45 protein-coding genes and 3 tRNA genes (1 of these 48 running past the window's edge) are annotated in these 53,989 nt (G+C 63.9%); 23 read left to right on the forward strand and 25 right to left on the reverse strand.

Annotated elements, in window-relative coordinates; genetic code table 11:
- The 5 genes from DC347_RS06585 to DC347_RS06600 form a co-directional block, all read right to left on the reverse strand.
- On the reverse strand, window positions 1–1,162 hold the 5' portion of the coding sequence (locus DC347_RS06585; RefSeq protein WP_109044840.1) for an NAD(P)/FAD-dependent oxidoreductase. Its footprint begins 281 nt before the window's first position; the window shows 1,162 of its 1,443 coding nt (coding positions 1–1,162); its start codon is at window positions 1,160–1,162; the stop codon falls past the left edge of the window.
- Window positions 1,155–2,618 carry a glycosyltransferase family 87 protein gene (locus DC347_RS06590; protein ID WP_109044841.1) on the reverse strand — a complete coding sequence of 488 codons (1,464 nt, stop codon included), beginning with the start codon at window positions 2,616–2,618 and terminating at the stop codon, window positions 1,155–1,157. Before DC347_RS06590 ends, DC347_RS06585 begins: the two co-directional genes overlap by 8 nt.
- A 48-nt stretch (window positions 2,619–2,666) precedes the next feature.
- Window positions 2,667–2,798 (reverse strand): hypothetical protein, encoded by a 132-nt coding sequence (locus DC347_RS22105; protein ID WP_255414772.1) that lies wholly within the window; start codon window positions 2,796–2,798, stop codon window positions 2,667–2,669.
- 635 nt (window positions 2,799–3,433) lie between these two features.
- Window positions 3,434–4,018 carry a histidine phosphatase family protein gene (locus tag DC347_RS06595; RefSeq protein ID WP_109044842.1) on the reverse strand — a complete coding sequence of 195 codons (585 nt, stop codon included), beginning with the start codon at window positions 4,016–4,018 and terminating at the stop codon, window positions 3,434–3,436.
- A complete protein-coding gene (locus tag DC347_RS06600) occupies window positions 4,015–5,523 on the reverse strand; it encodes a CCA tRNA nucleotidyltransferase (protein WP_109044843.1) in 1,509 nt (502 codons plus the stop codon). The genes DC347_RS06595 and DC347_RS06600 overlap by 4 nt, the downstream gene beginning before the upstream one ends.
- A gap of 208 nt (window positions 5,524–5,731) precedes the next feature.
- On the opposite strand from DC347_RS06600, the gene DC347_RS06605 reads away from it, so the two are divergent.
- The 5 genes from DC347_RS06605 (at window position 5,732) to trxA (ending at window position 11,734) form a co-directional block, all read left to right on the forward strand.
- Window positions 5,732–6,232, forward strand: coding sequence for an NUDIX hydrolase (locus DC347_RS06605; protein ID WP_018762826.1), 501 nt, complete (start codon window positions 5,732–5,734; stop codon window positions 6,230–6,232).
- Window positions 6,233–6,292: 60 nt separating this feature from the next.
- Complete coding sequence (gene murJ / locus DC347_RS06610) at window positions 6,293–8,425, forward strand: murein biosynthesis integral membrane protein MurJ (RefSeq protein WP_109044844.1); 2,133 nt, start codon at window positions 6,293–6,295, stop codon at window positions 8,423–8,425.
- 164 nt (window positions 8,426–8,589) lie between these two features.
- The gene (locus DC347_RS06615; protein ID WP_109044845.1) at window positions 8,590–10,206 is read left to right on the forward strand and encodes an ABC transporter substrate-binding protein; all 1,617 of its coding nucleotides are present in this window, start codon (window positions 8,590–8,592) and stop codon (window positions 10,204–10,206) included.
- A 208-nt stretch (window positions 10,207–10,414) separates the two neighbouring features.
- The gene (gene trxB / locus DC347_RS06620; protein ID WP_109044846.1) at window positions 10,415–11,371 is read left to right on the forward strand and encodes a thioredoxin-disulfide reductase; all 957 of its coding nucleotides are present in this window, start codon (window positions 10,415–10,417) and stop codon (window positions 11,369–11,371) included.
- A 36-nt stretch (window positions 11,372–11,407) separates the two neighbouring features.
- Window positions 11,408–11,734, forward strand: coding sequence for a thioredoxin (trxA, locus tag DC347_RS06625; protein ID WP_018762822.1), 327 nt, complete (start codon window positions 11,408–11,410; stop codon window positions 11,732–11,734).
- Between the two features lie 4,522 nt (window positions 11,735–16,256).
- Here the strand turns inward: trxA and DC347_RS06630 are convergent.
- From DC347_RS06630 to rpmH, 8 genes are all read right to left on the reverse strand, one after another.
- Complete coding sequence (locus DC347_RS06630) at window positions 16,257–17,537, reverse strand: ParB/RepB/Spo0J family partition protein (protein ID WP_109044847.1); 1,281 nt, start codon at window positions 17,535–17,537, stop codon at window positions 16,257–16,259.
- A 66-nt stretch (window positions 17,538–17,603) separates the two neighbouring features.
- On the reverse strand, window positions 17,604–18,683 hold the full coding sequence (locus DC347_RS06635; RefSeq protein WP_304598358.1) for a ParA family protein: 1,080 nt from the start codon (window positions 18,681–18,683) through the stop codon (window positions 17,604–17,606).
- Window positions 18,684–18,772: 89 nt separating this feature from the next.
- Complete coding sequence (gene rsmG / locus DC347_RS06640; RefSeq protein WP_018762818.1) at window positions 18,773–19,423, reverse strand: 16S rRNA (guanine(527)-N(7))-methyltransferase RsmG; 651 nt, start codon at window positions 19,421–19,423, stop codon at window positions 18,773–18,775.
- A gap of 20 nt (window positions 19,424–19,443) precedes the next feature.
- The gene (locus DC347_RS06645) at window positions 19,444–19,989 is read right to left on the reverse strand and encodes a R3H domain-containing nucleic acid-binding protein (RefSeq protein ID WP_109044848.1); all 546 of its coding nucleotides are present in this window, start codon (window positions 19,987–19,989) and stop codon (window positions 19,444–19,446) included.
- Complete coding sequence (yidC, locus tag DC347_RS06650) at window positions 19,989–20,954, reverse strand: membrane protein insertase YidC (RefSeq protein WP_018762816.1); 966 nt, start codon at window positions 20,952–20,954, stop codon at window positions 19,989–19,991. Before yidC ends, DC347_RS06645 begins: the two co-directional genes overlap by 1 nt.
- Before the next feature lie 15 nt (window positions 20,955–20,969).
- Entirely contained in the window at window positions 20,970–21,362 is a 393-nt protein-coding gene (gene yidD / locus DC347_RS06655; RefSeq protein WP_018762815.1) for a membrane protein insertion efficiency factor YidD, read from the reverse strand.
- Entirely contained in the window at window positions 21,355–21,765 is a 411-nt protein-coding gene (rnpA, locus tag DC347_RS06660; protein WP_081624186.1) for a ribonuclease P protein component, read from the reverse strand. The genes yidD and rnpA overlap by 8 nt, the downstream gene beginning before the upstream one ends.
- A 40-nt stretch (window positions 21,766–21,805) precedes the next feature.
- Complete coding sequence (gene rpmH, locus DC347_RS06665) at window positions 21,806–21,943, reverse strand: 50S ribosomal protein L34 (protein WP_003800212.1); 138 nt, start codon at window positions 21,941–21,943, stop codon at window positions 21,806–21,808.
- Window positions 21,944–22,409: 466 nt separating this feature from the next.
- On the opposite strand from rpmH, the gene dnaA reads away from it, so the two are divergent.
- The 12 genes from dnaA to DC347_RS06720 all read left to right on the forward strand — a co-directional run bounded on the left by dnaA (window position 22,410) and on the right by DC347_RS06720 (window position 35,664).
- The gene (gene dnaA, locus DC347_RS06670; RefSeq protein WP_018762814.1) at window positions 22,410–23,831 is read left to right on the forward strand and encodes a chromosomal replication initiator protein DnaA; all 1,422 of its coding nucleotides are present in this window, start codon (window positions 22,410–22,412) and stop codon (window positions 23,829–23,831) included.
- A gap of 537 nt (window positions 23,832–24,368) precedes the next feature.
- Window positions 24,369–25,493: a DNA polymerase III subunit beta gene (gene dnaN / locus DC347_RS06675; protein ID WP_018762813.1), complete on the forward strand. Its 1,125-nt coding sequence runs from the start codon at window positions 24,369–24,371 to the stop codon at window positions 25,491–25,493.
- A 106-nt stretch (window positions 25,494–25,599) separates the two neighbouring features.
- The gene (gene gnd / locus DC347_RS06680; RefSeq protein WP_109044849.1) at window positions 25,600–26,484 is read left to right on the forward strand and encodes a phosphogluconate dehydrogenase (NAD(+)-dependent, decarboxylating); all 885 of its coding nucleotides are present in this window, start codon (window positions 25,600–25,602) and stop codon (window positions 26,482–26,484) included.
- Window positions 26,485–26,529: 45 nt separating this feature from the next.
- Entirely contained in the window at window positions 26,530–27,735 is a 1,206-nt protein-coding gene (gene recF / locus DC347_RS06685; RefSeq protein ID WP_018762811.1) for a DNA replication/repair protein RecF, read from the forward strand.
- Complete coding sequence (locus tag DC347_RS06690; protein ID WP_018762810.1) at window positions 27,725–28,279, forward strand: DUF721 domain-containing protein; 555 nt, start codon at window positions 27,725–27,727, stop codon at window positions 28,277–28,279. The genes recF and DC347_RS06690 overlap by 11 nt, the downstream gene beginning before the upstream one ends.
- 378 nt (window positions 28,280–28,657) lie before the next feature.
- Window positions 28,658–30,745 carry a DNA topoisomerase (ATP-hydrolyzing) subunit B gene (gyrB, locus tag DC347_RS06695; protein ID WP_109044850.1) on the forward strand — a complete coding sequence of 696 codons (2,088 nt, stop codon included), beginning with the start codon at window positions 28,658–28,660 and terminating at the stop codon, window positions 30,743–30,745.
- 55 nt (window positions 30,746–30,800) lie between these two features.
- Window positions 30,801–33,479 carry a DNA gyrase subunit A gene (gene gyrA / locus DC347_RS06700; protein ID WP_109044851.1) on the forward strand — a complete coding sequence of 893 codons (2,679 nt, stop codon included), beginning with the start codon at window positions 30,801–30,803 and terminating at the stop codon, window positions 33,477–33,479.
- Entirely contained in the window at window positions 33,472–34,134 is a 663-nt protein-coding gene (locus tag DC347_RS06705) for a DUF3566 domain-containing protein (protein WP_026264877.1), read from the forward strand. The genes gyrA and DC347_RS06705 overlap by 8 nt, the downstream gene beginning before the upstream one ends.
- Before the next feature lie 97 nt (window positions 34,135–34,231).
- Window positions 34,232–34,305, forward strand: a tRNA-Ile gene (locus tag DC347_RS06710).
- A gap of 71 nt (window positions 34,306–34,376) precedes the next feature.
- Complete coding sequence (locus DC347_RS21910; protein WP_240617712.1) at window positions 34,377–34,493, forward strand: DLW-39 family protein; 117 nt, start codon at window positions 34,377–34,379, stop codon at window positions 34,491–34,493.
- 71 nt (window positions 34,494–34,564) lie between these two features.
- Window positions 34,565–34,640, forward strand: a tRNA-Ala gene (locus DC347_RS06715).
- A gap of 82 nt (window positions 34,641–34,722) precedes the next feature.
- Entirely contained in the window at window positions 34,723–35,664 is a 942-nt protein-coding gene (locus DC347_RS06720; RefSeq protein WP_109044852.1) for a DMT family transporter, read from the forward strand.
- A 24-nt stretch (window positions 35,665–35,688) separates the two neighbouring features.
- Here the strand turns inward: DC347_RS06720 and DC347_RS06725 are convergent, their stop codons facing one another.
- Window positions 35,689–36,564 carry a glycosyltransferase family 2 protein gene (locus tag DC347_RS06725; RefSeq protein WP_109044853.1) on the reverse strand — a complete coding sequence of 292 codons (876 nt, stop codon included), beginning with the start codon at window positions 36,562–36,564 and terminating at the stop codon, window positions 35,689–35,691.
- A gap of 112 nt (window positions 36,565–36,676) precedes the next feature.
- A complete protein-coding gene (locus DC347_RS06730) occupies window positions 36,677–37,696 on the reverse strand; it encodes a hypothetical protein (RefSeq protein ID WP_109044854.1) in 1,020 nt (339 codons plus the stop codon).
- A gap of 155 nt (window positions 37,697–37,851) precedes the next feature.
- Between DC347_RS06730 and DC347_RS06735 the strand changes: the two genes are divergently transcribed.
- The 3 genes from DC347_RS06735 to DC347_RS06745 all read left to right on the forward strand — a co-directional run bounded on the left by DC347_RS06735 (window position 37,852) and on the right by DC347_RS06745 (window position 40,292).
- Window positions 37,852–38,397, forward strand: a complete 546-nt coding sequence (locus tag DC347_RS06735; RefSeq protein ID WP_018762802.1) for a peptidylprolyl isomerase — start codon at window positions 37,852–37,854, stop codon at window positions 38,395–38,397.
- Window positions 38,398–38,406: 9 nt separating this feature from the next.
- Window positions 38,407–39,285, forward strand: a complete 879-nt coding sequence (locus DC347_RS06740) for a rhomboid family intramembrane serine protease (protein WP_109044855.1) — start codon at window positions 38,407–38,409, stop codon at window positions 39,283–39,285.
- 539 nt (window positions 39,286–39,824) lie between these two features.
- On the forward strand, window positions 39,825–40,292 hold the full coding sequence (locus DC347_RS06745; protein ID WP_018762800.1) for a carboxymuconolactone decarboxylase family protein: 468 nt from the start codon (window positions 39,825–39,827) through the stop codon (window positions 40,290–40,292).
- 189 nt (window positions 40,293–40,481) lie between these two features.
- Here the strand turns inward: DC347_RS06745 and DC347_RS06750 are convergent, their stop codons facing one another.
- On the reverse strand, window positions 40,482–41,087 hold the full coding sequence (locus DC347_RS06750; protein WP_109044856.1) for a DNA-3-methyladenine glycosylase I: 606 nt from the start codon (window positions 41,085–41,087) through the stop codon (window positions 40,482–40,484).
- A gap of 34 nt (window positions 41,088–41,121) precedes the next feature.
- A complete protein-coding gene (locus DC347_RS06755) occupies window positions 41,122–41,373 on the reverse strand; it encodes a cell division protein CrgA (protein WP_018762798.1) in 252 nt (83 codons plus the stop codon).
- Window positions 41,374–41,546: 173 nt separating this feature from the next.
- Here DC347_RS06755 and DC347_RS06760 point away from each other — a divergent pair, with 173 nt between their 5' ends.
- Both DC347_RS06760 and DC347_RS06765 read left to right on the forward strand, forming a co-directional pair.
- On the forward strand, window positions 41,547–42,341 hold the full coding sequence (locus DC347_RS06760; protein WP_018762797.1) for a class E sortase: 795 nt from the start codon (window positions 41,547–41,549) through the stop codon (window positions 42,339–42,341).
- Window positions 42,342–42,510: 169 nt separating this feature from the next.
- Window positions 42,511–43,152, forward strand: a complete 642-nt coding sequence (locus DC347_RS06765; RefSeq protein WP_018762795.1) for an aminodeoxychorismate/anthranilate synthase component II — start codon at window positions 42,511–42,513, stop codon at window positions 43,150–43,152.
- A gap of 20 nt (window positions 43,153–43,172) precedes the next feature.
- Here DC347_RS06765 and pknB read toward each other — a convergent pair whose 3' ends face one another.
- Genes pknB through DC347_RS06800 form a run of 7 tightly spaced genes read right to left on the reverse strand, consistent with a single transcriptional unit; the run spans window position 43,173 to window position 52,626 of the window.
- Window positions 43,173–45,119: a Stk1 family PASTA domain-containing Ser/Thr kinase gene (gene pknB / locus DC347_RS06770; protein WP_165837992.1), complete on the reverse strand. Its 1,947-nt coding sequence runs from the start codon at window positions 45,117–45,119 to the stop codon at window positions 43,173–43,175.
- A gap of 15 nt (window positions 45,120–45,134) precedes the next feature.
- Window positions 45,135–46,850: a serine/threonine-protein kinase gene (locus tag DC347_RS06775; RefSeq protein ID WP_109044857.1), complete on the reverse strand. Its 1,716-nt coding sequence runs from the start codon at window positions 46,848–46,850 to the stop codon at window positions 45,135–45,137.
- Window positions 46,847–48,307: a penicillin-binding protein 2 gene (locus DC347_RS06780; RefSeq protein WP_026264867.1), complete on the reverse strand. Its 1,461-nt coding sequence runs from the start codon at window positions 48,305–48,307 to the stop codon at window positions 46,847–46,849. Before DC347_RS06780 ends, DC347_RS06775 begins: the two co-directional genes overlap by 4 nt.
- The gene (locus tag DC347_RS06785) at window positions 48,304–49,701 is read right to left on the reverse strand and encodes an FtsW/RodA/SpoVE family cell cycle protein (protein WP_018762791.1); all 1,398 of its coding nucleotides are present in this window, start codon (window positions 49,699–49,701) and stop codon (window positions 48,304–48,306) included. Before DC347_RS06785 ends, DC347_RS06780 begins: the two co-directional genes overlap by 4 nt.
- The gene (locus DC347_RS06790; protein ID WP_240617715.1) at window positions 49,698–51,338 is read right to left on the reverse strand and encodes a PP2C family serine/threonine-protein phosphatase; all 1,641 of its coding nucleotides are present in this window, start codon (window positions 51,336–51,338) and stop codon (window positions 49,698–49,700) included. The genes DC347_RS06785 and DC347_RS06790 overlap by 4 nt, the downstream gene beginning before the upstream one ends.
- A 59-nt stretch (window positions 51,339–51,397) precedes the next feature.
- Window positions 51,398–51,880, reverse strand: coding sequence for an FHA domain-containing protein (locus tag DC347_RS06795; protein ID WP_018762789.1), 483 nt, complete (start codon window positions 51,878–51,880; stop codon window positions 51,398–51,400).
- Window positions 51,877–52,626: a DUF3662 and FHA domain-containing protein gene (locus DC347_RS06800; RefSeq protein ID WP_018762788.1), complete on the reverse strand. Its 750-nt coding sequence runs from the start codon at window positions 52,624–52,626 to the stop codon at window positions 51,877–51,879. Before DC347_RS06800 ends, DC347_RS06795 begins: the two co-directional genes overlap by 4 nt.
- Window positions 52,627–53,022: 396 nt before the next feature.
- Between DC347_RS06800 and DC347_RS06805 the strand changes: the two genes are divergently transcribed.
- Window positions 53,023–53,105 (forward strand) — tRNA-Leu (locus tag DC347_RS06805).
- A gap of 107 nt (window positions 53,106–53,212) precedes the next feature.
- Here the strand turns inward: DC347_RS06805 and DC347_RS06810 are convergent.
- A complete protein-coding gene (locus DC347_RS06810; RefSeq protein ID WP_109044860.1) occupies window positions 53,213–53,944 on the reverse strand; it encodes a FadR/GntR family transcriptional regulator in 732 nt (243 codons plus the stop codon).
- Window positions 53,945–53,989: the final 45 nt, after the last annotated feature.

Below are 53,989 nucleotides of genomic sequence, written 5' to 3' on the forward strand. Positions count from 1 at the left end.
GGTCCCGGAATCCCGGGGCAAACCGTTCCAGCTGCGCCATCACCTCGCCGGTCATGTCCCGCGTGGAGCCTGCGGGGACGTGGCAATACGTCCACAGTGTGTGCCGCCCGTCCGGGGCCCGTCCCGGGTCAAACCGGGAGGGCTGGGCCACCAGGACATACGGCCGCTCGGGATGCCGGCCGGCGCTGACCTGGTTCTCCGAAGCCGCCAGTTCGGTCCGGGTCCCGCCCACGTGGACCGTGCCGGCGTCGGCAAGCCCGCTGGCTTGCCACGGCACCGGACCGGACAGGATGAAGTCCACCTTGCAGGAGCCGTTTCCGTACCGGAACGCCTCGAGGGCTCTTCGATAGCGGCCAGGCAGCGCATCGCCTGCCATGTCCAGCAGGCCGCGGGGCGCCACATCCAGCAGGGTGGCCCGGGTGGCCGGCAGTTGTTCCAGCCGGTCGATGGGGGTGCCGGTGTGGATGACGCCGCCGTGGGCGCGGATATCGTCAGCGAGGGCTGCCGCGATGGAGGCGGAACCGCCGCGGGGGATGGGCCATCCGTCCGCATGTCCCAGGGCACCGAGCATGAGGCCGGCCCCGGACGCCGCCAGGGACGGTAAATGCGAGATGGCGTGGGCGGCAACCCCGCTCAGGAGGGCGGGTGCAAGATCCTCCCGGAACCGTGCGTTCCATAATCCGGTTCCCTGCTCCAGCGTCCGCAATCCGTAAACGCCCGCCATCACCGGGTTGCGGGGGATCCGCAGCAGCTGGTTTTGGGTGAAATCCATGACGTCGCCAATATGCCGGACCAGCGGTTCCATGAGCCTGCGGTAGGCAGCGCCGTCCCGGCCCAGTTCCGTCGCAGTCCGCTCCAGCGAGGTATACGCCAAAGCCGCCCGGCCGCCATCCAGCGGGGACCCGAATGAAACTTCAGGGGTGATCAGGTCCACCCTCCGGGGCAGTTCGAAGGCACGGAAGAACGGGGATGCCAGCGCCATGGGATGCACCGCGGAGCAGACGTCGTGGAAGTGTCCGGGCTGCATGAGTTCGGTGGTGCGCGTGCCACCGCCGATGGTCTGGGCTGCCTCGAAGACTTCCACCGACAGCCCTGCCCTTGCCATGACGGCCGCTGCAGAGAGTCCGTTGGGACCGGAGCCTACTACCGCGACATCAGGCACGGGACCCTGCTTTCCAGGGGGTAACCGATTCCGAGGGCCGGGCGGGATCCAGCCGGAACCAGTCGGGCGCGTTCGCGAACGGCCCGCCGTGCGGATCATCAACATGGTGGCGGCGGATGGGGTCATAGGCGGGGTCGTAGATGTCCCACACGATGCGCGCCATGAGGTACGCCACGGCGGCCATGTGAGCGGCGACGGCGAGGACGTAGTACGGCATGTCCAGGTTGTGTTGGGACGAACCGGCGCTGGTCACCTGTCCAAGGTACATCCAGATTGCGGCCCAGTGCAGGGCTTCGATCCCCTGCCAGACCAGGAAGTCGCGCCACCGTGGCCTGGCGAGGGCTAGCAGCGGGATCAGCCACACGACGTACTGGGGCGAGTAGACCTTGCTGGTGAGGATGAAGGCCGCGACGATCAGGAAAGCAAGCTGCGCCAGGCGGGGGCGGCGGGGAGCGGTCAGTGCAACGGCTGCTATGGCGGCGCACAACAGGACGAACAGTCCGGCTGACAGTGCGCTGACTCCGTCCGGTGCCAGCCCGGACCAGCCCAGCCTGCCGGCCACCAGGTTGTAGGCGAACCACGGGGAACTGTACCCGGCGCCCCGCTCCGCGCTGTACTGGAAAAAATAGGCCCAGCCGGACGGGTTGGCCGCCGCGAACGGCAGGTTGACCACCAGCCAGGTGGCGGCGGCGCTGCCGGCGGTCACCAGCAGCGGCCGCCACCGGCCGGTCCGCGCGGCAAGCAGCAGGATGGCCCCGAGGACCAGCAGCGGGTAGAGCTTGGTTGCCGTGGCCAGCCCGATCAGGATGCCGGCCGGCACCGGGCGGTTCTTGGCGAAAAAGTACATGCCCACAGCCAGCAGGCAGGCTGCCCAGAGATCCCAGTTGATGGTTCCGGCGAGGATAATCCCCGGGGCGACCGCCACCATGGCGGCATCCCAGGGACGGCGGCCGGGCATGCGGGCAACTGCCAGGACAGTGACCATGGCCACGGCCGCCAGCAGCACGGCATTGATGTCGAAGTAGGCCACAGCCCTGGCGTTGGCGTCTCCTCCGGGAACCAGCCATGCCGTCAGCCCCGCAATCAACCCGATGAGCACCGGGTATTCAAACTGGCTGCCGCTGCCGAGGATGGGGAAGACCCCTTGTGCCAGGCCGCGGTTCCGGAACAGCTCCGGGAAGTCCGAGTAGCACGTGGCGTAGAACTGGGTTGGGGTCTCCCAGCCGTTGACCCGGCAGTAGCCCTTAAGCAGGATGCCCACCAAGGCGGCCAGTGCTGCCAGGACCACCAGCACACGTTCCACGGTGAAGATCCCGGGGGAGGCAACGCCGGGATCCGCCTTGGCCCCGAGTGGCCCGCCGATCACCTCCGTGAAATTACGGAGCAGCGCATCGCTGCGGCTCGGCACCACGATACGGGGCCGTCGTCCACCCTCCGGCGGCTGGGTCTCGTGCATGGAGTCGAGCTTACAGCCGGCCCCTGCGCAAAGCGCGGGGGCCGGCAGTCAGCGCAAGCCGCCGAGCTGCTGGTGCATGAGCACGAAGACTTCGTTTCGATGCTGCTCCAACAGGTCACTGTTGAACGAACTGCGTCGCTGCAGGGGGCGGGACAGGAATCCCAGGATCTTTCGCATCAAGGAAGGCACCTCCTTTCGTTTTAATGGGGCACAAAAGTGCATGACGAATTAGCGCTACTTTTCGGCGCGAAAAAGCCCGAAAAGAAGGCGCGTGAATTCCATGGCGGGAATAGGCGGAAATTGCAGGAAAGAACACAAATTCCGGGGGACGCCGGCAATGCCGGAAAGCAAGCACCTGGCGCAGAGCAGGAACGCTCAAGTGCGCGGACGCGGTTTCAGGCGTCAGCGAAGCGTGGGCTCAGGCAGGTGCTGTTCCGGGGAGTCAGCGCAGGAGGTGCGGCGGCGTACCGGCCGTTATCCCGGGGACTGGTCCAGGCAGGGCGAAGTCCCGGGGAACGTGGTTCCGGTTAGCGGCGAGGGCAAGAACCGGGGAAGGCGGCGGACCGCCACCCGGTGCCGACCGGAGCAACGCGCGCAGCACCAGCAGAGGCCGGGAATGCATTGATGGGGGTGTTCCATTCGCCAGTCAAAGTCATCATTTTCCCAACCTCCTTTTCTGCTGTCCGCTGCGTGGTGTGCAATGCGGTCTTGGACCCGGGCAGATTGCCGCGGGGTCAGGAATAAAGGTACCCCAGGAATCCGCGAAAGGCCAGCAATTCCCGGGAAATGCGGAAAAGTTTTTTACTAAAGGCGATTCAGAGACCCCAGCGCACAATAGCGGGCGTCTTCTTATCCCAGCCCAGGGTGCATACTTTGGCGGTACCGAGGATAAAGTGGCGGCCTTCCGTGGGCGGCAATTCCAGCCAGCGCGCGGTAAGGATCCGGGAGAAATGACCGTGCGCCACGATCAGCACATTGTCCATCCCGGATTCCAGGATCCGGCCGATGATCTTGTCCGCCCTCGCGGCCACCTCATCAAGGCTTTCACCGTTGGGAACGCCGTGGGTCCAGATCAGGTAGTCGGGATTGTCCTTGCGGATCAGGTCCGAGCTGATGCCTTCGTAGTCCCCGTAGTTCCACTCCACCGCGAGCGGTTCGTGCCGGGCATCCGGGAAACCGGCGAGCTCGGCAGTGCGCCGTGCACGCCGCAGCGGCGAGGTGAGCACCATGTCGAAGTCGACGCCGTCCAGGACCTTGCGTGCCTCCACGGCCTGCTGTTCGCCTTCCACTGTCAGGGGGAGGTCTGTGAGGCCCGTGTACTGCCCGCTCTTGGACCATTCGGTTTCACCATGGCGGAGGATCCACAGCTGGGGGCGCGGAGCGAAGGCGGGATTGGTCATTTGGACTCCTCAGCGGGTGAAGGTTCGACGTCGGCGGGAGGGGTTCCGGGCTCGGTCCCGGCAGGTGCAGATTCAGGCTGTTCGGCCCACCAGCGGAGCAGGCGCGCCTCGGCCTCGTCCGCGGGCAACGGTCCGTGTTCCATCCGCTCATTAAGGAGGAACTTGTAGGCGCGGCCCACCACGGGGCCCGGTTTGAGGCCCAGCAGCTCCATGATCCGGGCTCCGTCCAGGTCCGGGCGTACTGCGTCCAGGGATTCCTGTTCCCGGAGCGCCGCAATGCGGGACTCAAGGTCGTCGTAAGCGAAGGACAGCCGGTCGGCCTTGCGCTGGTTTCGGGTGGTGACGTCGGACCGGGTAAGCCGGTGCAGCCGTTCCAGCAGCGGGCCTGCGTCGGTGACGTACCGCCGGACAGCCGAGTCGCTCCAGCCGGCATCGCCGTAGCCATAGAAGCGCATGTGGAGTTCCACCAGCCGTGCAACGGCCTTGGTGGTGTCATTGTCGAAGCGCAGCGCCTTCATCCGTTTGGAGGTGAGCTTGGCACCCACCATGTCGTGGTGGCGAAAGCTCACCGCCCCGCCCGGTTCGAACCGGCGCGTCGCCGGCTTGCCGACGTCGTGCATCAACGCCGCGAAGCGCAGCACGAAGTCCGGGCCCGGCACAGGGCCTTCGGCGTCCGTTTCAAGCTCCGCTGCCTGCTCCAACACCTGGAGGGAGTGCTGGTAGACATCCTTGTGCCGGTGGTGCTCATCGGCTTCGAGCCGGAGGGCGGAGACCTCGGGCAGCACATACTCGGCCAGCCCCGTGTCCACCAGGAGGTCCACGCCCACGCGAGGCCGGGCACCGCAGATCAGTTTGACCAGTTCATCCCGCACCCGCTCCGCGGAAATGATCCCGATCCGGTCAGCCATGTGAGTCATGGCTTCGCGGACGTCGTCGCGGACCGAGACGCCCAGTTGCGCGGCGAAGCGCGCCGCCCGCATCATCCGCAAGGGGTCATCTGAGAAGGAGGCCTCCGGCGCCCCGGGCGTCGCCAGCAAGGAGGCGTGCAGGTCCCGCACCCCGCCGAACGGATCCACCAGTTCCAGGGAAGGCAGTTTCAGTGCCATGGCGTTGATCGTGAAGTCGCGCCGCAGCAGATCGTCGGTGAGGGAGGTACCGAACGCCACCACGGGCTTGCGGGAGTCGGGATCGTAGGCCTCCGCCCGGTAGGTGGTGATCTCGATCTGGAAGCCGCCCTTGCGCATGCCGATCGTGCCAAACGCGCGCCCGATCTCCCAGAAGTTGTCCGCCCACTTCTTGATCAGTGCCACCGTCTGGTCCGGCGTGGCATCCGTGGTGAAGTCGAGGTCGGGGGAAACCCGGCCAAGGAAAAGGTCGCGCACCGGCCCGCCCACGAGGGACAGCTCGTGGCCTGCATCCACGAACCGCTGACCGAGCTCCAGGACCACCGGGTCCACCTTGAAGTCAACGGTGTGGGAATCAATCTTGTGATGTGCGTGCGACATAGTTCCTTAAGCTTGGCAGAAACCAGCGGCGCGGCAGTCCAAAAAAGCGTCAAGATCAGCGCTGATTGACGTTCCCGGCCCCAAAATGCGTCACATCCCGTCCATGTTGGTGTCATGTTCCGGTCATCACGAACGGGCAACAGTCGTTAGAGTGGACTCCATGGCCCATCCAGTACCGAGCGCTCCCGGCAGGAGGACGAACGCACCATTGCCATCGGCAATCGGGGCGCACGTTGCCCCTGCCCAGCAATCGGCACCGGCCTCGCTGCCAACGGTTGAGGAAGTCTCGGCCGGCGGCGTTGTGGTGGACACGTCCGACGCCGAATTGAGGGTTGCGATCATCGCCCGCCTTAATCGCGGCGGACGGTTGGAATGGTGCCTCCCCAAGGGGCATCCGGAGGGCAAGGAGAACAACGAGCAGGCTGCCGTCCGCGAAATTGCCGAAGAAACCGGCATCGAGGGAGACATCCTGGCGCCCTTGGGCAGCATCGACTACTGGTTCACGGTCAGCGGGCACCGGGTCCACAAAACCGTGCACCACTACCTCCTGCGCGCCACGGGAGGCGAGCTCACCATCGAGAACGATCCCGACCAGGAAGCCGTGGATGTGGCCTGGGTGCCGATCCAGGAACTGGCCCGGAAGCTGTCCTTCCCCAACGAACGCCGCATCGCGGACCTTGCCCGCGAGGTCCTGCCCGGACACCTCTAAGCCCGGACGCCGCCGTCGTCATTGCGGTGTTACGGGCCGGTGGGTGAGACGATGAACTCGATGTCAGCTACCAACTTTCCTTCCGACCGGTCCGGCCGGCCCGATGATGCCGCACCCGGCGACGCCACCGCCGGGGCGGCCGCACCGGAGACCGCGCAGCCCGCGGCCGCGGGTCCCAGCGAGTCCCGTTCCAGCGCCATCATGGCCGCAGGGACGCTCGTTTCGCGTTTCCTGGGCTTCGGTAAGACCTGGATGCTGGGCACCGCGCTGGGCCTGGGCTCGACGGTCAACGACACGTTCATCAACGCCAACAACCTGCCCAACCTGATCTTCCTTTTGGTGGCCGGCGGTGTCTTCAATGCCGTGCTGGTCCCGCAGATCATCAAGGCAAGCAAGGCCCCGGACAGGGGAGCGGACTACATCAGCCGGCTGCTGACGCTCGCTGTCCTGCTCCTGTTCGGACTGACGGCGCTGGTGACGCTGGCCGCGCCGGGGGTCATCGAGCTGACCACCCAGGGATATTCGCCGCAGCAGAAGGCCCTCGCGGTAACGTTCGCGTTCTGGTGCCTGCCGCAGATCTTCTTCTACGGCCTTTACGCCCTGCTTACCCAGGTCCTGAACGCCAACGGCGCGTTTGGTCCGGCGATGTGGGCACCCATCCTGAACAACCTGGTGGCCATCGCCGGCCTGGGCATGTTCATCTGGATCTTCGGGACCAACGAGTTCAGCGCCCACACCATCGACAACTGGGGCTCCGCGCAGACTCTCCTGGTGGCCGGGTTCTCCACCATCGGCGTACTGTCCCAGACCGCCATCCTGCTGGTGCCGGTCTTCCGTCTGAAGCTCGGGCTCCGGCCCCGGTTCGGCTGGCGGGGCGTGGGGCTGGGGCACGCTGCGCGGCTGAGCGTATGGACCCTCCTGACAGCCGCCGTCGGGCAGCTGGCCTTCCTTTATGTCATGCGCATCGCCACCATTCCCGGCGCTGAACGCATCCGCCTGCAGGAGGCGGGGGACCCGTCCGCCTCCACCCTCCCCGGCAACGCGGTCCTGGAGGTGGCCAGCCAGCTGTACCTGCTGCCGCACTCGATTATTGCCCTGTCCCTGGCCACCGTCCTGTTCAACCGGATGACCCGGGCTTCGCAGGACGGCAACCGGGCGGAGCTTCGTGACGCACTCTCGCACGGGCTGCGCACCATGGCCGTCGCCACGGTGTTCGGCGCCTTGGCGCTGTTTGCCCTGGCGGGTCCACTGGGCATGTTCTTCTCCGGCGGCTCGCGCCAGGACGGCGTCATGCTGGCCCAGACGCTCACCATCCTTGCCCTCAGCACCCCCTTCATGAGTGCCAACTTCATGATGTCCAGGGTGTTCTATGCCAACGAGGACGCCCGCACGCCGTTCTACGTGCAGCTGCTGCTGGCTGTGGTCTATGTAGCCGGTGCGTTCGCCATCCAATTCCTGCCGGTGGGCCAGATCATCTACGCCATCGCCGTTTTGTATATGGTGGGCAACATCCTCTCGGTGGTCATCAGCGCGGTCTTCCTGCGGCGCATGCTGGGCAGCCTGGACGGTCCGCGGATCGCCAATTCGTACATCCGCATGGGCTATGCGGCCCTTGGCTCCGCCGTCGCCGGTTCGGCCGCCCTCTGGCTGATGGGCAGCTACAACCCTGATGGTTTCGCTTGGAGCGGCCGCCTCCAGGCCCTGCTTACGGTCGCGGTGGCAGGGCCTGTCATGCTCGGCGTCTACTTCGTGCTCCTTCGGCTGTTCCGGGTCACCGAACTGGGCGACATGCTCCGGCCGCTGCTGGGCCGGCTGGGCCGCGGGGGCCCAGCCCCCGCTGCTGAAGCCGGGGACGCGCCGTCGTCCGCTCCTGCCCCAGGTTCCTCCGGGCACCGTCCTGAACGGGCCACCACCTCCGTGGACACCGGCCTCATTCCACGGATTTCCGGCGAGTTCGATGCCGTCTCGTTCCGTGCGGGCCCGGATCCGGAGCGCGGCGTGCGCCGCCAGGACCTGCACGACGACGGCCGCCAGCAGGTGCCGGTGGCCGAGTACCTGCCTGGTGAGGAGCAGCCCGCCACGGCGCGTGGGGGCCTGCTCAGCGAACAGATTCCCCTTCCGGGCCGCCGGACGTACCAGGGCAAGGCCGGCGAGAACCCGTACTTCAAGAAACGCCGCCCACGGAAAAAGTGATGCCGTTGCGGTCTGGCGCCGGTCTTCTCCACGGCCGTCCGGGGCTGATCGGCTAGGATCGAACAGGTACAGGGGTAGTTGCAGTCAGGGTTCGGCCGTGCGCGGCGCCTGATCGGCGGTTGCGTCATTGAGGCCGGCAATCCCGGACAGTCTAGGAGGAACACGTGTCCAACCCGATCGATGTCGGATCAGTACTGGGTGGCCGTTACAAGGTCACAGCCACGGTATTGGCCTCCCACGACCACGATCTGGTGCTGGACGGCGTGGACCAGGTCCTTAACCGGCCGGTCAGCATCCTGGTGGCGGGCCCGGAAAACACCGAGCAGGTTGCCCAGAGCGCCCGCGAAGTGGCCACCGGCGAACGCCCCGGCACGGTACAGGTATTGGACCTCGGCGTCACCGAAGACACCACTTACCTCATCACCAACCACACCTCCGCCGCAGACCTCCTGGATCTTGTGGTGGCATCCAACCCGCCCTACGTCGAACCGTTCTTCACGGACACGCTGGGCAGTGAGATCTTCGGCCAGGCCCGTTCCCACGAACCCGAGCCCTACGACGAGGAAGACAACGTCGACGCCGGGTACATCAACTACGCCGACTCGCACCCGAGCCAGGTTGATCCTTATCCTTCCGCGCCGGCCGCGCCGCCAAGGCCCACGGTCCGGCCCGCAAGCCAGGCTCCCGCTGTACCCCCGGGTTCAGGCCGCACCGGTGCCGCTGGCGCCGCAGCTGCAGGTGCAGGTGCAGCAGCAGCCTCGGCAGCCTCGGCGGGACGACGACCGGCCGACCTGGATCCCGATGCCACTGCCGCCCAGCCCGTACAGCCTGCAGCCGAGCACGCCGGCTTCGAGCCGGCAAACACTGCGGATACGGACACCGGTCCAAACGACACCACGCAGGCACATCCACAGCAGTCCGTTTCGGACGGCAAGCCGAAGGTTTCCTTGTGGTCTGACGACGACTACGCCCAATCGGGCGACGACGACGATCACCAGGACGGCGACGCCCCGCAAGAGCCCCGCAGCGGCAACGGCAGGTCCGCCCTGTTTGCCCGTGCGGCGGCCCCGGCCGCTGCCGGCACCGCATTTGCCGATCGAGACGACGACAACGACCATGATGAGTCCGACGACCAGCCCCGTTCCATGCGCTGGCTGGTTGGCGGCCTCCTGGCCGTTGTGCTGATTGCAGGCCTGATCTTCGCCGTCACCAACCTTGGCAGCCTCTTCACCCCAGGGCAGCCCCAGGCCAAGTCCACTCCGCCCGCCAGCACCAGCGCTCCGCAGGCCTCTGCATCGGCCACCCAGGCGGCCCCGTCGGCTCCGCCCGCGGTACCGCCCGCTATTGAAAGTGTGACCCGGCAGGGGAACTTCGACTTTGCTGCCACATTCGATGGCGACCTGGTCAAGGCTTACGACGGCAACAACGCCAGCTACTGGTCCGACATGGAGTTCGCCACGGAGAACTGGGGTGGCCTGGCCCCGCAGGGAGTTCCGCTGGTGGTAAAGCTGAAGAGCAAGGCAACGGTTTCTTCCATTACGCTCTCCCAGCTCGGGGGATCCGGCGGCAACATCACCGTGTACACCAACGACCAGCCATCCCTGGATGGAGCCAAGTCCATTGGCACCAGCAGTTTCACCTCCACGGACCTGAACATGCCCCTTCCCGAGCCGGTCCAGGCGCAGTACGTGCTTGTTTCCATCAATTCGCTTCCCAAGCTGGCGGCTCCAAAGACCCGTTACGGTTACGGTCTCCGCCTGGCAGAAATCAAGGTCCAGTAAGCCCCGACGCCGCGGTTGTTACAGCCGCGACAGGCGCCGCGCGCGGGGAATGTAATCTGGAAAGAGCGCCCTGCGAAGGATAGTCCTGTACCTTTTGCGGTGGTTCACCTTGTCCGGGCGCTGGAATATTCAGCACGCGGGCACGGTTGTGCCATGTGGCCGGCCTCCAAAGGGAGGCGAGTCGAACAAGGAAGAGGTTCACGTTCCAGTGACCATCGCAGAAAACACGGCGTCCGACGTACGTGATGTCATCATCGTAGGCTCGGGACCGGCAGGGTACACGGCGGCCGTGTACACCGCACGGGCAAACCTCAAGCCTCTGTTGCTCGCAGGTTCAGTGACTGCAGGCGGCGAGCTGATGAACACCACGGACGTGGAAAACTACCCCGGTTTCCCTGAAGGAATCATGGGGCCGGACCTGATGGAGAACTTTGAGAAGCAGGCCGCCAGGTTTGGAACTGAAATCCAGTTTGAGGATGTCACCTGGCTCGACCTCCAAGGACCGGTGAAGAAAGTCACCATCGGCACGGGGGAGACCTTCAGCGCAAAGGCCGTCATCCTTTCCACCGGGTCGGCCTACAGGGAACTGGGGCTTTCCAACGAAAAGCGCCTGTCCGGACATGGTGTCAGCTGGTGCGCAACCTGCGATGGTTTCTTTTTCAAGGACCAGGACATTGCCGTCATTGGCGGCGGCGACTCAGCAATGGAGGAGGCCCTCTTCCTCACAAAGTTTGCGAAATCCGTAACGGTTGTACACCGCCGTGATTCGCTCAAGGCTTCCAAAATCATGGCGGACCGTGCACTCGCACACGAGAAGATCACTTTTGCGTGGAACAGCACGGTAGAGGACGTTCTCGGCGAGGACAAAGTCACCGGACTGCGGTTGAAGAACCTGGTGGACGGGTCAGTGTCTGAGCTTGCCGTTACGGGTGTCTTTGTCGCCATCGGCAACGATCCCCGGACCGATTTGGTCAAGGACGTCCTGGAATTGACACCCGAGGGCACCATCGCCGTGGAGGGCCGGAGTTCCCGGACAAGCCTCCCGGGTGTGTTCGCTGCCGGCGACGTTGTTGACCCGACGTACCGCCAGGCAATCACCGCTTCCGGTTCAGGATGTGTTGCGGCTATTGACGTCGAACACTACCTGGCCGATCTGCCCGCATAATCCGCGACACTGTTATCCGAAGAGAAAGACAAGGTTATGAGCAACGCAAAAGATGTAACTGACGCAAGTTTCGGCACTGACGTCCTGTCCTCCGAAAAGCCTGTCATCGTCGACTTCTGGGCTGAGTGGTGCGGCCCCTGCCGTAAGCTTGGCCCGATCCTTGACGAGATCTCGGTCGAGTACAGCGAGAAAGTCGACGTCGTCAAAGTCAACGTGGATGACAACCCGGCAATCGCTGCCGAATACGGCATCACCTCGATTCCGGCCGTCTACTTGTTCCAGGGCGGCGAAGTAAAGAGCACTGTTATCGGCGCAAAGCCGAAGCAGTTCTTTGAGAAGGAATTCTCTGACGTCCTCTCCTGAACTGCAGCCTATATGGCTTGACCTGATGTAGGTCAAAGAGTTGCTCCCGTCGCCTGGCGGGGGCCACTTTTTGTCCAGTGCCTGCCGTGCTTGAGCGCCTACTTCTATCCAACCCTGAACAATTCGGCACTGCCTGGGCGACCGTAGATCGTTCTTGACAGATACGTTTCACGTGAAACACTTTCGCGCCCGGTACCGTCTGCCGACCCAAATGGAGGTGGCCCCTTGTCGATGGTTCCGACCTGTAGGACGTGGGGCATAGATGCGGGTGGAACTCTAACTCCCAGGGGCGTCTATGGCCACCAGCTACGCCACGCCGGTGCGGTGCCGAATAGGCATCGCGTCTCACATCAAGCTGTCGGAGGCCGCCATCTCTACATCGCGGGACACTGGCACGGTAGCGTACGAGGGTGCGCAAGATGTGAGCCGGAGGTGTGTGAGGCGCCCGCGGTTTCACGTGAAACATCGTAGACGCTGTCACCCCAATTCCAAGCGCCGATGCGGTCATAGGATCGCGTGCCGTCTACGGGACACAGCGGAGGGGAGTCTCGGCTTGGATAGTGCGAATCGAGTCATTTGGCATATATTTCTGCGCAAAGCTGGAGATTGCTTGTGCTTCCTGTGAGAAGCCAATCATCAAGTGCACACATCGAGAACGGACGATTGATACTTCTGGTCTCATTCCCATCGTCCTACGAAGTCCAAGATCAAGCTGAAATCGCGACTGGCATCGGCGACCGCGCGAACCGGTGAGGTGACAATTCCTTAGGCCCAGACGAAAAGCACAAATGTACAGCGCCTCCATCCATGGCCCGGGGAGATTGCTTTCCTGCCTAGCTCCTTCACAACTTGACGCTTCGAATCCTGCTCCGGACCCAGGCATACACGCTTCAGCCGGCAAGAATGCGGTCCATGCGGGGACGGGGTTCTCAGACAGACCGCCCTCGGACCTTCAAGGTCGCTTGCCTAGCGCTTGGGGGGAGACCAGGCGGAGCCGCGCCCCCTCTTTACGCTTTCCTGACCCGGACCAGCGGGCCCCACCCGGTGACACGGACGCATGAGCCAGATCCTCGTCGGGTCGTGAGCTCGCCCAGGGGGCGTGCAGCGCTGTCACCGGTACACCGCGTCAATGATCGAACGGCCCTCCAACGCATCGGATCGATGCCGAGCCTAAGAGCTCTATGGTTCGTCGTCGTTGGCGCTCAGTTCAGCGCACACGCCCTTACACGGCAATTCATCCCATCGCGGCTATTCATTGGTGACTTCAGATTGCCCGTGTACGGCCGCTGATGTCGACCTGGACTCGGAGAGGCTCGATGTTTCACGTGAAACGAAGACGCGTTCCGATATCCCTTTGATCTTATGGGAGGAGTGGGGGCATGCCGCTGCCTGCATCCGACTGGTATTGGGAGTTGGCACGTCCAAGATCTACCTGCGGTGCACCGCTGGATTGGCCGTGAGCGGTGCGACATGAAGACCCCGCCTCTTACACGGGCGACATCCCTGGGGCTCCTCAAGCGGAACAGTGTTCGCCCCATGGGCTCCGGCTGGGGCAGTTCAACTTCGAAGACAACTAGGATCTCGAATCCACCTTGGATACAAGTTTCCCTCTTGGTTATATGGGAGTGACACCATCGAGGATTTTGATCTGGCAATCGAGCCGCTCGTTGGCAATCCCGCTTTGAGTTACGCACACGTTATCCACAGGGCCTCTATCAAGTTATTCACAGCGATATCCACAGGCAGCCTGATCCTCCATTCGAGGGTTTCTCAGATCCTCAACGGCCTATTCGAATCCCAAGGTGTTCGTCTAGACACCATGTCCGCCTATTCGCGGGAACGACCGCGCGAGGGTACGAGCTGATCTAGCTCATACACGCCGGAAATGTCGTCATTTTCCACTCAAAATGTGCGCTTATCGCTGCCGTGCAATGCCACACGATGTTTCACGTGAAACGCCGTCGTCGCGGTCACGCTTAGGGGTTACGTTGCCGCAAGGTTTGTAGCCTTCCCGCAGCAAGTCGCGACGCACAAGGCGCTGCGAAGCTCTGGATAAGGGACAGAACTTATTCACAAAGTTATCCACAGGGATATCCACCTATACTCTGCCGCCGAACGAAGCAGATGAAACGCTCCGGGGGATCGCCCGTTGCGCTCCGGGTATTTCCAGGGTTCACCGGTGCCGATACATTCGCGCCGAGCTAGGCGGCCTTCTCGGTGCAACACCATTGCTTCAAACAACGCTGCCCAACGTCGACGCACGGCGTACAGGCGGTTCTTGAGATTCTTAAGGACAGCAGCCTCCCGCGACGCCAATCCGACGTGGAAGACCTCCGCCCGGCAAAGTGTCGGTTGGGCGCCGTAACGAAGGAACTACACCTCCGTGAAGCCTCAAACCTCCGTCCTGGAGCGTAGTTCCAACACCGCCGAACAATAGCCATCGGCAGCTCTGTAGTCGGCAGCGCCGCTAGGAGGTAGTGCATTGCCACACGCCTTGCCTCTGTGCCAAACCCAGAATGGGTTATCCAGGACGACGCCGAAGGCCGGGGGACAGGGTCATCGGGGAGCAGGTATCGAAGGCTAGGGACTCACGGTGCCCATGCTCATCGCAAGGATGCCGTGCAAGTAACCGCGCCAACTCGTTCCGTGGTGGCACACGCCCCAGGGCAGCGTCGTGGCGATATTGATCCGCCTTCCACGAGACTCTTCCACGACCTAAGCAAACACCGTATGTCTGTTCCCATATTGCGTATTGATCGCACTCAACAACAGCAAGACGGCTTAGGTCATACTCCTGATCATTGCGGGGCCCAACGCGCCCTCGCAGCTCTGCTTCTGAACTCCAACTCACTGAGCGAGTGCCCAATGCAGGACTCCTCAGGAACTACTGATCACCAACGAAGACCGTGGAACCCATAGTCGAACACTGTACTCGATGCACTTCCCATGTGCCCCGCTAAGAAGCACGGGACGCTGTGGGACATCCACGCCACACAGTGATTTCAGGGGTGGTGGATCGGAAACATCCTTTCTTGCCGGCCACGAGGTCCGCCCCGCTCTCGGGTCCATCCGCAGTGCAGCGCGTGAAGCTGGATGCGCGTGCTCCGCCGGCTCTCTCACGGGAGTTCCGACTCCCTATGCGAGAGAGAATGAGTAGCGACCAATTGTGTTTCACGTGAAACATATCTAGACTGCGCCGGCCACCACCCGGAGTTGCGCCGTTTCACGTGAAACATTGACGGGCAGTGCAAGGCGGACAGCTACGGTCTCCGCACACACGGAACCACACGGATGGCTACTTTCGACAAAGTACGTCCCAATAATCTATCGCCAAGTATGGATACTAAGGAGGAGCAGTACTACTGCATACATCAGCCGAACTCTCCCGTATCGGGGCACTCGACCAAATCGCACAGCCGCATTTTGATTATGCACCACTTGCCTGGTGAGATACGACACCTGTGTCACGAGATGATCGGCGACACCAGCCTGGTGATTTCTTTTCAGGTGGGTCCTTGGCTTCGTGGCACAAGGCCCCACGAATGATCAGTCTTAGTAAAGCCCAGTACACCGCAGTCCGTTAACAGCACAATGCGGCTTCGGCGACGTCCGCGGCCCTACAACGCGCGCAAGAACCGCAGAGCTGGCAATTCACCCGCCTAAGGACATAGCAGTCTTTGAGGACAGAACCGTCTTTCGATATTGACGGAGATCCATCACCAGGTAGCCCAATCAAATAGTCACAGTAAAACTTGATGACTTTCTGCGGCAGGACCATGGCATGTAGGCCTGCCGATGACAGAAGCACATTCGCCCGCGAACTATGGCACTCAGGCCCATGTCCGCACACCCTTTAGAAGAGTGAACCGGCCGCGGATGTACCCACAGGGGAGATGCAATTGGCCGGCACATCAAGGAGCGCAGCACATTGCTCGCGTTTCACGTGAAACAACGGACGGAAGTGCACTGCCCGTGTGGATCCGACACCTCTAAAAATCGTCTTCCATCCACACATCTCTGTGCGCCGACGTCAGTAGGGTCTCGACCGGACATCCCGAAGCAGCGGTTCAGCGGCAACAGGAGAGCCGCAGAAGAGCCGGGTGCCTTCCAATAGCCCTGATCCTGGGCCTGGTATTCGACCTATGGGCCCTCGCGGGCACCGCAAGGCCCCGATCCGACGGTCTGCCACAAACTACCCGCACCACCCCCGACTAGCCCAGAGAACGCCGGCTGTACGTCCTACGCCCAGCGGAACGTGGGCAAAACCCGAACTAATATGCCCGCAAAGCAGGCAAAGTACACCCTTGCCGCCACATCAGACGGTCGGATGCGGCAATGCTCCATAGCGGGAACCCAGTAAGCAGGCAGACGAACTCGGACCATGACGGGTCCCAAACCGAGTCAGTTCTCGCCAGCCCCGGAGACCTCGCATCCAGGGGCCGTCTAGCCGACCGTCCCACGAACGCAAAGAGGCCCAATTCGCAGTGAATCGGGCCTCCCTAGGCTCCAGTAACGGTGAGCGCTAGTTGGTCGCTCCCGGCGCCAGCACATCCATGATTCGGTTGAGGTCCTCTACGCTGGCAAACTCGATGCTGACTTTGCCTTTTCGGACGCCAAGGGAAATCTTCACATTGGTGTCCAGCCGGTCCGAAAGCGATGACGCCAAGTAGTCGAGCCGTTCATGCCGCGCCCCGGGGCGGGGGATGTTGTTTTTGGCCGGTTTAGCCGGGTCCTGGTAGAGCGTGACTGCTTCTTCAGTGGCGCGCACGGACATGCCCTCGGCCACGATCTTCTGGGCGAGCCGTTCCATGGCCGCTGCATCCGGCAGCGAGAGAAGAGCACGGGCGTGGCCGGCCGACAGGACGCCCGCGGCTACGCGGCGCTGCACGAGCGGCGGCAACTTCAGCAGGCGGAGCGTGTTCGAGACCTGGGGACGCGAGCGGCCGATCCGGTCAGCGAGCTGCTCGTGGGTGGTACCGAAGTCCTCGAGGAGCTGCTGGTACGCCGCCGCCTCTTCCAGGGGATTCAGCTGGCTGCGGTGCAGGTTCTCCAAGAGGGCATCGCGCAGCAGGTCGTCATCGGTGGTGTCACGGATGATGGCAGGAATGGTCTCCAGCCCTGCCGCCTGGACCGCCCGCCAACGGCGCTCACCCATGACAAGTTCATAGGGTTCACTACCAGATTCGGTTGATGTACGAACAACAATTGGCTGCAGGACTCCGATTTCACGAACGGAGTGCACCAGCTCGGCCATGTCGTCTTCATCAAAGACATTTCGGGGCTGCTTACGGTTGGGGTGAATGTCGCCTACCGGCAATTCCGCGAACCGTGCGCCTGGTACCTCGACCAACTCAACGCCGGATTCCGGGGCCGCTGATGCTTCCACCTTATCCGCTGCGCCGGCTTCAGCCGGTCGGGCTGCCTTCGCCGGTGGCGTTGAGGGGGCGGGCCCATCCGCAGCCTTGGAGCGCGGGCCCGGCGCCTTCTTGGCGGGGGCCTTCGTGTCCGCTGCCCCGTTGGCGGCCGCGGCCGTCTTGGAGGGCTTGTCGGTGGCTGTCGATTTTGCGGGGGTAGTCTTCGCTGCAGAAATCCGGGCCGCGGGAGCTTGGCCTTCTTTTTCCTGTGCCCTGGCTGCAGCCGGCGGTGCAGGCTGCTCTACGGGTTCGGTCTTCTTCCGGCCTTCCGGAAAAAACAAGTCCACTGGCCGCGATTGCGCTGCACCGTTTGCAGAACCATTGGCTGCGGCGGAACTTGGAATCAGCGCGCCAAGACCGCGGCCTAAGCCCCGTCGCTTCTCGCTCATGGGTAAATCCCTCCAGTGGTGAAGCCAGGATGACCCGGGCCTCCATGCGTTGCGGTATTGAAGATTCTAGCGTTCCGCTATTTCAGCGGCGGCTTCCAGATAGGACAGGGCACCACTCGAGGACGGGTCGTAGGTCATGACCGTCTGCTGGTAGCTGGGCGCTTCAGAGATCCGCACCGAGCGGGGAACCACGGCGGAGAGCACCTGTTCAGGGAAGTGCTGGCGCACTTCAGCAGCAACCTGGGCAGCGAGGTTGGTCCGGCCGTCGTACATGGTGAGCAGGATCGTTGAAACAACGAGGTCCGCGTTGAGATGCTTCTGGATCATCTCGATGTTCTTGAGGAGCTGGCTGAGGCCTTCCAGGGCGTAGTACTCGCATTGGATAGGAATCAGCACTTCACTGGCGGCGCAGAAGGCGTTGACTGTCAGGAGGCCGAGGCTGGGCGGGCAATCGATAAAGACGTAGTCGAGGCGCTCTTCGCCGTTCTTTTCGCGGGTTTTAGCGTACACGTCGATAGCGCGCCGCAGCCGTTGTTCCCGGGCGACCAGGGAGACGAGCTCGATCTCGGCACCGGCCAGATGGATGGTGGCCGGGGCGCAGATCAGCTTCCCGATGTCCGGGCACGGGGCCACAACATCCGCCAGCGGGATGTCGTTGATCAGGACGTCGTAGATGCTGTCCACATCGGCGTGGTGTTCAATGCCGAGGGCGGTGGAGGCGTTTCCCTGGGGGTCGATATCGATGACCAGGACGTTGAGTCCGGCGGCCGCAAGGGCTGCGGCAATGTTTACGGTCGTCGTGGTCTTGCCCACGCCGCCCTTCTGGTTGGAGACGGTGAAGATCCGGGTCTGCTCCGGACGCGGGAGCTGGCGACCCATCAGGCGTTCCCGGCGTTTGGTCTCGTGTGCGAGCTCACGGGCGATAGGACTCGAATCGTCAATGGCATCGATGACGTTCGACCTACCGGAAGCGGTTGTTTCACGTGAAACTCCGCTTTCAACGGCACCGGTGGCCGGCCGTGGGTGGTTCCCGCCCCGGGCCGGGGCCATTCCCAAACCGGCCAACCCGGACCCAGCGACGGAACGTGCCGACCCCAGAGACACAAACGGCGGGATCCGTTGTGCGGAGGCTTCACTACTCGTCACTGGGGCACACTCACTCTCGTTCAGCCAATTTTGCTGCCGTTGTCTAGCCTAACTGCTCCACCCGTCTGACCACCGTCAGTGGGCCCACTTTAGGACTTCTTTTGGGACTTGTTCACTACGATGCGCACCACGGTGGTGGGCTCTTCAAGGATGTTGTCACCGACGGTGACCACCGATGTCTGCACACCGCCAAGCTTGCGGATGACCTTCGCGGCCTTTTCGATCTCTTCACCGGCACTGCGGCCCTTGATGGCCACCACCTCACCGTGTCCGGCGAGGAGCGGGATGGTCAGGCCTGCGAGGTTCGTCAGGGCTGACACGGCACGGGCGGTGACCACGTCGGCGTCCACCTGCCCCACCGCCAGTTCGGCCCTGGTACGCATGACGGTGACGTTGTCCAGGCCGAGGTCGTCCACCACTTCCTGGAGCCAAATAACCCTTCGTTCGAGGGGTTCGATGAGCGTCAATTCGAGGTCTGGGCGGGCAATGGCGAGGCAAAGGCCAGGCAGGCCTGCGCCGCTTCCGACGTCGGCAACGTGGCTTCCCTGGGGGATCTCACTTTCGATGACCGCGCAATTGAGCACGTGGCGGCTCCACAACCGGGGAACCTCGCGGGGCCCAATCAGCCCGCGTTCGGTCCCGGAGGTGGCCAGGTGCTCAACATAGCGTTTGGCCAGGTCCAGGCGGTCGCCGAAAATCTTCTCAGCAGCCCGAAGCTCTGCTGCCGTGATATCAACCATGGTTATCGTGCTGGCACTCTCTAGTCTGCGGAAACAACAATGTGGCGTCCGGAGCCTTCACCCTCGGACTCACTGACCAATCCGAGGTCAGCCACGGCGTCGTGCACGATCTTGCGCTCGTAGGCACTCATCGGCTCAAGGGCAACCGGCTTACCGGTCTCCTTGACGGATGCTGCGGCATCTTCGGCGATCTTCTGCAGGTGGCCGGTACGTTCCTGGCGGTAGCCATTGATGTCCAGCACAAGCCGTGAACGGTTCTCCGTAGCGGAGAGTACGGCCAGCCGGGTGAGCTCCTGGAGAGCCTCCAGCACCTCGCCGTCTTCTCCTACCAGGCCTTCGAGGCCCTCGGTTTCTTCCTCCGCGACGATGGAGATGTAGGTGCGGCCGTTGCGGACCTCGATGTCGATATCGCCGTCGATATCGGCGATGTCCAGCAGTTCCTCCAGGTAGTCTGCGGCGACGTCGCCCTCTTCCTCGAGGCGGCTGGCCGCAGAGGCCTTAGCGGGGGACTCGTCCTGGTCTGCAATCTCTTCGGAAAGGACGTGCTCGGTGCTCTCGGCTGACATTACTTCTTCTTCCTGTTCTTACGCTGGGGCTGGACGCGCTGTCCCTTGGCTTCCACGGCGGCAGCCGCGGCGGCGTCGGCTGCCTCATCCCGCTTGCCGGTGAGGACGGAAAGGGCCGGCAGGCCCTTGGCTGCGCGGCGTTCGGCGAGGGCCTTGGCAGCGGGGGATCCCGGCGTCGGCATGCGGCGGATCACGAAGAACTGCTGTCCCATGGTCCAGAGGTTGGTGGTGGTCCAGTAGATCAGAACGCCGATGGGGAAGTTGATGCCACCCACGCCGAAGACTACCGGCAGGATGTAAAGCATCATCTTCTGCTGCCGCATGAATGGGCTGGCCATGGCTTCTTCAGACATGTTCTTGGCCATGATCTGCTTCTGGGTGATGAACTGGGACGCCGTCATGGCCAGGATCATCACGATCGAGAGCACCACCACGGCTGTGTTCCCGGCACCACCGTGCAGCAGGGCGGCGGACAGCGGCGCACCGAAGATGCTGGAGGCATCGAACTCCACTACCTGTTCGTGGCTCATCGCACCAATGCCGGCACCCTGGTCTTTCGCCTGGGAAATGCCCGAAAGCACCTGGAACAGTGCGAAGAAGAATGGCATCTGGATCAGCATGGGAAGGCAGGCGGAGAACGGGTTGGTGCCGTGCTTCTTGTACATGGCCATCTGTTCCTGGGCCATGGCCTGGCGGGACAGCTGGTCCGTCTTGCCCTTGTACTTGTCTTGCAGCTTCTTCAGGTCGGGCTGCAGCAGCTGCATGCCGCGCTGCGCCTTGATCTGCTTGACGAATACGGGGATCAGGGCGGCACGGATCACCAGCACCAGTCCGATGATGGACAGAGTCCAGGTCCAGCCGTTTGCGGCGGGCATGCCGATGGCGCTCAAGCCATCGTGGAATCCAATCATGATGATGGAAACCAGCCACTTGAACGGGGCCATGATTGTTCCAAAGAAGTCCATACTTATCCCTATTCGTCAGGCCGCACTGCGGCCTTCTTCATCAGTCCGAGCAACCAGGTACCGGTCCGGATTGTTCAGCACAACAATTGTGGGGGTTCGGCCCGCAGGCCATTCCCGGCCGCCGGCGGGGACGTGGTCCACTCCGCCGGCATTCCATGGGTGGCAGTGGCCAAGGCGCCTGACTGCGAGCCAGCTTCCCTTCACAGCGCCGTGTACGGTGACCGCTTCAAGGGCATAGGCCGAGCATGAAGGGAAGAATCGGCAGACGGGGCCGTACAAGGGAGAAACCACCTTGCGGTAGGCCATCAGCAAGAGAATGAGGATGTTCCGGGGCAGGTTCCAGAGGAACTTGGCGACGGCGGCGGTCACGTTCCGGATGCGGGCGACGGCGGCAGTGGTGCTAGGCACGCGTTGTCCCCTCCCGTGTTGTACCGGCCGAACCTTTGGCGGCAGGCCGTGGTGGCCGTCCGGCCAGCCGGTTCTGCGTTGTTTCCAGTGCTGCGTTGTAATCCGCCAGCAGTTGATCCCAACTGGCAGACGCGGAGGCGGGCAGTGCCCGCACCACGATGGCGAGTCCAGTTGCGTGTTCACTCAGTGAGGCGGCAGCCGCTTCCCTCAGTCTCCTCTTAACGAGGTTCCTGACCACGGCGTTCCCTACACTCTTGGAAACAATGAACCCGATCCGGCTGGGTTCGTCGGCAGCGATGGCTGCCGCATATAACACTACGTTCCGGCGTCCATTGCGGACACCGGAACGTACGGTTATTGAAAAATCGGTTGCAGTCCTCAGGCGGTTGCGGGCGGCCAGCACCTTAAACTCGCAAAGGGATGTCTACCGACAAGTCAGTTATTTAGGCCGAAAGCTCGGTACGGCCCTTGCCACGACGGGCTGCCAGGATGGCGCGGCCGGCACGGGTACGCATACGAAGGCGGAAGCCGTGCTTCTTGGCTCGACGGCGGTTATTCGGCTGAAAAGTCCGCTTGCTCACGTTAGTTACTCCAGTGGATCAAAGGTGCGCCCACCCGATCAATATGGGGAAGAACTGGCCGACGCTAAGTTTTGTATATGCACGCTTCCCCCGGCTGTCCAAGCGCACTGCGCCTGGAAGTTCAGATGGGGCCAAAAAGCGGACACAAAGGACTTCACAACGTTAGGGCAATTCGAGGCCCCGAGTCAAACCGGGAGGGCCCTGCGGTGCTATCCCCAGCTGTGCCTAAGTATCCCAACAGGCTGTGGATGAAGTGGCTCACAGGGGCCTCCAAGGAACCACAACCGTGTAATTATCCACAGCCGGATAGCCAGCTATCTTCTAGGCTTTTGATCCCCTAGAGTGTCCCAGTAGCCGATTATCCACGGACTGTGCATAACCCTGTGGATTAAGTTGGGCCAGCAGCCTGGTTCCGGACTTGGGCTGCAGGCAATGCAGGCATAGCAAGTTTTGAGGGAACCGATTGATGACAGTAGACGAAGCCAACCACGCCAATACTGTCGGAAGTTCCTGGCGCCGGGTTGTCAGCCTGCTGGAACAGGACCACCGTGTTTCACCGCGCCAGCGGGGTTTCGTCATCCTCGCCCAGGCCCAGGGCCTGATCGGCTCCACCCTCCTGGTGGCCGTCCCCAACGAGCTCACCCGCGAAGTGCTCCAAACCCAGGTCAAGGACGCCCTGGACGATGCTCTGCACAATGTCTTCTCCGAGGACATCCGCTGCGCCATCGACGTCGACACCGATCTGGTGCCCATCCACGAAGAGCCCGAACCCGTCGTCGAGCCTGCGTTCGCGCCGGACCAGCTGATCGAACAAAAGCCGCAGCCCATGCTGCCCAGCACGTCGCATGAATTCGGCCGGCTGAACCCCAAGTACGTCTTCGACACGTTCGTCATTGGTTCCTCCAACCGATTTGCCCACGCAGCCGCCGTCGCCGTTGCCGAGGCACCCGCCAAGGCCTACAACCCGCTATTCATCTACGGCGACTCCGGCCTCGGCAAAACGCACCTCCTGCACGCCATCGGGCACTACGCCCGCCGGCTCTACAGCGGGATCCGGGTCCGGTACGTCAACTCCGAAGAATTCACCAACGACTTCATCAACTCCATCCGGGACGACGAAGGCGCCAGCTTCAAAACCACGTACCGCAACGTGGACGTCCTGCTGATCGATGACATCCAGTTCCTGGCCGGCAAGGACCGCACGCTGGAGGAGTTCTTCCACACGTTCAATTCGCTGCACAACAACAACAAACAGGTGGTCATCACCTCGGACCAGCCGCCCAAGCTGCTCGCCGGGTTCGAAGACCGGATGAAGTCGCGGTTCGAATGGGGACTGCTGACAGACATCCAGCCGCCGGAACTCGAAACGCGCATCGCAATTTTGCGGAAAAAGGCGCTCAGCGAGGGACTGTCGGCACCTGATGACGCCCTGGAGTACATCGCGTCGAAGATTTCCAGCAACATCCGCGAACTTGAGGGCGCCCTGATCCGCGTCACCGCCTTCGCCAGCCTCAACCGGCAGCCGGTGGATGTTGCGCTTGCGGAAATGGTCCTCAAGGACCTGATCACTGACGACGGTGCACAGGAAATCACGTCAGCGCAGATCCTCCAGCAGACCGCTGACTACTTCAAGCTCAGCATGGAAGAGCTCTGCAGCAAGTCCCGCACCCGGACCCTTGTCACCGCCCGCCAGATCGCCATGTACCTCTGCCGGGAACTGACGGACATGTCGCTCCCCAAGATCGGCCAGGAACTCGGCGGCCGCGACCACACCACAGTGATCCATGCCGACCGCAAGATCCGTGAGCTGATGGCCGAACGCCGTGTGATTTACAACCAGGTGACGGAACTGACCAACCGGATCAAGCAGCAGCAGCGCGACTCCTGAATCCACACCGGGCCACGCACTCTATACCTTATTAACAGGCGTATGTGGATAAGCCTGTGGATACTTAAGGGGACAAGCGCGCTTAATGGGCTTAAAACCCTTAAGCCGTCTGTGGATCATCAAAAATGCCTCTTTGGGTTGTCCCCATCCACACCCTGTTTAAAACCCAGGTAACGCACAGTCCGTGAACAGGGCTTAACCCCGGAAACGTGGGTCAGGATTGGGTTATCCACAGTTTCCACAGCAGTTATTAACACTACGAATCCCAAAAAATTGAATTCCCTCAAACAACAAGATCCATCGGCACCTCCACCGGGCGGGCCCTCCGGCCCCTGGAAGGGCCGGGCCGGGTGCTTGGGGATGGGTTAATCGCGGATCTTCCGGCTAAGCTGTCAGCAGCGCTCCCATCCCTGGGTTTTGTGTGGTTTCCGTCTGCACGGACCATGCACCGGCCGCGGCGCGCACAACATCTTCCGGAGTTTCACTGCGAAGTTCCCGGGTTTACATGGCAGCAGCAATGAAAGGCGGCACCCTTCCGTGAAGTTCAGAGTCGATCGGGACGTCCTGGCCGAAGCCGTCACCTGGACAGCCCGCTCGTTGTCTCCGCGGCCGCCGGTCCCCGTCCTTTCCGGCCTGCTCCTGAAGGCCGAAGCGGGTACGGTCAGCCTCTCGAGCTTTGACTACGAAACCTCCGCACGGCTGGAAATCGCCGCCGATATCAGGGACGAAGGAACCATCCTGGTTTCCGGCCGGCTGCTTGCGGACATCTGCCGCAGCCTCCCCTCGGCCCCGGTGGACGTTGAAACCGACGGCAACAAGGTCACACTCACCTGCCGTCGAAGCAGCTTCCACCTGGCCACCATGCCGGAAGCCGAGTACCCGCCGCTGCCTGCCCTTCCTGCCATCAGCGGCACCGTTCCCGGCGACGCTTTCGCGCAAGCTGTTTCCCAGGTGATCATCGCCGCCAGCAAGGACGACACCTTGCCCATCCTCACGGGCGTGCGGATGGAAATCGAGGATGACCTGATCACCCTCCTTGCCACCGACCGGTACAGGCTGGCCATGCGCGAAGTGCCGTGGAAGCCTGTGACTCCGGGAATCTCCACGAGCGCGCTGGTGAAGGCCAAAACCCTCAACGAAGTGGCCAAAACCCTCGGCAACAGCGGCGACATCAACCTTGCCCTCTCCGACGATGACAGCCGGCTGATCGGATTCGAAAGCGGCGGCCGCACCACCACGTCCCTGCTTGTGGATGGCGATTACCCGAAGATCCGGTCCCTGTTCCCGGAATCCACACCCATCCATGCCACGGTGCAAACCCAAGAGCTGGTGGAAGCCGTCCGCCGCGTCTCACTTGTCGCCGAACGCAACACTCCGGTCCGCCTGGCCTTCAGCAGCGGACTGCTCAACCTTGATGCCGGAACCGGCGAGGACGCCCAGGCGTCGGAGGAGCTTGAAGCGCAGCTGTCCGGCGAGGACATCACCGTGGCCTTCAACCCGCACTACCTGATTGAGGGCCTCAGTGTCATCGAGACGAAATTCGTCCGGTTCTCGTTCACCACGGCACCCAAGCCCGCCATGATCACGGCGCAGGCAGATGCCGACGGCGAAGACCAGGATGATTACCGCTACCTGGTGATGCCTGTCCGCCTGCCCAACTAGTCCCCACCGCCGCCTTGCCTCGCAAGCTCGGCCAGGGAACCCGGGCGGCGTGGGTCCACCCATCGGCTCCCAGCCTTCACACACCAGCGCAGAAAAGAGTCTCACCGTGCACATTGGACTGATTGGCCTCGGCAAAATGGGTTTCAACATGCGTGAACGCCTGCGCAAGGGCGGCGTGGAGGTCACCGGCTACGACCGGAATCCCGATGTCACGGATGCCGCAAGCGTCGAAGACCTGATCGCCGCCGTCCCGGCGCCGAGGGTCATCTGGGTCATGGTCCCGGCCGGCCCCGTGACAGACTCCGTCATCACCGAATTGGCCGGCAAACTCGAGCCCGGCGACCTTGTGATCGACGGTGGAAACTCGCGGTTCACGGAAGACCAGAAACATGGTGAGGTGCTTGCCGCCAAGGGCATCCGGTTCGCCGACTGCGGGGTGTCCGGCGGGGTTTGGGGCCTACAGAACGGCTACGGCCTGATGGCAGGCGGTGACGCCGGCGACATTGAACGCGCCATGCCGGTTTTTGATGCCTTGCGGCCTGAGGGCGACAGGGCTGACAGCTTTGTCCACGTTGGCGGAATCGGCGCCGGCCACTACGCCAAGATGGTCCACAACGGGATCGAATACGGCCTGATGCAGGCGTACGCCGAAGGGTACGAACTGCTTGCCGCCAAGGACATCGTCACGGACCTGCCGGGCACGTTCCGCGCTTGGCAAAAGGGAACCGTGGTCCGTTCCTGGCTGCTGGACCTCATGGTCAAAGCCTTGGATGAAGATCCAGGCCTGGAGTCCATCGACGACTACGTGGAGGATTCGGGTGAGGGCCGCTGGACAGTTGAAGAGGCCATCGCCAATGCGGTTCCGGCCCCGGCCATCACGGCCGCCCTGTTTGCCCGTTTTGCTTCCCGGGAGGACACGTCCCCCGCGATGAAGATGGTTTCTGCGCTGCGCCACCAGTTCGGTGGCCATGCAACCCGTCCCGCCAAGTAGCATCCAGCAGGAGCCGCCACCGGTTCCAGAATTGCCGACCACCGCGTGTATCTTGAACATCTTTCCCTGACGGACTTCCGCAGCTACGCCCAGGTTGACCTCAGCCTCGGCCCGGGCGTTACCGTCCTGGTGGGATACAACGGCATCGGCAAAACCAATCTGATGGAGGCCATCGGCTACCTGGCAACGCTCAGCTCCCACCGGGTCAGTTCCGATGGCCCCTTGCTCCGGTTCGGCACAGAGCGCGCCTTGGTCCGGGCCCGTTTGGTCCGCGGAGAGCAGACCACGGTGCTGGAGCTGGAAATCAATGCCGGCCGGGCCAACCGCGGCCGGATCAATCGCAGCAACCCGGTCCGCGCCCGCGACCTGCTGGGCATCTGCCAGACCGTCCTGTTCGCTCCCGAGGACCTGGCATTGGTCAAGGGGGATCCCGCCAACCGCCGGCGCTTCCTGGACGAACTGCTCGCCAGCCTCATTCCGCATCATGCAGCCACCCGCAGCGATTACGACCGCGTCCTGAAGCAACGCAACGCCCTGCTGAAATCAGCGCGGGCCGGACGGTTCACGACTGCCCATGAAGCCACCCTGGATGTTTGGGACCAGCACATGGCCCGTGCCGGAGCACAGCTGCTGCACGCACGGCTGGAACTGGTGGAACGGCTCCGCCCGCACCTCGCCCGCGCTTACGCCGAGCTGACGGATGCTTCCAAGCCCGCCGATGCCCTGTACCGTTCGACCCTCCAGAACCAGATGGACGACGACGGCGTCCCGGCCGCACATGCCCAGCGCACCACGGCCGGGGCTTCGTCCGCCGCGCAGGAGGACCTGCGCTTGCTCAGTGTCGAACAGCTGACGGAGCGCTACATCCAGGCTTTCGCGGAATCACGGAAGAAAGAACTGGAACGTGGCATCTCGCTCGTCGGCCCGCACCGCGACGAGCTGGAGCTCATCCTTGGACAGGCACCCGCGAAGGGATATGCCTCGCACGGGGAGACCTGGTCCATGTGCCTCTCCCTGCGGTTGGCGTCGTACTACGTCATGCTCGATGACGCCCGCACCGGCGGGTCCGCCCCCATCCTCATCCTGGACGACGTCTTTGCCGAACTCGATGTCCAGCGGCGGCGTAAACTGGCGGCTATAGTCTCCGGCGCGGAACAGGTCCTGGTGACCGCCGCCGTCGACGCCGATATTCCGGAAGAGCTGTCCGGACGGCGGGTGAAGGTCATCCCGGGAGGAATCGATGAGCAGTGACGAGGATGCCGGGCTGCAGCCCGGCCGCGAACCTGACCACATCGATGCCCCGCAAGCAGCACTGAACCGGATGCGGGAGGCGGCTGCCGCCCGCGGCGAAGTCCGCAGGAAGGCGCCCCGGCCCGGTTCGCAAAAAGCCAAGGGCAGTATCCGTGACACCCGGGGCTTCAGCCAGTTTCATGCCACCGGCCGGGACCCGCTCGGCCTGGGCAAAGTGGTTGGGCGGCTGGTTGCAGAACGCGGCTGGACCTCCCCGGTAGCGGTGGGTTCCGTCATGGCGGAGTGGGCCACCTTGGTGGGCCCGGAGATTTCAGCCCACTGCACACCCGAAAGCTTCACCGACACCACCCTGCACGTTCGGTGTGACTCCACGGCCTGGGCCACCCAGCTCAGGCTGCTGAGCACCAGCTTGCTGGAGAAATTCCGCCGGGAACTGGGCGACGGCGTGGTCACCAGGATCCAGGTCCTCGGCCCCACAGCGCCCAGCTGGCGCAAGGGTGGACGCAGTGTCAACGGGCGTGGTCCGCGGGACACCTACGGATAGCCGGGCCGCAGCTCTTGAAACTTCGCCCAAAGGCGTATAGAGGCCGGTAAGGGCCGCGGCGTGTATGGGCACCCGAAGGGCGTACCACCGGGCCGTCCTAGGCGGGGCCAAGAGCCTCGCACAGGCACATTCACCGTCCGCCCACGGCCTTGGAATGCGAGGATCTGGGCGTGTTCGCGGTAGAATTGACCGAGATAACTGGGCGCGGATGAAACGTTGACTTCAGTCCGTTCTCCGCGCGCGTCCCGCACGCAGAGCGCGGATCACCGACCGTCATCGAGTCACCGGCGCCATAAGTTTGTGCCTGTTGGCGGGTCACTTTTCCCTGCGAAAAGAAATCAGCCGGCCATCATCGAGAACAGAGGAGTCGCAGCGCCTGTGGCTAACGACAATACAGATATTCTGGCAGCAGATACAGCGGTCGAGGATGGCCGTACCCCTGACACCCCGGCTGCGTCTACCAGCCCAAGGGAGTACGGTGCCAGCGACATCACTGTCCTTGAAGGCCTCGAAGCTGTCCGCAAGCGCCCGGGCATGTATATCGGTTCCACGGGTCCCCGAGGACTCCACCACCTGGTCTATGAGGTGGTGGACAACTCCGTGGATGAGGCACTCGCCGGTTACTGCAGCCATATCGAAGTGGTCCTGCAGGCCGACGGCGGCGTCAAAGTTGTCGACGACGGCCGCGGAATCCCGGTGGACATGCACCCCACCGAGCACAAGCCCACCGTCGAGGTGGTAATGACCATCCTGCACGCCGGCGGCAAGTTCGGTGGCGGCGGCTACGCGGTCTCCGGCGGCCTGCACGGTGTGGGCATTTCCGTGGTCAACGCCCTCTCCAGCAGGGTGGACACCGAGGTACGGCGCCAGGGCCACGTCTGGCGGATGTCCTTCGCCGACGGAGGCAAGCCGCAGGGCAGCCTGGTCCAGGGTGAAGAGACCGATGCCACCGGCACCACCCAGACCTTCTATCCGGACCCGGCGATCTTTGAAACCACCGAGTTTGACTTCGAGACCCTCCGCGCCCGTTTCCAGCAGATGGCCTTCCTCAACAAGGGCCTGCGCATAACGTTGACGGATGAGCGTGCCGCCAAAGGTGATGAAGCCGACGGCGACCTCGACCTTGACGACCTCAGCACCGACGGTGAGATCAGCGCCGAACACCGAACCGTGGTGTACCAGTACGACGAAGGCCTGCTGGACTACGTCAAGCACCTGAACTCGGGCAAGAAGGTGGAGGTGGTCCACGAGGACGTCATCGCCTTCGAAACCGAGGACACCGAACGCCGGATTGCCCTGGAAATGGCGATGCAGTGGACCAGTGCCTACTCCGAGAGCGTGCACACCTACGCCAACACCATCAACACCCACGAGGGCGGCACCCACGAAGAAGGCTTCCGTGCCGCACTGACGTCCCTGATAAACCGGTACGCCCGGGAAAAGGGCATCATCAAGGAAAAGGACGACAACCTCACGGGCGACGACATCCGCGAGGGCCTCACCGCCGTCATTTCCGTCAAGCTGGCGGAGCCCCAGTTCGAAGGCCAGACCAAGACGAAGCTGGGCAACTCCGAGGTCAAGGGATTCGTCCAGCGCGTGGTCACCGACGGCCTGGGTGACTGGCTGGAGCGCAACCCCGGTCCCGCCCGTGACGTCATCCGCAAGGCCATTTCGGCGGCCCAGGCACGCATGGCCGCGCGGAAGGCCCGCGACAACGCCCGGCGCAAGAGCCCGCTGGAATCGTTCGGCATGCCGGGCAAGCTTTCCGACTGCTCCTCCAAGGACCCGGAAAAGTGCGAGGTCTACATCGTGGAGGGCGACTCCGCCGGCGGTTCCGCCAAGCGCGGCCGCAACCCCGAAACACAGGCCATCCTGCCCCTGCGCGGCAAGATCCTGAACGTGGAACGTGCCCGCCTGGACAAGGCCCTGGGCAACGCGGAGGTCCAGTCCATGATCACCGCGTTCGGCACCGGGATTGGCGAGGACTTCGACCTCGCCAAACTTCGGTACCACAAAATCGTCCTCATGGCCGATGCCGACGTGGACGGCCAGCACATCACCACCTTGCTGATGACCTTGCTGTTCCGCTACATGCGTCCCCTGATCGAGAACGGCTACGTCTACCTGGCGCAACCGCCGCTGTACCGGATCAAATGGTCCAACGCGCCGCACGACTACGTGTACAGCGACCGCGAACGCGACGCCAAACTGGTGGCTGGCCAAGCGGCTGGACGCCGCATCCCGAAGGACAACGGCATCCAGCGCTACAAGGGCCTGGGCGAGATGGACTACACCGAACTCTGGGATACCACCATGGACCCTGACCACCGCACCCTGCTGCAGGTGACCATGGATGACGCCCTCGCCGCCGACCAGATCTTCTCCGTCCTCATGGGCGAAGACGTGGAGTCACGGCGCAACTTCATTCAGCAGAACGCCAAGGACGTCAGGTTCCTGGACATCTAAGGACCCGCTCCAAAGTATTCGGAACCAGACATATACCTGAAACGGAAAATAAAGAATGAGCGACGAAACCCCCGAGATTCCCGCCCCCGAGGCCGGAGAACCGGACACCGTTCTTGAAGGCGACGTGCTGATCGACCGCGTTGAACAGGTGGACCTGCAGACGGAAATGCAGCGTTCCTACCTGGACTACGCCATGGCCGTCATCGTAGGGCGCGCCCTCCCGGACGTCCGCGACGGCCTCAAGCCCGTCCACCGCCGCGTGCTCTACGCGATGTTCGACGGCGGATACCGCCCCGACCGTTCCTTCAACAAGTGCGCCCGCGTGGTGGGCGAAGTCATGGGCCAGTACCACCCGCATGGCGACACTGCCATCTACGATGCCCTGGTCCGGTTGATCCAGGACTGGACCATGCGCTATCCGCTGGCGCTCGGGCAGGGGAACTTCGGTTCACCAGGCAACGACGGTGCCGCCGCACCCCGGTACACCGAGACCAAAATGGCGCCCCTGGCCATGGAAATGGTCCGCGACATCGACGAGGAAACCGTCGATTTCCAGGACAACTACGACGGCAAGAACCAGGAACCCACCATCCTGCCCGCCAGGTTCCCCAACCTGCTGGTGAACGGATCCTCCGGCATTGCGGTCGGCATGGCCACCAACATCCCGCCGCACAACCTGCGGGAAGTGGCGGACGGGGTCCAGTGGTACCTGGCCAACCCCGGCGCCACCCGCGAGGAACTCCTCGAAGAACTGCTGCTGCGGGTCAAGGGCCCGGATTTCCCCACGGGTGCCACCATCCTGGGACACAAGGGCATCGAAGACGCCTACCGGACCGGCCGCGGTTCCGTCACCATGCGTGCAGTGGTCGCGGTGGAGGAACTCCAGGGACGCACCTGCCTGGTGGTCACGGAACTGCCGTACCAGGCCAACCCTGACAACCTGGCCATCAAGATCGCCGAATTGGTCAAGGACGGCAAAATCTCCGGCATCGCGGACCTCCGCGATGAAACCTCCGGCCGCACCGGCCAGCGCCTGGTGATCGTGTTGAAGCGCGACGCCGTACCCAAGGTGGTGCTGAACAACCTCTACAAGCACACCGAGCTGCAGAGCAACTTCTCCGCCAACATGCTGGCCATCGTTGACGGCGTGCCCCGGACACTCAGCCTGGACGCCTTCATCCGGCACTGGGTGACGCACCAAATGGACGTCATTGCACGCCGAACCCGGTACCGCCTGCGCAAGGCCGAGGAGGAAGCCCATATCCTCCGTGCCCTGCTGAAGGCACTGGATATGCTCGACGAAGTCATCGCCCTGATTCGCGCCTCGAACACCACCGAAGCCGCACGCGACGGGTTGATGGAACTTCTTGATATCGACGAGCTGCAGGCCCGCGCCATCCTGGACATGCAGCTGCGCCGCCTCGCCGCCCTGGAACGCCAGAAGATCCAGGACCGGCACACCGAGCTCGAGGCCCTGATCGCCGAATACAACGCGATCCTGGCCTCCGAACAGCGCCAGCGCGAGATCATCAGCGTCGAGCTGGCCGAAATCGTGGACAAGCACGGCGACGACCGCCGCACCAAGATCCTCATGGGCTTCGATGGCGATATGTCCATGGAAGACCTGATCCCCGAAGAGGAAATGGTGGTCACCATCACCCGCGGCGGCTACGTCAAGCGCACGCGCAGTGACAACTACCGCTCACAACAGCGCGGCGGCAAAGGCATCAAGGGTGCCCAGCTTCGCGGCGACGACGTCGTGGAACACTTCTTCGTCACCACAACGCACCACTGGCTGCTCTTCTTCACCAACCTCGGCCGTGTATACCGTGCCAAGGCGTACGAGCTCATGGAAGCGGGCCGGGACGCCAAGGGCCAGCACGTTGCCAACCTGCTCGCATTCCAGCCTGACGAACACATTGCCCAGGTGCTGGACCTGAAGGACTACCAGCAGGCGCCGTACCTGGTGCTCGCCACCAAGCGGGGCCTGGTGAAGAAGACCAGGCTCGAGGACTACGACACCAACCGTTCCGCCGGCGTCATTGCCATCAACCTGCGCGACGGCGACGAACTGGTGTCGGCGCAGCTCGTCTCGGAAACAGACGACCTCTTCCTGGTCTCCCGCATGGGCCAGTCCATCCGCTTCACCGCTACGGACGACGCCCTGCGACCCATGGGCCGGGCAACCTCCGGCGTTACCGGGATGAAGTTCCGCGAGGACGACGAACTGCTGGCCGCCGACGTGGTGACTGACGGCTCGTTCGTCTTCATCGTGACGGAAGGCGGGTACGCCAAGCGCACGGCGGTGGAGGAATACCGCCTCCAGGGCCGTGGCGGTCTCGGCATCAAGGTAGGCAAATACCAGGAAGAACGCGGCCACCTCGTGGGAGCCCTCATCGTCCAGGAAGAGGATGAAGTCCTGGTGGTCATGGAGGGCGGCAAGGTGGTCCGGTCCTCCGTGGCCGGTGTTCCGGCCAAGGGTCGTGACACGATGGGCGTCATCTTCGCCAAGCCGGACAAGAATGACCGGATTATCGAGGTGGCGCGCAACAGCGAACGGGGCCTCGAGGACGATGAATCCGCTGAGGATGACGTAACGTTGGCTGAAGATGGCGGTCCCGCTGGGGATTCCGCCGAGCCAGCAATGGCAGAAGAATCACCGGCCGTTGAGTCAGAGGACGCCTCGGGCGACGCTGAGCCGAACGAAGACAACACGGAGGTAACGAGTGAGTAATTCCGACTCATTTCCCAAGCCGAACAGCACTGTTCCTGACGGGAACCGGCCTTCAGCGGCGCCCCGCGTGAACGCCCCCGTCCGTCCGCAGCAGCGACCGGCAGCGGCCGCAGGTGCCCCGGGCCAGCGTCCCGCGGTTCCGGGCCAGCGCCCGCAGCAGGGCGACCGCCCCGCGCAGCCCGGCCAGCGGCCCTTCCAGGGTCAGCCGGGCCAGCGCCCTGCAGCCTCCGGCCAGCGGCCGGCCCAGGGACAGGGTAATCCCGGCCTGGTGAAGCCCGCGCCGAAAGCAAAGGTACGGCGGGCCCGGCTGCTGATCAGCAAGGTGGACCCCTGGTCCGTACTGAAGATGGCATTCCTGCTCTCGGTGGCACTTGGCATCGTCACCGTGGTGGCAGCAATCGTCTTGTGGACGGTGCTGGACCTGACCGGAATCTTCGACCAGGTGGACAGCCTGCTGGGAACGCTCGCCGGCTCCGAAAGCGGCGGCTTCGAACTGAAGAAGGTGGCATCGCTGGGGCAGGTGGCCTCATTCGCCACCATCATCGCTGTGGTCAACGTTGTCCTGCTGACGGCGCTGTCCATGCTCTCCGCCGTCCTCTACAACATTTCCGCCACGCTGGTGGGTGGAATCGGCGTCACCTTGACGGACGATTAAGAACCCGGTTTCACCGGGGGTAATCCGGTGGAAATGCCCGATTTGAGATCGGGCCGGGATGTGCTGTAAAGTCATATCTCGGCCCGATGAGGCATCGGGGCGTATAGCTCAGGCGGTTAGAGCGCTTCGCTGATAACGAAGAGGTCCCAGGTTCAAGTCCTGGTACGCCCACGGAACCTGTGCAGGTTTCAAACGGAGGTTTGGTCCGGATACATCCGGTACCCGGCCGGAACGGGGAGCATGTGAAGAAGTTGCTGGTACTCGCAGCGGCAATCGCAGGCTTCCTGGTCTTCCGTAAAGCACAGGAATCCGAAGCCCGGAAAACAGTCTGGAGCAAGTCAACCGATACGGTTGACTAGCTTGGGCGCCAGGTAAGGAAGCCGTCAAGGCCTCGCGGTTCCTGGGGTATGATGGACGGGTTGCTTCTTATGGGGGCATGGCGCAATTGGTAGCGCACCTGCTTTGCAAGCAGGGGGTTCGGGGTTCGAGTCCCCGTGCCTCCACCATAGGAAAGTCCCGGTCGGCGGAAACGCCGGCCGGGACTTTTTGTTCTCCTTTCCCTCCGGGGACGGCTCCAGGGGGTATCCATTGAACTTCTTCTTCGCGGCCCTGGGTGTCCTCGGCGTCGCCTCGTCAGGCCCCTTGATCGCCGCAACCCTGGGCGCCACGAGCGTCAGCGCCCTCGCCATTGCCTTTTGGCGCAACGCCATCGGTTCCGTGGTCATGGCTGCCCCCACGCTCATCCGGGAGCCCCGCAAGTTCGGCCGCATCACGGCCCGCGAGTTCCGCTGGTCCCTGCTGGCCGCCGTCGCCCTCGCCCTGCACTTCGCCTGCTTCATCACTTCGCTGCAACTGACCTCCGTTGCGGCCGCCACAGCCCTGGTGTGCCTGCAGTCCGGCTGGATTGCCGTCTTCCAGCTCGTCCGCGGAACCCGGCACCGCTGGCAGGTCCTCGCTGGACTGGGGATTGCCTTCGGCGGTGTTGTCGCCATCACCGGCTTCGACCTGGGAACCTCTTCGCAGGCACTGACCGGAGATCTGCTGGCGATGGCGGGCGGCGCCCTGGCGGGGCTCTACACGCTGGCAGGCGGCAAGGCCCGGCAGAGCATGACCACGGGGACGTACACCACGCTCTGCTACGGGATGTGCGCGGTCCTCGTGGCGGTGCTGGCCCTGGCGGCCGGCCAGCCCCTGGCCGGGTTCGAGCCGGCAGGGTGGCTGGGCATCGCGGCCATCACCGTCTGCGCGCAGTTGGTGGGCCATACGGCGTTCAACCACCTGCTGGCCACCATGAGTCCCCTCATCGTCTCCATGATCATCCTGCTGGAAATTCCCGGGGCCGCACTGGTGGCCGCCGTCTTCCTGCACGAGACCCTTCCGGCTGGCACGTACGCCGGGCTGGGCCTCATCCTGGCGGGACTCGCCGTCGTCGTCCTGGGGCAACGGTCCGGAAGGACAGGGAAGCGGCCACTGCCGCCCGGGGAGGAACCGCCGTCGGGCCGTCCGTTGGCGGAACTGGGAACGGACTGACAGGAAGCCTGCCGCCGCCGGGCCTTACTGTCCGCCGCGGCGGACGGGCTGGGCGGTGTTGACGGTGTGGATGGCCCGCAGGAGCTTCGCCGGGAAATACACCGAAAAGAAGACCACCATGGGGGCCTTCAACGCCATTTTGCGCACGTTGTGGGCTTTGTAGGTCCGGTCGAAGCGGGTGACGTAGTAGCGGTAGTCCCGCGGAGAGTCCTCAAGCCGGCGCGCGGACATGCCGGACACCATCTGCGGCCAGTAGCGGACCGGCAGTTCATGGTCGGCAAGGTGCAGGGACAAATCGATGTCCTCGTGCATCTCGTCTTTCTCGTCCCGGCAGGTCTCGGCCCGGATGGTTTCCCAGGCACTGGCACGCAGGGCCATGTTGGAGCCGAACAGGAAGTGGTACTGGTGCTTGGCCAGCTTCAGCATGAGCTGGCGCATCTTGTCGTCCGCTTTGAGCCCAAAACGGCGCATGGGCATGTCGTAATACACCACCGGCCCCGTTGCGGCCTGGACGACGGGATCTGCAAAGGCCTTCTGGACCTGCTCCACCCAGTCGGGTTCGACGATGGAATCCGCGTCGATCCGCCCGAGGACATCCCCCGTGGCGTGGTCGAGCCCGAAGTTCCTGGTGGGGATCAGGCCCTGCTCCCGGTCCTGGCTGAGCAGGATAATGGGGCTTTCCGGGTATTCGAGCTGCATCTGGCTGACGATCGCGGCAGTGCGGTCGCTCGAGAGGTTGTCCACCACGATGATTTCGTGGGCGGGAACCGACTGGTAGATGGCAGCGATGAGGCACTGCCTGATAACGCTTTCCTCGTTGTACGCCGGGATAACGATGGACACGCGGAGCTGTTCGGCTGCGTCGTTCAAGGCATCCCCAGAGGATCGATCGGCTGACATCAGATCAAATCTAGCATCCGGGCCGTGTCCTGCCGCGGCGTGGACCATGAGCTTCCGCGGACACACAAAAGGGGCCCCGTTCAAAACGGAGCCCCTTGTGCGCGGCGAAGGACTAGGCCTCGGTGGTGCCCTTGACGTCGTTGCCGATGTTCGACGCGATGTTCTTGGTAGCCGTCTTGGCGTCAGTTGCGGCGGTGGGTGCTTCGTCGGCCGCGTCGTCGGCCACGTGCTTGGCCTTGTCAGCGGCGTCTGCAGCCTTGTCCTTGACCGCTTCGGCGGCGTCCGCTGCCTTGTCCTTGACCGCTTCGGCGGCGTCCGCTGCCTTGTCCGCGACGGCGGAGGCTGCGGAACCTGCGGCGTCTGCAGCCTTACCTGCGGCGTCAGCCACGTGTTCCTTGACGTCGCTGACGGTGGTGGCCGGCACCGGGGCAGGCGTGGGGGTAACCGGCGACGGAGTCTTCCAGGGGTCCTCCACGGGCTTGGAAGCCTTCCATGCGGCAACGCCCGCGGCCACCGCGGCGGCAATCACGCCAAAGACCAGCCAGCCGCGCTTCTTCTTGGGCTCGGGCTGGGACAGCTGGATACCGACGGTGCGGCCAGCTTCGGTTGCGGCGGCCTTGAGCTGCGTACCGGTGGCCTGTGCCTGTTCCTGGATGGCGTGCACAATTCCCGCGTCGCCAAGCTTCTGGGCGACGGCGTCGACGCGGGCAGGTGCGCCTTCAAGGGTGCGGTGAACGGCCTCCGAGGCCACGCCGATCTGGTCGGAGAGCTTGGGCAGGTAGTCCACCACCACGCGGTCACGGGCGTTCAGGACCACCGGCGTTGCCTTGTCCAGGGCGTCGTGAAGCTTGGGTGATGCGTTTTCCACGACGTCGTTGATCTTTGGCGCCAACTGGGCCAGTCCGTCCTGGATCCTGGGAGTCACGGTGGCAACACCATCAGCCAGGTTGTGAGCTGCGGTCTTCAGGCCTTCCTGGATTTTGGGAGATGCGGTATCCAGGCTGTGCTGGAGCCGCGGGACAGCCCAATCCACCGCTGCTTCCACCCGGGGGGCCGCCCAGTCCTTGGCATTTTCCACCGCACTGGTGACCGACTGCTCAAGGTCACGGGCAATACGATCCGATTTCTTCACAACTACCTCCCGATTAATGTGACGGTTCTGTCGCTAGCCTACGTGCCCGGACCACCCCGGGCTATTCACTCTGCGGATTTTAGGCCGATTTCACCCAGCGCGGAACTGCTGCCGCAGCCGTTGCCGCCCATAGGGGACATGGAAGAATGAGGCTTATGACTGCCATCGCAACTGCAAAAGCAACCATCCACACCAGCCTCGGCGACATCGTGGTTAACCTCTTCGGGAACCACGCGCCCAAGACGGTCAAGAACTTCGTTGGCCTTGCCACCGGCGAGCAGGCCTGGACCCACCCGGAAACCGGTGAGGACAAGACCGGCACTCCGCTGTACAACGGAACCATCTTCCACCGCATCATCAAGGACTTCATGGTTCAGGCCGGCGATCCCCTGGGCCGCGGAACCGGTGGCCCCGGCTACCGCTTCGATGACGAAATCCACCCGGAACTGAGCTTCAACCAGCCCTACAAGCTCGCCATGGCCAACGCCGGCATCCAGATGGGCAAAGGCACCAACGGTTCACAGTTCTTCATCACCACCATTCCCACGGACTGGCTGCAGGGCAAGCACACCATCTTCGGTGAGGTGGCGGACGAGGAGTCCAAGAAGGTCGTCGACGCTATCGAGGGTGTCCGCACCGGCATGGGTGACCGCCCCGTGGAGGATGTCACCATCAACAGCATCGACATCGAACAGCTTTAACACCACAGCATGAGTTACGGAATTCCGTCGGCTGAGCCGTCCGCGCAGGTTCCGGTCTGCCCCCGGCATCCGGACCGGCCCTCCTATGTGCGCTGCCAGCGTTGCGGCCGCCCGGCGTGCCCGGACTGCCAGCGGGCGGCCGCCGTCGGATTCCAGTGCGTTGACTGCGTCAACGAAACCCGGCGGACGACGCCCGAAGTCCGGACGGTCTACGGCGGGGCCGTGGCCACCGGCAGGCCGATGGTGACGTTTGCCATCATTGCGGTCTGCGCGCTTCTCCAGGTCCTGCAGTTCGTCATTCCCAATGAAGGCGTCTACCGGGCCTTGGCCTTTGCCAACATCTACGCAGAACCGAAGTACAACGAGTTCGAACCATGGCGGATGCTCACTTCGGCATTCCTGCACTCGCCGGACAACCTCCTCCACATTCTGCTTAACATGTACACGCTGTGGATCTTCGGCCAGGCCCTGGAACCAATCCTGGGCCGCCTGCGGTTCCTAGCGCTGTTCGTTATTTCGGCCTTGGGCGGTTCCGTGGGGTACCTGCTGCTGACACCGCTTTATGTTCCCGGCCAGCAACTCTTCGGGGTGGTTGGGGCGTCCGGAGCGATCTTCGGCCTCTTCGGCGCCATGCTGCTGGTCCAGCGCCAGCGCGGAGGCGATACCCGCCAGCTGTGGGTCTTGATTGCCATCAACGGTGTCATCGGCTTCCTGGTCCCCCAAATCGCCTGGCAGGCCCACTTGGGCGGACTGGTCACCGGCGGGCTTTGTGCAGCCGTCCTCGCCTATACCCCGCGGGGACGCCGGCAGGGCCTCATCCAGGCCGCAGGGCTCGCCGCGGTGGTGGCCCTGCTTGTTGCCCTGACATGGTTGCGGGTCTCCCTGTAACTCCCCGCGGTCCAGAAGCCCCCCTGAATGCCCGGCACCACAGGTGCCGGGCATTCGTCTTTTCCACAGGCCTTATCCACAGTGTTGGTAACTTACAGGGGTGTAGTTCAGGCGCCGTTTCCCGGACAGTGGCTGGCGATTTACTTCTCGGCCCCGGATATCCTCGATTTCTCCACACCTGTGGATAACCTGTGGGGATAGGGGTGTGCGTAAGTGGATAAGCGGACGATCCAGGACCAACATGTGGACAACTGCCCGCAAAGCACCCCCTGAGCGCGCCAATAGAAGGCAATACCCGGACTTATCGACAGCGTTATGCACACTGTTAATAAGTAACAACCCTGTAGTTTCCCGCGCTGGATCCGTGGTGCGAGTAGGCCAGACCGCCCAACCGCCTGTGATTTCCACGGGGTTACCCACAGTTGTGGATAACTTGTGGGTATCGGGATGTTGTTAAGTGCATAACCGCGTCGTCGGCCCCTCAGGCGCCTCTGCCTATGATGGTGCCTTGCCCAGCCGTACTACCTTGAAGGACTCCCGTGAGCGCCACCGAGCACCTGTACCTCGACAAGCAGCACCCGGCTTTGTGGAGGGCGATCAGCGGCCTCGGACTGAAGGTGCAGGAAGCAGCGGAAGCCGCCGGCTTGGGCGCTGGCCTGCTGGAGCTCCTCAATGTACGGATCTCGCAGATCAACGGCTGCGCCTACTGCCTGGACCTGCACGTGCGGAAGGCCGCTGAGGCAGGTGAAAGTCCACAGCGGCTCGCGGTGCTGCCGGCATGGCGGGAAACGGCCCTGTTCACGGACAAGGAAAGGGCTGCGCTGGCGTTGGTGGAAAGCATTACGGAACTCCCCGACCAGGAATCGCGCGAGAGTGAAGAAGCCTATGCAAGGCAGTGCCTCACGGCGGAGGAATTCTCCGCGGTGAGCTGGGTGGCTGTCACCATGAATGCCTTCAATCGGGTTTCCATCACCAGCCACCACCCCGTGAGGCGCAGCCGTCCGTAATGACGGGTCCGGCCGCAACGCTGGTTATCCACAGGTATTCCACACTGTTAATAACCACATCTTGCGGGCAAATTTCGGCCGGTCGGGCAGCAACGCGCCACAGGAGACCTCGGAGGCACGATGCCACAAAGATTATCCACACTGTGGATAACCTTGCCAACAGCTGCGGACAGCCGACGCGGCGCGGCGCTACTCGGCCCAGATCCCGGAGGAACCGCGACGGTGGCTCGCCAGGAGGTGCGTGTCCACTATTCCCACGGCTTCCATCAGGGCGAACATGGTGGTGGGGCCAACGAACGAGAAGCCCCGTTTCCGTAACGCCTTGGACAATGCGACCGACTCCGCCGATTGGGTGGGAATGTCCGACGCTACTCGGGGACGCGGGGTGCTCGCCGGGCGGAAACTCCAGACAAAGTCCACCAGCCCGCCGTCGTTTCGAAGCTCCACGGTGGCCCGGGCGTTCTTGACCGCGGCGTGGATCTTCAGGCGGTTCCTGACGATGCCCGGGTCCCGCATCAGCCGTTCCACGTCCGCATCGCCGAACAAGGCCACGGCGTCGGGATCGAAACCGGCAAAGGCGGCACGGAAGCCGGGACGCTTGCGCAGGATGGTGGCCCACGAGAGCCCGGCCTGGAATCCCTCCAGGCAGATACGTTCGTAGAGGCCCTGCTCGTCAGTGACGGGCAGCCCCCACTCCTGGTCGTAGTACGCGCGCATCAACGGATCCGTGGATGCCCACGCGGGCCGGGCCAGGCCGTCGTCGCCAATGATCACGCCGGCGGAATCGGGAGACAGGGGGATCCTCCTCGAAAGTAGCGTTGCGAACGCGTCAGGAACGCCAGCGGGTGGTCATCAGGAACCCCACGATGGCAATGCCGAAGCCTGCCACGATGTTCCACGACTGCCACGCCTGGACCGGAAAACGTCCCTCACTGATGTAGAACGTGATGATCCAGAAGAGTCCGATGATCATCAGGCCGAACATCACCGGCTTGAACCAGACGGGGTTGGGCTTGTATGAATCGGTGGAAGCCGGCTGGGCGGTGCTGGCAGTCTTCTTGCGAGGTTTCGACTCGGGCACTGGCTCTCCTTGGCAGGCTGGGCAAGCTCGGCGGCCCGGGCTTGATATCCTGCAAGAAGGAAATTGCCAGCGGTCTGCGCGATCTTGGTCAAATCTGGATTCTTACTAGCAGCCAATTCTAGCCGCAGTTGATGGGCACCCGGTGCCCTGGGTGGACGCCCGGAGGAGAACGCGTGGTATTGCAGGAGAAGGCCGGGCCCGTGGCCCCGCCCGCCCGCCGTGGCTCCCTGCTACGTGGAACCATCCAGGTCATCGGTGAACTGTTGATCACCGCCGGCATCATCCTCCTGCTCTTCGTGGCGTGGCAGCTGTGGTGGACCAACGTTGAATCAGACGCCAAGCAGAGCCAGGTCATCAAGGAATTTGCCCAGGACCTCAGCACCGCTGCGCCGTCCCCGGCAGCAACGGCACCCGCCGCGCCACCGGCAGGCGGGCAGGATTTCGGCACGCCAGTAGTGGGTACCGCCCCGGGCCACGCCGGCACGATCGGCATCATGTACATCCCCCGGTTCGGAGCCACCTACACCCGTCCGATTGTCCAGGGGACCAGCCAGGATGTGCTGGACACCTTGGGGCTGGGACACTACAGCAACACGGCCATGCCCGGTGCGGTGGGCAACTTCGCGGTCGCCGGCCACCGCCAGACGCACGGCGCGGTGCTGGACAACATCCATACCCTGGTGCCGGGGGACAAGATCTACGTCCAGACCAGGGACGGCTTCTATGTCTACGTTTTTCGCAACAACCAGATCGTGCTGCCGTCGCGCACCGACGTCCTGGAACCGGTACCCACCCAACCCGGTGTGGCACCCACGGAAAGTTACCTCACCATGACCAGCTGCAACCCCCGCTTCGGCGCCGAAGAACGCATCATTGCCTATGCCCTGCTGGACAGCTGGCGTCCGGCGTCCGCCGGCCCGCCGGCCGAGATCGCGGCACAGGTTGCAGCCGCCACAGGGAAAGGCTGAGCATGTACGCCTGGATATTCCGCCACCTCCCTGGTCCGCTCTGGCTGAGGATTGTTTTCTCATTGGTACTGGTCGCCCTTGCCCTGGTATTGATGGTCCAGTTCCTGTTCCCCTGGATGTCCCACTTCACCCAATTCACCGACTCGACGATTGGTTCAGCAGACCAGCCATGACCACAACCAAGATCCTCGTAGTGGATAACTACGACAGCTTTGTCTACACCCTGGTGGGTTACCTCCAGGAGCTCGGCGCCGAAACCACGGTGGTCCGCAACGACGACGTCACCCTGGCCGAGGCGATCGAACTCGCCGGGGCCCGGGACGGCGTTTTGATTTCACCCGGCCCCGGCAACCCCGCCGAGGCAGGCGTCTGCATCGAGCTGATCAAGTGGTGCGGTGAACACGGCGTGCCGATGTTCGGTGTGTGCCTGGGCCACCAGGCACTGGCGGAGGCGTTCGGCGGCACGGTCACCCATGCCCCGGAGTTGATGCATGGCAAGACCTCGCAGGTGGAGCACAGCGGCACCAGCGTGTTCGCCGGCCTCCCCTCCCCCATCACGGCCACCCGCTACCACTCGCTGGCGGCGGTCCGGGAATCCATTCCCGACGTCCTGGAGGTCACGGCACAAACCGCGTCCGGGGTGGTGATGGGACTGCAGCACAAGACCGCACCGCTTTGCGGCGTCCAGTTCCATCCGGAATCGGTCCTCACCGAGGGCGGATACCAGATGCTTGGCAACTGGCTTGAGTCCCTGGGCATGAAGGGCGCCGCGGCGCGTGCGGCCAAGCTAAGCCCACTTATCCAGCACTAACCGGACCGCCGGGCGGCGCTTCAGCCCTTCTTGGTGGGCTTCGGCGTGGGCGTGGGCGTGTCGGTGGGGGTCGGCGTCGGGGACGGCGCCGGGGCGGGGGCCTTGGCAACCACCACCGTGATGGTCTTTCCTTGTTCGACGGCGGCGTTGACGGGGTCGCTTTGATCCGTCACCTTGCCCGGTTCCACCTGGGAGTTCTCCACCTCCACCACCAGGGGGACCAAACCGATCCCCTTCAGCGCGGCTTCGGCTTCCTCGCGTGAAAGGCCCCGCAGTTCTGGAACCACCACCTTGCCCGTGGACACCACCAGCTCGACGCTGGTGCCCACGCCGACGCTCTGCCCGGGAGCCGGGTTCGACGTAATGACGATTCCCGCCGGCACCGTGGCGCTGTTGGCCGTGGTGGTCGATGGAGCGCCCACCAGGCCCACCTGGCGAAGGATGTCCCGTGCGGCAGCCTCGGTCTTGCCCGGAAGGCTGTCAGGAATCTTCACCGCACTGGGCCCATCCGAGACGTTCAGGACCACCTCGGCACCTGGATCCATCGACGCCCCGGCCGAAGGGTCGGTGCCGATGGCCGTTCCCTTGGCAACGGTATCGTTCTGAAGCCTGGTGATCTTGGGACGCAGGTTCGCGTTGTAAAGCGTCTGCAGCGCGGCGCTCTCCGTCATGGCCGCCACCGAAGGTATCTGAACCTTGGCCACGGGCGCCGGCCGGTTGACTGTTTCGTATAGCCAGAGGCCGGCCCCTGCCAGGACCAGCAGGGTGAAGATCACCAGGGTGGCAATCCACGCACGACGACGGGACTTCTGCGGCCTGCTGGGCTCGCGTTCCGGAGGGAGGCCGAGCGGGAGCGGCTCAGCCGTTGTGTGCGCGTCCGCCACTTCCAGCGGACCGGCCGGGTCGTCGTCGTGGTACAGGCCGGCGGCAGCCAGCCGCCCGGTGGGAGCATCATCAAGGAAGCTTGCGCCCGTTGCCGCGAAAGCCTCGGTGCGCGGCTGGGCATCGGGTACATGGTCGTTGGGATCCGTTGGCGCCTCCGACGCCGCCACGACCGGCACGGCCACGCCGGCCTTCGCAGCCCGCAGGGCACGCCGGAAAGCTGCGGCATCCTGGAACCTGTCGTCGCGGTTCTTCTGCAGGGCCTTGGCGATGACCGTATCCAAGGCGGGAGAAACGTCGGGGTTCAGGCTGCTGGGTGGATCGGCGATTTCCCGAACGTGCTGGTACGCCACGGATACCGGACTGTCCCCAACGAACGGCGGCCGGGAGGTCAGCATTTCGTAGAGCAGGCACGCTGCGGAGTAGAGGTCGCTGCGGGCGTCGACAGTTTCGCCCCTGGCCTGCTCCGGAGACAGGTACTGCGCCGTGCCCACCACCGCCTGTGTCTGGGTCATGGTGGCGGAGGAATCAGCGATGGCCCGTGCGATGCCGAAGTCCATCACTTTCACCGAATTGGTTCCGGGGCAGTACATCACGTTGGCCGGTTTGATGTCCCGGTGAACGATCCCGGCCTTGTGGCTGTATTCCAAGGCCGCCAGCACGCCAAGGCAGTAATCGATGGCGTGATCTATGGTCACTTCCTTGGCGCGGATCATGTCGCGCAGTGTCTTGCCCTCAACGAATTCCATCACGATGTAGGGCACCCGCACATCCTCGGCGGAGCCATCGTGGACCAGGTGCTCGCCGGTATCGAAGATGGCCACGATGGAGGGATGGTTCAAGGCAGCCACCGCCTGGGCCTCGCGCTTGAACCGTGCCTGGAACTGGGGGTCCCTGGCCATGTCCGGGCGCAGCAGTTTAATGGCCACGGTCCTGCCGAGGCGGGTATCGGTTCCCCGGTAGACATCAGCCATGCCACCGCGGCCAATGAGGCTGCCGAGCTCGTACCGGCCGCTCAGGACACGCCGGTTATCCACTGGGACGTTGTCCTCCCGGTGCAGCGGTGTGCGTGATGACTCATTCACTGGTGGTCCCGGCGGTCAGGGAGTGCAGGTCGGGGGCGTTCCGGGCGTTTGGCCGGCCGCACAGGTTGGCAGCGGTGAGATGGGCGTCGGCCCCGCCACGGGTGAGGTGGTGGGCGCCGGCGTCGGAGCCGCCGTGGTGGGGGCGGGTTTCGGAGCCGTCGCGTAGATGACCGTAATCAGCGAACCCCTGGGCACTGTTCCGGTGGGGTTCAGCTCCAGGACAGTTCCCGGGGTCGCGGTGCTCTCCTGCGGCAGGACCGTCACCTGGAGCCCCAGGCCGGCCAGCGAAGCCTGGACCTGCCGGTAATCCTTGCCCAGGTAGGCCGCCGGAATCACGTTGACCGTGTCCTGGGTGGGCGTGGGCGTGGGCGTCGGTGTGCTGCGGGTCTGCGTGGGCGTGGCCGACGGGGTGGTGCGGGTTGGGGTGGCCGACGGGGAAGGGGTGCTGCTGGTGCTGGTGCTGGTGCCGGACGTCGGGTTGCCGGCCGGCGAGAAGAGGCCCACCTGGTTCAACAGGAAACCCACCAGGGCAAACAGGAGCAGCAGGATTAGGGCGACCAAAGGCCAGGTCCAGGGACTGCGGCCCTTGCGCCGCGGCTCGTCGGCGGGGCCGTCGTCGTACCTCTCCTCCTCCTGGTCCCAGTTCCGTTCCGCCGCCAGGGCGTTGGCGCGCGCAAGATGCCCCTGCGGGCCGTCCGCGCCGGCGGCCGCTGCGCCTGCAGCAACCCCGGCCGCGGCACCGGCGGCACCGGCGCCCAGGACCGGCAATGCCGACGTTGCGGTGGGAGCGGAATCACGCTGCGCGCCGATCACGCCGGTGGGAGCAGTGGCTGTGTCCACCGGGGCGGTGATGGGTCCGGTCTCGGCATCGAACAGCAGCATGCCCGGCACGGCGGCGCGAGCTGCGTTGATGTCGCCGTTCCGGATGGCCTCCGCGGCCTCGGCCAGTTTGATGGCGTTGGCCGGGCGGTTCTTCGGATCCTTGGCCAGCATGGACATCAGGAGCGCACGGACCGGGGTGGGGAGAGACTCCGGGAGCGGTGGCGGTGCATCGTTCACCTGGGCCAAGGCAATGGCGATCTGCGATTCACCGGAGAAAGGCCGGTGTCCGGTGAGGCACTCGTAGCCGATGACGCCCAAGGAATAGATGTCCGATGAACCGGTGGCGGTCTGCCCGGTGGCCTGTTCCGGCGCCAGGTACTGCGCTGTTCCCATGACCTGGCCCGTCTGGGTCAGGGGGACCTGGTCGGCGAGGCGGGCGATGCCGAAATCGGTCACCTTGACCCGGCCGTCGGGGGTGATCAGCAGGTTTCCCGGCTTGACGTCGCGGTGGACCAGGCCCTGCGCGTGCGCGACGGCCAAGGCCCGGGCAGTCTGGGCGATCATCGAGAGCGTACGGTCCGGCGAAAGCACCTGCTCGTGCTCGATGATGCTGCTCAGCGGCTGCCCCGGAACCAGTTCCATGACCAGGTAGGCGGAGCCCTCCTCTTCGCCGTAGTCGAAGACGTTGGCGATGCCCACGTGGTTCAGCAGGGCCGTGTGGCGGGCCTCGGCGCGGAAACGCTGCAGGAAGCCGGGGTCGCCGGTGTACTCCTCCTTCAGCACCTTGATCGCGACGATGCGGCCCAGGACGAGGTCTTTGGCTTTCCAGACTTCGCCCATACCGCCGATCGCGATCCGCGTGGTCAGCTGGAATCTGCCGCCGAGGGTGATTCCGGTTGTAGGCCTCACTTATTCAACACCGCCTCAAAAATCTTCTTCGCGTTGGGACTGGTCAGCTTTGCTCCCGCGTAGATGTCTACGCCTTCCATGACAATCGTGACGCTGACCTTCGGGTTATCAGCGGGGGCGAACCCGGTGAACCACGAGTTGTTGGTTCCGTTTCCGAGTTCAGCGGTGCCGGTCTTGCCAGCGACCTGTACCCCGGGGACGGCCGCGCCCTTGGCGATGCCGTCGGTCACCACGCTGGTCATCCAGTCGGTGATTTGCTTGGCGATTTCCGGGGTGGTGGACGTCCTGAGCTGTGCCGGCTGGGGCTCGTCAATGACGCGCAGATCCGGGGACCGCAGGGTCTTGACCAGGCTTGGCGCCATCTGTACGCCGCCGTTAGCGATGGCGTTCGTCATCATGTTGACCTGCAGCGGCGTGACCCGGACGTCCTTCTGGCCGATGGCGGACTGGGCCAGTCCGGGCTTGTCCAGGTTGTCGGGGAACACGTTGCCTTGGGCATGGCCGAGCTTGAGCTGGTCCCCGACATCCTCGCCAATCCCAAACTTCTTAGCCTGGTCGGCGATGGCGTTGCGGCCAAGGTCCAATGCGATGCTCGCGAACGGTGTGTTGCAGGACTGCTGGAGTGCGAACGCGAACGTGGCGGTGTCCCTGGTGTAGCAGTTGCCGCCGGCGTAGTTGGGCAGCTTGTACTGGATGCCGTCAAATGGCATCTCAGCGGGATTGGGCAGCACGCTGTCCTTGTTGTATTTCCCCGAGGCAAGCGCGGCCGCCGTGTCCACGAGCTTGAAAACGGATCCCGGGGCGAGCAGCGCGCCGGTGGGGCCGCTAACGTTCTGGTTCAGGTTAATGCCGGGCACCTTGACCAGTTCGTTGATGTTGGTGCTCTCCGCAGTGGGATCCTGCGTGGCCACCAGGTTCGGGTTGTAGGACGGCTTGGACACCATCGCAAGGATGGCGCCCGTCTTGGGATTGGTGACGACGATCGAGCCGCGCTGGCCATCCGGGATGAGGCTGTAGGCCAACTGCTGGATCTGTGGATCGATGGTCAGTTCCACCGACGCGCCCTTGGGCTGGTTGCCCAGGAAGAGCTGGCCTACGCGGTCCAGGAAGAGCTGGTCCGAGTTGCCTGCCAGTTCGGCCCCCATGGACTGCTCCAGCCCCGTGGCGCCGTAGTTCTGGGAGAAATACCCGGTCAGTCCCGCGTACAGCTCGGGCTGGGTGTACGTGCGCTGGAATTTGCAGGTTTCCGAGTTGCTCTCCACCGACTCCGCCACCGGAGTTCCGCCCACAATGATCGAACCCCGGTCATTGCAGTAGGTCTGGAGGATGGCGCGCTTGTTCCACGGGTTGTCCTTGAGCTCATCGGCGCCCACCACCTGCACGTAGCTGATGGCCCCGAAGATCAGGGCGAACATTGCGATGGCCGCGACCCATGAGTGCCGTATTGCCTGGTTCATGCGTGCTTCACCGCCTCGGTTGGAGTATCAATACCTGTTGATTCGGACCCGGCCGACGGCGGCAGCGGAGTGGTGTCCACCGGTCCACGGGCCGTGTGCGAGATCATCAGCAGCAGCCCCACGATGATCCAGTTGGCCAGCAGGGACGAGCCTCCCGCAGCCAGGAAGGGCGTGGTGAGGCCGGTCAGCGGAATCAGCCGCGTGACGCCGCCGATCACCACAAAGCACTGAAGCGCCACTGCGAAGGACAGTCCGCAGGCCAGCAACTTTCCAAAGGCGTCCCGGGTACCCAGGGCGGCCCGGAACCCGCGGGTGAACAGCAGCAGGTACATCAGGACCACCGCGAAAAGTCCGATCAGGCCCAGCTCCTCGCCCAGGGAGGCAATGATCATGTCGCTGTTGGCGAACGGAACCAGGTCGGGGCGCCCCTGCCCCAGGCCGGTACCCACCAGGCCGCCGTTGGCCATGCCGAAGAGGCCCTCGACGATCTGGAAGCTGCCGCCGTATTGCCGCCCGTAGACCTCATCGGTGAAGGCGTTCAGCCAGCCGTCGATCCGCAGGCCCACATGGGAGAAAACCTGCGAGGCGATGAGGCCGCCACCCAGGAACAGCGCCATGCCAATGACGACCCAGCTGATGCGGCTGGTGGCCACATAGATCATGACGATGAACAGGCCGAAGAACAGGACGGAGGAGCCAAGGTCGCTCTGGAAGACCAGGACGCCAATGCTCACCAGCCAGGCGGCGATCATGGGGCCGAGGTCCTTGAAACGCGGGAACTGCAGCGGCCCCACCTTGCGGCCTGCGAGCAGGATGAGGTCCCGGTTGGAGGAGAGATAGCCGGCAAAGAAGATCGCCAGGGTGATCTTTGCGATTTCACCGGGCTGGAAGGTCATGGGACCTATCCGGATCCACACGCGGGCACCGAGGATTTCACCGGCGCTGATGCCTGGAATCAGGGGGAGCACCAGCAGGACTGCACTGGCCGCCAGTGAAATAAACGTGAACCGGCGCAGCACCCTGTGGTCTTTGAGGAACCAGATGACTGCAATGGCCACGGCCATGGCGATCAGGGTCCAGCGGAGCTGGTTGTTCCCGGTATCACCGCCGGGAGGGTCCAGCCGGTGGATCATCGCCAGGCCCAGGCCGTTCAGGGCAACTACCAGTGGAAGTATTACCGGATCAGCATATTTCGCGCGGAAGCGCAGGACGCCGTGGAACGCCAGGGATGCTGCGGCCAACAGGCTTGACTGGAACCAGAAATCGGAGTCAAAGGCCTTCTGCTGGTCCACACCCACCAGCATGTTCGCGCCGATGCCCACCGTCAGGGCAAGCAGCAGCAGGAGGAGCTCAACGTTGCGGCGGGGCTTGGGGGCGGTGTTGACCTGGCTCATTTGGCCCCCTGGCAGGTGATGGTGGGTGTGGGAGATGGTGACGGTGCCGTCGGGGTGGGCGCCGGTACGGGGGCGCCTGATGCCGGCGGAGGAGCCGCACTGTCGGTTGGTGCGGGTGGCGACGCGGACGCGGACGGCTTGGGGCATTCCTCTTCCGGTGACGTGCTGCCCGTCAGCTCGAGGTTCTTGACGATCCGCTGGGCGTCGTAGAGGTCGTTCGCCGGCACGGTTTGGCGGACGCGCTGCTGCGAGAAGGGCGGCAGGGAATCCATCCGGATATCAGTCACGGCTTCGAGGGATGAGAGCTGGATGGGGCCAAGCCGCTGGGAAACCCCGTTGTAGATGGCCACCCGGGAATCAAACTCGCCCACGTAATAGCGGGTTTGAGTCCAGGCATAGCCCAGCCAGAGGCCAATGGCCACCACGACCACCACGGCGGCTGCAACGGACCACGCGATCCAGCGGCGGGGACGAAGCGGAACAAGGGTGTCCGCGGTGTCGCCGGCCGGTTCCGCTTTGTGGGTGAGCAATGTTGCTGCGCGCCTGGCCACGGTGCGCCCGGCAACCGTGGGGATGGACCCGGATTCCGCGGCGGAAGCAGCCGCACCCACCAGTTCATGCGGGCGGGAGGCAAGCTCCTCGCGGAGGACCTCGGCGGACAGGTGTTCGCCCAAGTGCGGGTCCGTGCTGCCGGGCTCGGCGGAACGTGAGTCCGGGTCAGTGGCGTCGCCGTCGGCGGCTGCGGTGGATGTAGGTTCCTTTGCATCGTCGCCGGTGCCGGTGTCCGGCGGCGCGGGAGCCTGCCTGGCTTGATCCGAAGCGGGGGCTGCAGGCTTGGCGGCCCCTCCGGCAGCTGCCGCGGCAGCGGGCATGCTGCCAGGCGGCGGCATGATGATCTCGACGGCGGCCGTGCTGACGTCGTCGGCCGTTTCCGGGACGATGTCCAGCACCACCACGGTGACGTTGTCCGGGGATCCGGCCTCAAGGGTCAGGTCAACCAGGGTTTCCGCGCACTCGCGCAGGTCCTTGGTTTCCCGGATTGTCCGTTCCACGGCATGCCCTGCAACGTAGTTCAGTCCGTCCGAGCAGAGCAGCCAGCGGTCGCCCTGCCGCGCTTCCAGTGTGTCCAGGTCCAGCTCGGGGCTGGCGTCGACATCACCCAGGACGCGCATCAGGACGTTCTTGTGCGGGTGCGTTTCGGCTTCCTCGGGCCGGAGGCGGCCCTCATCGATCAGCCGCTGGACAAAGGTGTGGTCAACGCTGACTTGCTTGAATTCTCCGTCGCGGAGCCGGTAGGCGCGGGAATCGCCGATGTGGGCGAAGTGCAGCTTCCCCCCGGCCAGCAGCAGGGCGGTCACGGTGGTGCCCATCCCCGCGAGCTTGGGGTTGATGTGCACGAGTTCGGAGAGCAGGGAGTTGGCGGTCTGTATTTCGTCGGCCAGGATGGTGCCGGCATCGTCGCCGTAGTCGGGCCGGTCCAGGTGGATCATGTCCAGGACGGTGGCGGCGGAAGCGACGTCACCACCTGCGTGCCCGCCCATGCCATCGGCCACCACCGCGAGGTGCCGGCCCACGTAGGCGGAGTCGTCATTCTTGGAGCGGATCCGGCCCACGTCCGAACGCGCTGCGTAACGCATGATGAGGGGCCGCTCCGCCGGATCGGGTCCGGGTGCGGTTTTTTCAGTGACGGCCACGGCTACGGCCTCAATTCGATGACCGTCTTGCCGATTCTCACGGGTACCCCTGGCTCAACCGGCAAGGCGCGGGTCAGTTGCTGGTCTCCCAGGTATGTTCCATTGGTGGAGCCGAGATCTTCGATGAACCACCGGCTTCCCTGCGGGAACAGCCTGGCGTGGCGGCCGGAGGCGTAATCGTCCTCCAGGACCAGGGTGGCTTCCTGGGCGCGTCCCAGGAGGATGGGGCTGGCGGCCAGGGGAAGGGTTTTGCCCTTGAGTGGGCCTTCCACCACGACCAGCTGCCGGGCCTGCTGCTTCACAGGCTGTTGCAGCGGTTCGGCCAGTTCCGGGTTACGGCGGACCTGGCGTGCCGTGGGTGCGCCGGCAGCTGCCTTGCGGCCCACCATGAGGTCGCGGCGCATGGCCGAGACGATGCTGAAGATGAGCACCCAGAGGAGCAGCAGGAAGCCGAACCGCAGCGCGGTGATGGTGAGGTCGCTCATGCGCGGCCACCCGGGCTGGCAGGAAGCAGGCGGAAGATAATCTTTGTCCGTCCCATCGTGATGGTGGAGCCGTCCGTGAGTTCGGTGCTTCCGGAGACCCTCTGCCCGTTGACGTAGCTGCCGTTGGTGGAACCAAGGTCCACCGCATTCGTTACGCCGTCGGCCGTGCGGATTTCGAGGTGGCGGCGCGAGACACCGGTGTCCTCGATGTGGATGTCTGCCTCGGAGGACCGGCCCAGGATGATGGACTGGGCGTTCAGCGAATAACGCTGGCCGTCAATATCGAGCACAGGCTGGAGCCTCGCCGGCTGCCGGCTCGGTGCCGCGGGAACATTGGGCCGCGCCTGGGCGGGTGCCGGAGCCGGGGCACCTTGGGATTTCTCGGTCGAGGAAGCGATCTCGAAGTCACCGGCCCGAAGCCCGGACTCCCGGCGAAAGGATATCCTGACCGGCCCCTGGAGGATGTAGCCCTGGCCGCGGACATGGTTGATGACGACGTCGCAGAGTTCTTCGGCGAGGGGAGTGCCCCACTCCTGTGCCCGCCGGAAGTCCTCATCGCTGAGCTGGACATCGAAAACGTTGGGCACCAATGTGCGGCCTGCGGCCACGGTAAGGGCCTTGTGGTCCACTTCGCGGCGGAGCCTGCTGGCAATCTCCACGGGCTCGACCTGGGCCTTGGAACCGGTGGAGAAGACACCGCGGACGGCCTTTTCAATGCCGCGTTCGACCCTGTCCAGCAGACCCATGGTTCTTCTCCTTTCCCCCCGGTTCCAGGGAAGCCGTTGTTCCTGACCAGCACCTGCAGTGCAGTGCGCCGCATTGTGGGGTGGCTGCCGACGGCAGCCGCTCCTGTATCCGATACTACTGTCCAGCCCCGTGAATGACCTTAATCCACAACGGCCGGGCGGCGGCAAAAGTTCGTCTTCACATCCGGGCGTCCCTCGCGCCGGCCCGGCGTTCGGCGGCGTCGAAGGCCCGTTCCGGTGCAGTTTTTTCCCTGCCGACAGCCGGGTCCGGGGGTGCCGAAGGCGGCGGCCTGGCGGCCAATTGGTAATTTGCCGCATGTGTCCGTTATGCTTGATCTCGCTGCTTTTACGAGGTGCAGGTACGGAAATCCGGGCCGGCTGAGTGGAAGAAGTTGCGCGCGAGTGGCGGAACGGCAGACGCGCTGGCTTCAGGTGCCAGTGTCCGAAAGGGCGTGGGGGTTCAAATCCCCCCTCGCGCACGCATATGGAAAAGCCCCGGTCTTGGACCGGGGCTTTTTTGCGTTCCCGGCCGCTCATGGGCTGGTTCGCGGATCCGTCCCTATAAAGAACGGGTGTGCGAACACGCTTAGGAATGCGGCGGCGAAGCGTCCTGCGGCGCGGCCGGGCGCGCGGACGCCTTGAACCGGCGTCGTGAATTGGCCAGGTGGCTCCGCATGGCAGCTGCCGCGGCCGCCTCGTCACCATCGGCGATGGCCTCCAGGATGGAGCGGTGTTCCAGCACCACCTGGTCGAAATGGTCCCGGGCATAATGCTCGACGCCGGTCATCAGGCGGGTGCGGGGCATCGCGATCATGGTCTGCCCCAGGGCTGCCAGGCAGTCGGAGTAATAGGGGTTGCCGGAGGCCGCAGCCACGGCCCGGTGGAATTCGAAGTCCGACTTCATGGCGTGGGCGGGGTGGCCCGAGCTTTCGGTAAAGGCTTCCAGTGCGGTGCCGACGGCCCGCAACTGCCTGTCCGTGCGGTTGCGGGCCGCCAGTGCCGCGGCCTCCGTCTCCACGCCCATGCGGAATTCCAGCAGGTGGAGCCTGTCCTCTGTGCTGGCCACTGGACGTCCACCCGGCATGGCCGGCGGTGCGTCCGAGGGCGGAGTGAGGGCGAAACTGCCGCGTCCGCGTTCGGTTTCAACGAGTCCCTCGGCCTGCAGCCTTGTCAGGGCTGCACGCACCACCGTGCGGCTGACGCCGAAATCATTGATGAGCGTGTTTTCGCTGGGCAGCTTCTCGCCCGGCTGGATGACACCGTCGACGATGCGGTTGCGAAGGTCAGCGGCGAGATCCGCGGTGAGGTTCCGGCTCATGGGTCAAGGTTACGCGCCGAAGGTCACGCTTTCGGTTGTCCAGGC

It is taken from the genome of Pseudarthrobacter sp. AG30, assembly GCF_003116525.1.
Lineage (GTDB): Bacteria > Actinomycetota > Actinomycetes > Actinomycetales > Micrococcaceae > Arthrobacter.

Excerpts from the sequence above, each read along its gene's own strand:
- DC347_RS06590 (WP_109044841.1), bottom strand. The coding sequence starts at position 2,618 with ATGCACGAGACCCAGCCGCCGGAGGGTGGACGACGGCCCCGTATCGTG.
- DC347_RS06595 (WP_109044842.1), bottom strand. The coding sequence starts at position 4,018 with ATGACCAATCCCGCCTTCGCTCCGCGCCCCCAGCTGTGGATCCTCCGC.
- DC347_RS06600 (WP_109044843.1), bottom strand. The coding sequence starts at position 5,523 with ATGTCGCACGCACATCACAAGATTGATTCCCACACCGTTGACTTCAAG.
- murJ (WP_109044844.1), top strand. The coding sequence starts at position 6,293 with ATGTCAGCTACCAACTTTCCTTCCGACCGGTCCGGCCGGCCCGATGAT.
- trxA (WP_018762822.1), top strand. The coding sequence starts at position 11,408 with ATGAGCAACGCAAAAGATGTAACTGACGCAAGTTTCGGCACTGACGTC.
- DC347_RS06630 (WP_109044847.1), bottom strand. The coding sequence starts at position 17,537 with ATGAGCGAGAAGCGACGGGGCTTAGGCCGCGGTCTTGGCGCGCTGATT.
- rsmG (WP_018762818.1), bottom strand. The coding sequence starts at position 19,423 with ATGGTTGATATCACGGCAGCAGAGCTTCGGGCTGCTGAGAAGATTTTC.
- DC347_RS06645 (WP_109044848.1), bottom strand. The coding sequence starts at position 19,989 with ATGTCAGCCGAGAGCACCGAGCACGTCCTTTCCGAAGAGATTGCAGAC.
- yidC (WP_018762816.1), bottom strand. The coding sequence starts at position 20,954 with ATGGACTTCTTTGGAACAATCATGGCCCCGTTCAAGTGGCTGGTTTCC.
- dnaA (WP_018762814.1), top strand. The coding sequence starts at position 22,410 with ATGACAGTAGACGAAGCCAACCACGCCAATACTGTCGGAAGTTCCTGG.
- DC347_RS06690 (WP_018762810.1), top strand. The coding sequence starts at position 27,725 with ATGAGCAGTGACGAGGATGCCGGGCTGCAGCCCGGCCGCGAACCTGAC.
- gyrA (WP_109044851.1), top strand. The coding sequence starts at position 30,801 with ATGAGCGACGAAACCCCCGAGATTCCCGCCCCCGAGGCCGGAGAACCG.
- DC347_RS06725 (WP_109044853.1), bottom strand. The coding sequence starts at position 36,564 with ATGTCAGCCGATCGATCCTCTGGGGATGCCTTGAACGACGCAGCCGAA.
- DC347_RS06735 (WP_018762802.1), top strand. The coding sequence starts at position 37,852 with ATGACTGCCATCGCAACTGCAAAAGCAACCATCCACACCAGCCTCGGC.
- DC347_RS06740 (WP_109044855.1), top strand. The coding sequence starts at position 38,407 with ATGAGTTACGGAATTCCGTCGGCTGAGCCGTCCGCGCAGGTTCCGGTC.
- DC347_RS06765 (WP_018762795.1), top strand. The coding sequence starts at position 42,511 with ATGACCACAACCAAGATCCTCGTAGTGGATAACTACGACAGCTTTGTC.
- DC347_RS06780 (WP_026264867.1), bottom strand. The coding sequence starts at position 48,307 with ATGAACCAGGCAATACGGCACTCATGGGTCGCGGCCATCGCAATGTTC.
- DC347_RS06785 (WP_018762791.1), bottom strand. The coding sequence starts at position 49,701 with ATGAGCCAGGTCAACACCGCCCCCAAGCCCCGCCGCAACGTTGAGCTC.
- DC347_RS06790 (WP_240617715.1), bottom strand. The coding sequence starts at position 51,338 with ATGCGTTACGCAGCGCGTTCGGACGTGGGCCGGATCCGCTCCAAGAAT.
- DC347_RS06795 (WP_018762789.1), bottom strand. The coding sequence starts at position 51,880 with ATGAGCGACCTCACCATCACCGCGCTGCGGTTCGGCTTCCTGCTGCTC.
- DC347_RS06800 (WP_018762788.1), bottom strand. The coding sequence starts at position 52,626 with ATGGGTCTGCTGGACAGGGTCGAACGCGGCATTGAAAAGGCCGTCCGC.
- DC347_RS06810 (WP_109044860.1), bottom strand. The coding sequence starts at position 53,944 with ATGAGCCGGAACCTCACCGCGGATCTCGCCGCTGACCTTCGCAACCGC.